Source organism: Phaeobacter italicus (assembly GCF_001258055.1).
In the GTDB taxonomy this organism is placed as follows: domain Bacteria; phylum Pseudomonadota; class Alphaproteobacteria; order Rhodobacterales; family Rhodobacteraceae; genus Phaeobacter; species Phaeobacter italicus.
Map to the genome: position 1 here is coordinate 1 of NZ_CVRM01000010.1, position 41,881 is coordinate 41,881.

35 protein-coding genes and 1 tRNA gene are annotated in these 41,881 nt (G+C 61.3%); 19 read left to right on the forward strand and 17 right to left on the reverse strand.

Annotated features, from left to right (window positions below; all coding sequences use genetic code 11):
• Nucleotides 1-279: 279 nt before the first annotated feature.
• Nucleotides 280-369 (reverse strand) — tRNA-Ser (locus NIT7645_RS03120).
• A gap of 264 nt (nt 370-633) precedes the next feature.
• Here NIT7645_RS03120 and NIT7645_RS03125 point away from each other — a divergent pair.
• The 7 genes from NIT7645_RS03125 (at nt 634) to NIT7645_RS03155 (ending at nt 7,269) form a co-directional block, all read left to right on the forward strand.
• On the forward strand, nt 634-1,554 hold the full coding sequence (locus NIT7645_RS03125) for an SPOR domain-containing protein (protein WP_050686165.1): 921 nt from the start codon (nt 634-636) through the stop codon (nt 1,552-1,554).
• 118 nt (nt 1,555-1,672) lie between these two features.
• A complete protein-coding gene (locus NIT7645_RS03130) occupies nt 1,673-2,830 on the forward strand; it encodes a D-alanyl-D-alanine carboxypeptidase family protein (RefSeq protein ID WP_037302925.1) in 1,158 nt (385 codons plus the stop codon).
• Complete coding sequence (gene tmk, locus NIT7645_RS03135) at nt 2,827-3,510, forward strand: dTMP kinase (RefSeq protein ID WP_008560009.1); 684 nt, start codon at nt 2,827-2,829, stop codon at nt 3,508-3,510. The genes NIT7645_RS03130 and tmk overlap by 4 nt, the downstream gene beginning before the upstream one ends.
• Entirely contained in the window at nt 3,507-4,628 is a 1,122-nt protein-coding gene (locus tag NIT7645_RS03140) for a DNA polymerase III subunit delta' (protein WP_008561845.1), read from the forward strand. Before tmk ends, NIT7645_RS03140 begins: the two co-directional genes overlap by 4 nt.
• Before the next feature lie 41 nt (nt 4,629-4,669).
• Entirely contained in the window at nt 4,670-5,491 is an 822-nt protein-coding gene (locus NIT7645_RS03145; protein ID WP_050686169.1) for a TatD family hydrolase, read from the forward strand.
• Nucleotides 5,491-6,288, forward strand: coding sequence for an MBL fold metallo-hydrolase (locus NIT7645_RS03150; protein WP_008560990.1), 798 nt, complete (start codon nt 5,491-5,493; stop codon nt 6,286-6,288). Before NIT7645_RS03145 ends, NIT7645_RS03150 begins: the two co-directional genes overlap by 1 nt.
• A 48-nt stretch (nt 6,289-6,336) precedes the next feature.
• Complete coding sequence (locus NIT7645_RS03155; protein ID WP_008562215.1) at nt 6,337-7,269, forward strand: AEC family transporter; 933 nt, start codon at nt 6,337-6,339, stop codon at nt 7,267-7,269.
• Nucleotides 7,270-7,322: 53 nt separating this feature from the next.
• On the opposite strand, the gene NIT7645_RS03160 is transcribed toward NIT7645_RS03155, so the two are convergent.
• The 3 genes from NIT7645_RS03160 to NIT7645_RS03170 all read right to left on the reverse strand — a co-directional run bounded on the left by NIT7645_RS03160 (nt 7,323) and on the right by NIT7645_RS03170 (nt 10,497).
• Nucleotides 7,323-8,840, reverse strand: a complete 1,518-nt coding sequence (locus tag NIT7645_RS03160) for a tripartite tricarboxylate transporter permease (RefSeq protein ID WP_050686170.1) — start codon at nt 8,838-8,840, stop codon at nt 7,323-7,325.
• A 1-nt stretch (nt 8,841) separates the two neighbouring features.
• Nucleotides 8,842-9,336, reverse strand: coding sequence for a tripartite tricarboxylate transporter TctB family protein (locus NIT7645_RS03165; protein WP_008558826.1), 495 nt, complete (start codon nt 9,334-9,336; stop codon nt 8,842-8,844).
• 180 nt (nt 9,337-9,516) lie between these two features.
• Nucleotides 9,517-10,497 (reverse strand): tripartite tricarboxylate transporter substrate binding protein, encoded by a 981-nt coding sequence (locus tag NIT7645_RS03170; protein WP_008562658.1) that lies wholly within the window; start codon nt 10,495-10,497, stop codon nt 9,517-9,519.
• Nucleotides 10,498-10,628: 131 nt separating this feature from the next.
• Between NIT7645_RS03170 and NIT7645_RS03175 the strand changes: the two genes are divergently transcribed.
• From NIT7645_RS03175 to NIT7645_RS03185, 3 genes are read left to right on the forward strand one after another with little or no spacing between them, the layout of a single operon-like run.
• Complete coding sequence (locus NIT7645_RS03175) at nt 10,629-11,294, forward strand: response regulator transcription factor (RefSeq protein ID WP_008560921.1); 666 nt, start codon at nt 10,629-10,631, stop codon at nt 11,292-11,294.
• On the forward strand, nt 11,291-12,706 hold the full coding sequence (locus NIT7645_RS03180; protein WP_008561225.1) for a sensor histidine kinase: 1,416 nt from the start codon (nt 11,291-11,293) through the stop codon (nt 12,704-12,706). Before NIT7645_RS03175 ends, NIT7645_RS03180 begins: the two co-directional genes overlap by 4 nt.
• A complete protein-coding gene (locus NIT7645_RS03185; RefSeq protein ID WP_008560881.1) occupies nt 12,676-13,752 on the forward strand; it encodes an ABC transporter substrate-binding protein in 1,077 nt (358 codons plus the stop codon). Before NIT7645_RS03180 ends, NIT7645_RS03185 begins: the two co-directional genes overlap by 31 nt.
• 9 nt (nt 13,753-13,761) lie before the next feature.
• Here NIT7645_RS03185 and NIT7645_RS03190 read toward each other — a convergent pair whose 3' ends face one another.
• The 5 genes from NIT7645_RS03190 to NIT7645_RS03210 all read right to left on the reverse strand — a co-directional run bounded on the left by NIT7645_RS03190 (nt 13,762) and on the right by NIT7645_RS03210 (nt 20,279).
• A complete protein-coding gene (locus NIT7645_RS03190) occupies nt 13,762-14,853 on the reverse strand; it encodes an ABC transporter ATP-binding protein (RefSeq protein ID WP_008561559.1) in 1,092 nt (363 codons plus the stop codon).
• Between the two features lie 30 nt (nt 14,854-14,883).
• Nucleotides 14,884-16,542, reverse strand: coding sequence for an alpha-amylase family glycosyl hydrolase (locus NIT7645_RS03195; protein ID WP_008558984.1), 1,659 nt, complete (start codon nt 16,540-16,542; stop codon nt 14,884-14,886).
• Nucleotides 16,543-16,606: 64 nt separating this feature from the next.
• Entirely contained in the window at nt 16,607-17,755 is a 1,149-nt protein-coding gene (locus tag NIT7645_RS03200) for a carbohydrate ABC transporter permease (protein ID WP_008560609.1), read from the reverse strand.
• Nucleotides 17,756-17,765: 10 nt separating this feature from the next.
• On the reverse strand, nt 17,766-18,773 hold the full coding sequence (locus NIT7645_RS03205) for a carbohydrate ABC transporter permease (protein ID WP_008562507.1): 1,008 nt from the start codon (nt 18,771-18,773) through the stop codon (nt 17,766-17,768).
• Nucleotides 18,774-18,926: 153 nt separating this feature from the next.
• Nucleotides 18,927-20,279 carry an ABC transporter substrate-binding protein gene (locus NIT7645_RS03210; protein WP_008559543.1) on the reverse strand — a complete coding sequence of 451 codons (1,353 nt, stop codon included), beginning with the start codon at nt 20,277-20,279 and terminating at the stop codon, nt 18,927-18,929.
• Between the two features lie 247 nt (nt 20,280-20,526).
• Here NIT7645_RS03210 and NIT7645_RS03215 point away from each other — a divergent pair, with 247 nt between their 5' ends.
• From NIT7645_RS03215 to NIT7645_RS03225, 3 genes are all read left to right on the forward strand, one after another.
• Nucleotides 20,527-21,558, forward strand: coding sequence for a LacI family DNA-binding transcriptional regulator (locus NIT7645_RS03215; protein WP_050686171.1), 1,032 nt, complete (start codon nt 20,527-20,529; stop codon nt 21,556-21,558).
• Nucleotides 21,559-21,583: 25 nt separating this feature from the next.
• Nucleotides 21,584-22,921 (forward strand): GH1 family beta-glucosidase, encoded by a 1,338-nt coding sequence (locus NIT7645_RS03220; protein ID WP_008560783.1) that lies wholly within the window; start codon nt 21,584-21,586, stop codon nt 22,919-22,921.
• A 344-nt stretch (nt 22,922-23,265) separates the two neighbouring features.
• Nucleotides 23,266-25,617: a methyl-accepting chemotaxis protein gene (locus NIT7645_RS03225; protein WP_008560548.1), complete on the forward strand. Its 2,352-nt coding sequence runs from the start codon at nt 23,266-23,268 to the stop codon at nt 25,615-25,617.
• Between the two features lie 37 nt (nt 25,618-25,654).
• On the opposite strand, the gene NIT7645_RS03230 is transcribed toward NIT7645_RS03225, so the two are convergent.
• From NIT7645_RS03230 to NIT7645_RS03245, 4 genes are all read right to left on the reverse strand, one after another.
• Nucleotides 25,655-28,975, reverse strand: a complete 3,321-nt coding sequence (locus tag NIT7645_RS03230) for a TM0106 family RecB-like putative nuclease (protein ID WP_082204818.1) — start codon at nt 28,973-28,975, stop codon at nt 25,655-25,657.
• A 109-nt stretch (nt 28,976-29,084) separates the two neighbouring features.
• Nucleotides 29,085-30,386 (reverse strand): multicopper oxidase family protein, encoded by a 1,302-nt coding sequence (locus NIT7645_RS03235; protein ID WP_008559797.1) that lies wholly within the window; start codon nt 30,384-30,386, stop codon nt 29,085-29,087.
• A gap of 36 nt (nt 30,387-30,422) precedes the next feature.
• Entirely contained in the window at nt 30,423-31,328 is a 906-nt protein-coding gene (locus NIT7645_RS03240; RefSeq protein WP_110732332.1) for a CopD family protein, read from the reverse strand.
• Nucleotides 31,285-31,626, reverse strand: a complete 342-nt coding sequence (locus NIT7645_RS03245; protein WP_008561600.1) for a copper resistance CopC family protein — start codon at nt 31,624-31,626, stop codon at nt 31,285-31,287. Before NIT7645_RS03245 ends, NIT7645_RS03240 begins: the two co-directional genes overlap by 44 nt.
• Before the next feature lie 311 nt (nt 31,627-31,937).
• Here NIT7645_RS03245 and NIT7645_RS03250 point away from each other — a divergent pair, with 311 nt between their 5' ends.
• From NIT7645_RS03250 to NIT7645_RS03260, 3 genes are all read left to right on the forward strand, one after another.
• Nucleotides 31,938-32,318, forward strand: a complete 381-nt coding sequence (locus NIT7645_RS03250; RefSeq protein WP_008562383.1) for a carboxymuconolactone decarboxylase family protein — start codon at nt 31,938-31,940, stop codon at nt 32,316-32,318.
• A 191-nt stretch (nt 32,319-32,509) separates the two neighbouring features.
• Nucleotides 32,510-33,331, forward strand: coding sequence for an RNA polymerase sigma factor (locus tag NIT7645_RS03255; RefSeq protein ID WP_008558739.1), 822 nt, complete (start codon nt 32,510-32,512; stop codon nt 33,329-33,331).
• Between the two features lie 24 nt (nt 33,332-33,355).
• The gene (locus tag NIT7645_RS03260) at nt 33,356-33,832 is read left to right on the forward strand and encodes a YybH family protein (protein ID WP_008560885.1); all 477 of its coding nucleotides are present in this window, start codon (nt 33,356-33,358) and stop codon (nt 33,830-33,832) included.
• 18 nt (nt 33,833-33,850) lie between these two features.
• Here NIT7645_RS03260 and NIT7645_RS03265 read toward each other — a convergent pair whose 3' ends face one another.
• Nucleotides 33,851-35,500: an FAD/NAD(P)-binding protein gene (locus tag NIT7645_RS03265; RefSeq protein ID WP_008561490.1), complete on the reverse strand. Its 1,650-nt coding sequence runs from the start codon at nt 35,498-35,500 to the stop codon at nt 33,851-33,853.
• A gap of 81 nt (nt 35,501-35,581) precedes the next feature.
• Complete coding sequence (locus NIT7645_RS03270; protein ID WP_050686173.1) at nt 35,582-36,763, reverse strand: phytanoyl-CoA dioxygenase family protein; 1,182 nt, start codon at nt 36,761-36,763, stop codon at nt 35,582-35,584.
• A 77-nt stretch (nt 36,764-36,840) separates the two neighbouring features.
• On the opposite strand from NIT7645_RS03270, the gene NIT7645_RS03275 reads away from it, so the two are divergent.
• On the forward strand, nt 36,841-37,860 hold the full coding sequence (locus NIT7645_RS03275) for a LacI family DNA-binding transcriptional regulator (RefSeq protein ID WP_008561094.1): 1,020 nt from the start codon (nt 36,841-36,843) through the stop codon (nt 37,858-37,860).
• 39 nt (nt 37,861-37,899) lie between these two features.
• On the opposite strand, the gene NIT7645_RS03280 is transcribed toward NIT7645_RS03275, so the two are convergent.
• Nucleotides 37,900-39,027, reverse strand: a complete 1,128-nt coding sequence (locus NIT7645_RS03280) for an AI-2E family transporter (RefSeq protein WP_008562141.1) — start codon at nt 39,025-39,027, stop codon at nt 37,900-37,902.
• 354 nt (nt 39,028-39,381) lie between these two features.
• Between NIT7645_RS03280 and NIT7645_RS03285 the strand changes: the two genes are divergently transcribed.
• A complete protein-coding gene (locus NIT7645_RS03285; RefSeq protein WP_242656167.1) occupies nt 39,382-40,794 on the forward strand; it encodes a mechanosensitive ion channel domain-containing protein in 1,413 nt (470 codons plus the stop codon).
• A 127-nt stretch (nt 40,795-40,921) separates the two neighbouring features.
• Here NIT7645_RS03285 and NIT7645_RS19465 read toward each other — a convergent pair whose 3' ends face one another.
• On the reverse strand, nt 40,922-41,098 hold the full coding sequence (locus NIT7645_RS19465) for a hypothetical protein (RefSeq protein WP_159420183.1): 177 nt from the start codon (nt 41,096-41,098) through the stop codon (nt 40,922-40,924).
• 365 nt (nt 41,099-41,463) lie between these two features.
• On the opposite strand from NIT7645_RS19465, the gene NIT7645_RS03290 reads away from it, so the two are divergent.
• On the forward strand, nt 41,464-41,688 hold the full coding sequence (locus NIT7645_RS03290) for a hypothetical protein (protein WP_050686175.1): 225 nt from the start codon (nt 41,464-41,466) through the stop codon (nt 41,686-41,688).
• Nucleotides 41,689-41,881: the final 193 nt, after the last annotated feature.

Below are 41,881 nucleotides of genomic sequence, written 5' to 3' on the forward strand. Positions count from 1 at the left end.
AGGGTGGGTCAAATCTCGGTGAAAATACCGGGTCAGTTCTCAGTGACAATCAACAGCCGGTTGCACGGATCAGCAAATCGCGGCGATCACCGGACACAAAAGCCTCACCATGGTTCAGAAGTACTCCAAAGGTGCGAGTCAAAAGCGCTTAGCGAAAGAGGCTCACAACCTTAGAGAACGAAACAAAAACGGATCGTGAACGTGGGAAATTTTTTGGGAAACCGCAGAAACACCCACTCGAAGTGATCGGCTAAACTGGCGGCCAACTGTTTGAAATGATGGCGGGGAGACAGGGATTCGAACCCTGGGAACGCTCTCACGTTCAACGGTTTTCAAGACCGCCGCATTCGACCACTCTGCCACCTCCCCGGTCGGGCGTGGTTTAGGGGCTTGCGCTGCGGCTGGCAAGAGGGAATTGACGCCACAGGCCTTTGGACGGCCATGACCATGGCCATCGGCTGCAATGACGCGGGGTTTCGTGTCACGTGGGCGTGATGGCCGAAAACTTGCCGAGGCCAGTGCCACAGGGTTTTCATGGCGCGGCGCGGCGGCTATGCTGCCCGCAGCAAAAGGGGCGCCGGAACAACCGGCAGGGACGCGGTCGCGTCCTGAGATACGGGCAAGGAAACAAACATGGTTCACGCTATGTCGACACGCAAACACGGTCCGCGCCTGGTGGCGGCGATGGCCGGTCTGATGCTTTTGGCCGCCTGTGAAGAGGGCGCCAATCTTTCGCTTCTGAAACCCAAGGAACAGCCCGCCGGTGCCGTAACCCCATCCTCCAGCACCCGTCTGGTGGAACGCGAAATCGAAGCGCCGGATGTGTTTCAGGTGACTGAGGCCGGTTTGTGGGATGGTCGCCCCTCTCTTGGCGGGGTCTGGGTGGCCCATCCCGATGCGCAAGACCCCGAACAGGTCATCATCCGCAATCAGGCCAACGGAAAATTCGTGATCGGCGCGCTGTTCAGGCGCGAACGGGAAATTCCGGGGCCGCGCTTGCAGGTGTCCTCTGATGCGGCTGAAGCGCTGGGAATGCTGGCGGGTGCCCCGGTCGAGCTGAACGTGACTGCGCTGCGCCGCGAGACCGTGCCCGAACCCACCCTGAGCGGTGACGCCATCGACCGCAGCGGCGAGGATATCGCCGTGACCGACCCCGACCAGATCGAGGCAACACCGCTAGACCCGATTGCGGGCGCCGCCGCCGCGATCGACGCCGCTGCAGAGCCCGCATCCCCCGTCGCCACCGCGCCTGTCGCAGCGACAGCAGCCGCACCTGCGGCAGCGGCCACCGATACCCGCGCCCTTGCAGCGGGTTCATCGCTGGAAAAACCCTATATCCAGATCGGCATCTTTAGCGTCGAGGCAAATGCCCGCCGCACCGCTGATCAGATGCGCAATGCAGGCCTGATCCCCACGGTGCTGGAGCAATCCAGCAACGGCAAACCCTTCTGGAGGGTGTTGGTCGGGCCCGCCCAAACGAAATCCGAACGCAGCCAGCTGCTGCGCAGCGTAAAGGACGTCGGGTTCTCTGACGCCTATGCGGTCACCAATTGACCCTTTGCGCCGCTGCCCTGACTGCCTCTTCAAAGACCCAAACCGGGAAGACTGATCCGTGAGCACCCCTGCGACCGCCCCCCGCTTCTCTGGCCTGTTTGCACAGGCCCTTACTGGCATGAAACTCGCTGTGGCGGCTGGCCTTTTGGTCAGCGTCTCTGCCCTATCGGCCGCCGCATTCGACACCCGCGCGCGCGCGGCCTATGTGCTGGACCAGGAGACCGACACTGTTTTGCTAAACAAGAACGGTGATCTGGCGCTCCCGCCTGCGTCCATGTCCAAGCTTATGACGCTGTATGTCGCGTTTGAGGCGATCCGCGACGGGCGTCTGACCCTTGATGAACGCCTGCCGGTGAGTGAACACGCCATGAGCTACAAGGGCTCGACCATGTTTCTCAACACGCAGGACCGGGTCCGCGTCGAGGATCTCTTGCGCGGCATCATCGTCCTGTCGGGCAATGATGCCTGTGTTGTCATCGCCGAGGCGCTGAGCCCTGATGGAACAGAGGCGGGATTTGCCCGCTACATGACCAAGCGCGCGCAAGAGATGGGGATGGAGAACTCTACCTTTGCCAATTCCAACGGCTGGCCTGCGGCCGGGCATCGGATGTCGGTTCAGGATCTGGCCATTCTGGCAGAACGGCTGATCGAGGATTTCCCTGAATACTATCCGCTGTTTGCCGAAAAGCGGTTTGAATTCGACGGGCGCGCGCCCTCCAACACGCGGAACCGGAACCCTCTTCTTGGGTTGGGGATCGGTGCGGACGGTCTGAAGACCGGGCACACATCAGAGGCGGGCTATGGTCTGGTTGGCTCGGCCAAACAGGGCGACCGCCGGGTGATCTTTGTCATTACCGGTCTCGACAGCACCAATGCGCGTGCAGAGGAGGCCGAGGCCATCGTTAACTGGTCGTTTCGCCAATTTGCCAAAAAAACGGTGGCTAAAGCGGGTGTTCCGGTCGCAGAAGCCGAGGTCTGGCGCGGCGCAGAGCCAACCGTAGGGCTGGTGCCTGCAGAGGATCTGAACATCCTGCTTCCCGCGCTTGCGGGCGATGATATCGCGGCAGAGGTTGTCTATACCGGGCCGATCGATGCGCCGATCACCAAGGGCCAGAAGCTGGCAGAGCTGGTCTTGCAACCCGATGAGTTGCCAGAGGTGCGCCTGCCGCTGGTGGCCGAGAAAGACATCCCCACCGGAGGCTTTCCGGTGCGGGTCAAGACCGCAGCCGAAGTGCTGGTCAAACAGTTCCTCAAAGGTCCAGAGGCCAGCCAGTGAGCGCAGAGACCTCGCAAGAGACACCCGCCACAGCACGGGGCGGTCTGTTCGTCACGTTTGAAGGCATCGACGGGTCCGGCAAGTCGACCCAATGCCGAATGCTTGCAGACACGCTGCGGGCACGGGGGCTGGATGTTGTCCTGACCCGCGAACCCGGAGGCTCGGACGGGGCAGAGGAAATCCGTCGTCTGGTGCTTGAGGGCGACCCGGATCGCTGGTCGGCAGAGACGGAGCTGTTGCTGTTTACTGCGGCGCGGCGCGATCATCTGGAACGGCGCATTCTGCCTGCTCTGGCCGCTGGTCAGGTGGTGGTCTGTGATCGTTTTGCCGACAGCACCCGCATGTATCAGGGCCTGTCGCGGGGGGATCTGCGCGCCAGCGTGGACCAGCTGCATCGCCTGATGATCGGCCATGAACCGGACCTGACCATTCTGATCGACATGGACCCGGCCAAGGGGCTGGCACGCGCAAAGGGCCGTCAGGGCAGCGAAGAGCGGTTCGAGGATTTTGGCCTGGATCTGCAACAGCGCATGCGCGCGGGCTTTCTGGCACTGGCGCAGGAATTTGCGAACCGGTTCCGGGTGATTGACGGCGACCGCCCGATGGATGTGGTGGCGCAGGATGTGCTGGATATTGTCGCCGCGGCTCTGCCCGAGCACGACGGGGATAGAGGCGCATGAGCAAGGATGAGCCCCCGCTGCGGGCCGATCAGACCCCTGGCGCCCCCCATCCCCGCGAGACGCTGCAGCTGTTCGGACAGGCGCAGGCAGAGCAGGATTTTCTGACCGCCTTCAACTCTGACCGGCTGCATCACGGCTGGCTGTTGACGGGGCCACAAGGCGTGGGCAAAGCCACGCTGGCCTGGCGGATTGCGGCCTTTTTGCTGTCACAGCCCCCGGCTGAGGATGCGGGGCTTTTCGGGGCCCCTCCCCCAGCCACCTCGCTGGATATCGGGATGGATCATCCGGTGATGCACCGCATTCAGGCACTGGCAGAGCCGGGGTTGGCGTCGATCACCCGCAGCGAAAACGACAAGGGCAAGCTGCGCGATCAGATCGTGGTGGATGACATCCGCGCGCTGAACAAATTCTTTGGCCTCTCGGCCACCGACGGCGGACGTCGGGTGGTGATTGTGGACGCGGCCGATGACATGAACATCAGTGCTGCAAACGCGCTGTTGAAGATGCTGGAGGAACCCCCTGCCCGCACAACCCTGCTGTTGGTGTCGCATCAGCCCTCGCGGCTGTTGCCGACGATCCGCTCGCGCTGTCGGCTGCTGCGCTTTGCGCCACTGGGGCCACAGGACATGCAGGCGGCACTCGCGCAGGCAGGCGCCGAGCTGCCGGAGCAGACCACCCATCTGGCAGCGCTGGCCAATGGGTCTGTCGGGGCAGCACTGCGCCTGCTGAACCTGGGCGGTCTGACGGCCTACAGCGATTTGATCCGCCTTCTGGACAGCATGCCGCGCATGGACCGGCAGCGCGCCATGGCATTGGCAGAGCAAGCTGCCGCACGCGGCGGCGCCGAAAAATTCGAGCTGTTGCTGACGCTGATCGATACGGCGCTGGCCCGGCTGGCGCGCACCGGGGCCACCGGACAGCCGCCAATGCCCGAAGCTGCCCCGCAGGAGGGCGCGATCCTGTCGCGTCTGTCCCCCACCCCCCACAAAGCCCGCGCCTGGGCAGATTTGGCGGCACAGGTCACAGCACGGATGCGTCATGGCCAGGCGGTGAACCTTGACCCCGCTGCGCTTGTTCTAGATACGGTTTTCAAGATGCAGGAAACTGCGGCGCGCTGATCCCTCGACGGATCCCCCGCAGCACGCGACAGAGAGCAGTTATGACCGAGACCCTTTCCCCGATGCCCCCGTCCATCACGGACAGTCATTGCCATCTGGATTTCCCCGATTTCGAGGGCGAGCTGGACGCGCTGATTGCGCGCGCGGCAGAGGCGGGCGTGACACGCATGGTCACAATCTGCACCAAACTGCGCAATGAACCGACCGTGCGCGCCATCGCCGAGGCCCACGCGCCGATCTTCTATGCCGCAGGCACCCACCCGATGAGCGCTGCTGACGAACCGATGGCAACCGTGGATGAGCTGGTGGCGCTGGCGCAGCATCCGAAATTCGTTGGCATCGGCGAGACCGGGCTGGATTACCACTATACCGCCGACAGCAAGGACGTGCAGAAGGAGTCGCTGCGCATCCATATCACCGCCGCGCGGGAAACCGGCCTGCCGCTGATCATTCATTCACGCGACGCCGATGATGATATGGCGTCAATCCTGCGCGATGAAATGGCCAAGGGCACCTATAGCTGTGTGATGCACTGTTTCTCCTCCTCGGCAGAGCTGGCACGTGCAGCGGTGGATCTGGGGTTTTACCTGTCGATGTCGGGCATCGCGGCCTTTCCCAAGAGCCAGGAACTACGCGACATCTTTGCCGCTGCCCCGATGGAGCGCATCCTGGTGGAAACCGACGCGCCCTATCTGGCGCCGCCGCCCTATCGCGGCAAGCGCAATGAGCCTTCCTATACGGCCCATACCGCCCGCGTCGGCGCAGAGGTGTTTGGTGTGGACTACGCCCAGTTTGCCGCCCAAACCCAGGCCAATTTCGACCGGTTGTTCTGGAAGGCTGCCAAATATGAGGCCGCTGCCTGATGGGGGCGCTGCGCTTTACCATTCTGGGCTGCGGCTCTTCTGGCGGGGTGCCGCGTCTAGGCGGCCATTGGGGAGACTGTGATCCGACCAATCCCCGCAATTTGCGGCGGCGCTGTTCCCTTTTGGTTGAACGCGACGGTCCAGACGGCACCACCACGGTGCTGATCGACACCACGCCTGACATGCGCAGCCAGTTGCTGGATACTGGCACCGGTCGGCTTGATGGTGTGGTCTATACCCATTCGCACGCCGACCACGTGCATGGCATCGATGACCTGCGCATGATCGTTTTCAACATGCGCGAACGGGTGCCGGTCTACGCCGACGGCGACACCCAGAACGCGCTCTTGTCGCGGTTCGGCTATGCCTTCATCCAGCCCGAAGGCTCCCCCTATCCGCCCATTCTGGACCTGCGCCAGATTGATGGCCCGCTGACCATCTCTGGCCCCGGCGGCGACATCACCCTGCGCCCCTTTGAGGTCAACCACGGCTCTATCGAGGCGCTGGGTTTCCGCATTGGCGATCTGGCCTATCTGCCGGATGTGGCAAAGATCCCCGACAGCGCGCTGGACGAGTTGCGCGACCTGGATTGCTGGATCATCGACGCGCTGCGCCGCAAGCCGCACCCGACGCACCTGTGCCTGGATGAGGCGCTGGAGTGGATCGAGCGCATGGCACCAAAGCGCGCGGTGCTGACCAATATGCACATCGATCTGGACTATGCTCAGGTCGCAGCCGAAACCCCCGATCATGTCGATCCCGCCTATGATGGCATGGTGATCGAATATCCGATCTGAGCCCACGCCAAACGCAATGACGGCTCTGCCCGACAGGAAGGCAACATCATGTTTCAGAGCCTGATTGATGTCATCCTGCCGGTCTTTCTGGTGATCGGTGCGGGTTACCTCGCCACACGGCGGGGGTATTTCCAGGCCGGCCACGTCGATGCGCTGATGAAGTTCACCCAGAGCTTTGCCATCCCGTGCCTGCTGTTTCGCGCCATCGCGACGCTGGATCTGTCAGCGAGCTTCGATCCCCGCCTGCTGATCAGTTTCTACACAGGCGCCGCGATCTGTTTCAGCCTGGGCATGATTGGCGCACGGCTGATTTTCCGCCGCGACTGGGAGGATTGCGTGGCGATTGGCTTTTGCTGCCTGTTCTCCAATTCGGTTCTGCTGGGCCTGCCGATCACCGAACGCGCCTATGGCGCAGACAATCTGACCGGCAACTATGCGATCATCGCATTCCATTCCCCGTTCTGCTACGGGCTGGGGATCACGGTGATGGAGATCGTGCGCAACAAGGGCGCGGGCGGTATCGCTACGGTGAAATCGGTGTTCAGTGCGATGTTCAAGAACGTGCTGATCCTTGGCATCGCATTGGGGTTTGTGGCGAACCTCTCAGGGCTGTGGATCCCGCAGGCGGTGGATGAGGCGCTGTCTCTGGTCATTCGCGCGGCGCTGCCGACTGCGCTGTTTGCGCTGGGGGGCGTGCTGGTGCAATACCGCCCCGAAGGCGACCTGCGCGCCATTGGATTTGTCTGTGCGATTTCATTGATGGTGCACCCTGCGCTGGTCTGGAGCATGGGCACAGCGCTCAAGGTGCAACCGGATCTGTTCCGCTCTGCCGTGCTGAATGCCGCGATGGCGCCGGGGTTCAATGCCTATATCTTTGCCAATATGTATGGCCGCGCTAAGCGGGTGGCGGCCTCTTCCGTGCTGATTGCCACCGGATCGTGCATCCTGACCGTCTGGCTGTGGCTGCTGATCCTGGGGTAGGTGCAAAAATGGGCGCCGCAGCGCCCATTCTTACCCTGTGATATCAACGGCGATCAGTCGCCATCAGCAACCCCCGCCTGACGCAGCCGCGCCCGGCGCGCCCGGTAAGCTGGCAAAAGCACCAAGAGCACCGCAAAGCCCAGTAGACCGATGGTCATCGGGCGTTCCAGCAGGAAACCGAAGCCATCATAGATCTGCATCGAACGGGAGAAGTTGTCCTCCAGCATCGATCCCAGAATGAAGCCGATCAGCAAAGGGGCCAGCGGATAGTCGGCAAAGCGCAGCAGCGTCGCGCAGACCCCCAGACCGACAAGGATCAACAACTCTGTCGCGTTGTTCTGGCCGATATAGGCCCCCATCAGCGTAAAGAAGAAGATGAACGGGATCAGGTAGTTGCGCGGAACGGCCAGCACCTTGGCGATATAGGGGATCAGCGGCAGGTTCAGGATCAGCAGGATCAGGTTGCCCACATACATGGAGATAATGACGGCCCAGAAGATCTGTGGCTCATCCACCATCAGTCTTGGACCGGGCGAGACGTTGAGCGCAATCAGCGCCCCCAACAGGATCGCGGTGGTGCCGGAACCGGGGATCCCCAATGTCAGAAGTGGCACAAAGGAACCAGTGCAAGCTGCGTTATTGGCGCTTTCGGGCGCGGCAAGGCCTTTGACAGAGCCCTTGCCGAATTGATCCTGCTCTTCCTTCGGGGCGATGTTGCGTTCAACCGCATAGCCAAGGAAGGACGCGATGGTGGCCCCCGCCCCCGGCAGCACGCCAATCAGGAAGCCCTGGATCGACTGACGGCCAATCACCGGCGCGATGGATTTTGCCTCAGCTTTCGTGATGCGCAGATCCTTGATCTCGCTGCTGCCCCCTTCGGTTTTGGAGCGGCTGGGATCCAGCACCAGATACAGCGCCTCTGGCAAGGCAAACATCGCCATCGCCAGGGTGATGAAGCCAAAGCCCGACTGCAGATCCATGATGCCCATCGTGAAACGCGGCATGTTGAACAGCGCGCCTTCACCCACTGTCGCCATGATGAGGCCAAGAACCGTCATCAATAGCGCCTTCACCACCTGACCGGTGCCTGCAAAGGCCGCGATGGCAGAAAGCCCCACCACCATCAGGGCAAAATACTCGGCCGAATGGAACAGCAGTGCCACACTGGCAAGTGCGGGTGCAAAGATCATCAAGAGCACCGCACCGATGCTGCCGCCGCAAAAGGACGAGATCGCCGCAACCGTCAGCGCCTTGCCCGCCTTGCCCTGCCGCGCCAGAGGGTAGCCATCAAATGAGGTCGCCACGGTCGAGGCCACGCCCGGCGCATTGATCAGGATCGAGGAGGTCGAGCCGCCGAAGATCGCACCATAATAGACCCCCGCCAACAGGATCAGCGCCGCCGATGGATCACCGATGGAGATCGCGACCGGGATCATGATGGAGATGATGCTCATCGGGCCAAGACCCGGAAGCATGCCGATGAAGGTGCCAATGAGGCAGCCGCCAATCACCATCAGAAGATTGCTCAGGGAAAAGGCCGTGCTGAGGCCAATCAGAATTCCGTCCAGCATCTCAGACTCCGTTTCCAAGGAACAGCGGCAGCGGCCGCAGGTAGATGCCAAGGACGCCCTGCACCAAATACCAGACCACGCCGGCGGCGACCATTGCGATGGGGATCAGGATATGCAGCTTGCGCTCTCCCAGGATCATCGAGCTGATAACCAGAAAGCCCACGGTCGAGATCAGGAACCCGGCAGGACGCAGCAGCAGCGCATATAGCACCATCATCCCCAAGAGCGCCGCGGCCTGACCGATCTTGTAGTCCAGCAGACGGCGGTAATCGATGTCACCGACCTTGGGGCCATCGGTATCCTTGCCGGGAGAGACAAGAATGATGAGCGCGCAGAGGATGGCCAGAACAGAGAGCCCTTTGGGAAAGGTGCTGGGCCAGATGGCGTTGAATTTCATGAACGGAGGCAAGCCGTCATCCATGGTGAAAAAGGCCGTGTAGCCATAGACGAGACTGATCATCAGGATGACCAGTGCAATCCATCGGTCGAGCGCCATTGGGCTCCTCCCTTCCGGTCGATTGAAAATGCAGATCGTGGCCCTGCCGCTTGGGCCGGAACAGATGCCTCCCGCATCACACCGGGCGCAGGTATCGGTGGGGGGCTCTGGTTATTGGGCTGGCGGGCAGGTGAAGATGCGCGACCGGTTGTGCCCTCCGGTCGCGCGGCAGGTCAGGCTTTAGAGAAAGCCCAGCTCCTGCATCAGGCCGCGGATCACCTCTTCCTGACCTTCCAGGAATTTGACGAAGTCATCGCCGCTGTTGTGAATGTTCACCCAACCATTGCGGGCGCGGACCTCTTCCCATTCGGGGGTGTCATACATCTTGGCCAGCGCAGCGCGGTAGGCTTCCACTTTTTCCTCCGGCAGGCCGGGGGCGCCAAAGAACCCGCGCCAGTTCACGAAGGTCGCGTCGATCCCCTGTTCTTTCATGGTCGGAGCATCGGCATAAGCGGGAACCCGTTCGTCGGCGGTGACGCCGATGATTTTCACTTCGCCTGCGTTGGCGAGATCAATCGCCTCGGAAAAGCCCGTGGAAAGGGCCGCGATTTCGCCGGACAGCAGCGCCGCCATAGCCACGCCACCCGCATCATAGGGGATGTATTTCACTGCTGTCGGCTCTTCGCCTGCAGCCTTCATCACCATGGCTGCAACGAGGTGATCCATGCCGCCCGGAACCGAGCCACCGCCGATGGCTGTCTTACGCGGCTCTGCCTGATAGGCGGCGATCAGATCCGACATGGAATTGATCGGGCTGTCCTTGCCCACGACAATTGCAGCGTAGTCACCAATCGTACCGGCCACCATGGTGAGATCACGGAAGTTGTGCGGGAACACGCCCGTCAGCGAGCGGATCACGATCGGGGTGGAGTTCACCATCAGCGTGCCGTGGTTGCTCTCGGCGTTTTCGATCAGATAGCCGATCGCCTTGCCGCCGCCACCGCCGGACATGTTTTCATAGGACGCATTGCCAACGAGACCTGCCTTGGTCAGCGCCTCTCCGGTGCCGCGCGCGGTGCCGTCCCAGCCGCCACCTGCGCCGCCGGGGATCAGAAAGTGGATGCTGTCCACCATCTCATCCGCAGCCACCGGGGCAGCAAAAGCCAGCGTCGTCGCGGCGGTCGCGGCCATCAGCGCGCGCCGGGTCAGGGTCATTTTCATCTTTGTCTCCTCCCATTTGACAAATGGCGGCTTGGCCGCTCATGACTGAAAGGGACCACGCGAAGCTGACACAAACCTGTCACCAGCCAAAGTGGTTGGCATTTTATCGACCCGAACCGGAACACAGCGACATGCGTTTTCTGCTGGTAGAAGACAACCTCAGCCTTGCCGCCGCAGTGGAGGACCGCCTGCGGATGGATGGCCATGTTGTGGACCATGCCCCGGATATTTCGGTCGCGGATGACTATGCGGCAACGGCCGATTACGATCTGATTTTGTTGGATATTATGCTGCCAGATGGTGACGGTCGTGATTTTCTGAAGGCCCATCGCAACCGCCAGGGAACCACCCCCGTGATCGTCCTGACCGCCCGATCCGAGGTGTCGGACCGCGTGGGTGTTTTGGATCTGGGGGCCGATGACTACATCACCAAACCCTTTGATTTTTCCGAGTTGGAGGCGCGCTGCCGCGCCGTGCTGCGCCGCCACGGAGGCGGCAGTTCCAACCAGAAACGATTCGGATCCGTGGTCTTTGACCCGATGGCCGGAACGCTGAACATCGGCGAAAAAACCGTTTCCCTGCGCAACAAGGAACTGCGGCTTCTGGAAATTTTCATCAACGCGCCGGATCGGATCTTTTCCAAATCAAAGCTGGTTGACCGGCTGTTTTCCTATGAAGAGGACGTCTCCGAAAACGCGATTGAGGTCTATGTGGGACGGCTGCGAAAACATCTGGCAGGCTCTGACGTGGAGATCACCACCGTGCGCGGGCTGGGCTACCGGATGTCGCTTGCATGAGCCGTGGCCTGCCCACCAGCGGGTCCATCCGGCGGCGGTTGACGCTGCAACTGGTGGGCAGTGCGGCGTTTCTGGCGTCGCTGCTGTTTGTTATCGTGCTGAGCTTTACCCGAGACGTTTCGCAGCAGACCCATGACAGCATCCTTGCGGCCTCTGCCACCTCGATCATGGATTCGGTCTCGGTGCGGTCCGGCGAGGTGTCGGTGGACATTCCCTATGCCGCGCTCTCCATGCTGGGCAATGTCAGCAATGACCGGGTGTTCTACCGTATCGCACAGGATGACAGCGTGCTGACGGGATATGCGGATCTGCCGCTGCCGGATGGTGCACCACCGCGGGGCCAGCCGCGATTTGATACCCTGCACTACAAGGGTGACAGCATTCGCATGGTCACATTGGCGCGGCGGGTGTCGCTGAATGGTCAGGTCTCTGATGTGGTGATTTCCGTCGCCCAGACCCGCGAGGGGCAAGCCGCGCAGCTGGCGGAGCTGACCCGCAATGCGCTGCAACTGGGGCTCGGGTTTTTCATGATCGCGGCCTTTCTTGCAATCTGGGCTGCGCAGTCCAGCATCCGCCCCCTGGCAGAATTAGCCGAGGCCGTGTCGCGCCGGGGCCCCAAAGACCTGCGCCCGGTGCGCCGCCCGGTGCCGTCCGAAATGATCCCGCTGGTCACATCGCTCAACCGCTTTATTGAACGGCTGCGGGTGTCCCTGTCGCGGTCCGAAGATTTCATCGCCGAAGCCGCCCACCGGGTGCGCACGCCGCTGGCCACGGTGCGCACGCAGGCAGAGATCACGCTGCGGCGGGTAGAGCGGGACGAAAACCGCGCCTCTTTGCGTGAAATGATCCGCGCCATCGACGAAAGCTCCCGCGCGGCGGGGCAGCTATTGGATCATGCGATGGTGACCTTTCGCACCGACAGTCTCTTGCGGGAAGAGGTGGATCTGGGGGCGCTGTCGCGCGAGTTGCTGAACCGGCTGCGCCCGATTGCAGAGCTGAAGGATATTGCGCTGCATTCCGACCTGCCGCAGACGCCGCCCCTGTCGGGTGATCCAATCCTGATCCAGAACGCGGTGCGCAACCTGTTGGACAATGCGATCAAATATGCGCCGTCCGAAAGCGACATTCAGGTGATCCTGCGCAAGGAGGGGGCAGAGCTGCGGCTGAGCATCATTGACGAGGCGGGCGGGTTTCCCAGCGGTGACACGAACGCGCTGACCGCACGGTTTGCGCGGGGCGCCAATGCCGAGGGGACGATTGGCTCGGGCCTTGGTCTTACCATTGCGCGCGAAGTCGTGGAGGCCCACGGCGGACGCCTGACCATCGCGCCGAGCCAAGCCACCAGCGGCCCGCCTGCCGCATCCCCAAGACGAGAGGGTTCATGCGTTTCCTTGTGTTTTCCAATGTCCTGACAGCTGCTTTGCGGGTGTTCAGCCTGTTCTGCCTTGCGGTCATTCTCGGGGGGCCAGCGCAGGCGTTCGAGATCGAGGACCAGCGCCGCTTTGGCCCCGCTGCCGGTGCTGCTGGCGCTGATGTCCTACGAGTGCTGTCCACCACCGACACCGATCTTCTGGCACCGCTGATCGAGAGTTTTCTGCGCAGCCGCCCCACGGTGGTGGTGGATTATGTCACCGTCAGCAGTTCAGAATTGATGCGCGCCGTGGTGGAGGACGACGCGGCGTTCGACCTGGCTGTTTCCTCGGCGCTGGATCTGCAGACCAAGCTGGCCAATGACGGCTACACCCGCGCACATTCCCCCGCGGGGCGATTGCGCATCCCGGACTGGGCGGTCTGGCGCGACCACGTCTTTGCCTTCTCGCAGGAGCCCGCATCCATCGTGCTGTCGCCTGCCGCCTTTGAGGGGTTGGAGATGCCGCGCAGCCGTCAGGCACTGATGTCCCTGTTGCGCCGCTACCCCAATCGGTTCCGGGGGCGCATCGGCACCTATGATGTCGAAACCAGCGGGCTGGGTTATCTGTTTGCAACACAGGATCTGCGCACCTCCGAAAGTTTCTGGCGGATGATGGAGATTTTCGGCAGCCTCGATCTGCGGCTTTATTGCTGTTCCGGAGAGATGATCGAGGCGGTCGCACGGGGCGAATTGGCCATCGCCTACAATGTGCTTGGCAGCTATGCGCGGGCACGGGTGGATCTGGCCGACCGCATCGAGATCGTGGATCCGCAGGACTACACCAATATGATGCTGCGCACCGCTGTCGTGTTGAAAGGCGCAGACCGCCCGGATCTGGCAGGCGCCTTTATCGATCACCTGTTGCGGGCGGCCTGGGGGAACCAGCGCGATCCGGCCTACCCCTTTCCCCGCTACGCAACGGCAGAAACCAGCCCCACCGCCGCGCTGCGCCCGATCCAGATGGGACCGGGGCTTTTGGTGTTTCTGGATCGCCTGAAACGCGCCCGGTTCCTCGAGGAATGGCGCAGCACCGTTTTGCAGAAGTAGCGCAGACGCTTAGCGATAGAGCAGCGACTGGCCGTTGTGAAAGAGATGCAGCTTGGCCGGATCGGCGTAGAGCCGCACAGAGGTGCCGCGCAGCCCCTTGTGAATGCCAGGCAGCTTCGCAATCAGCGGATCCTTCCCCTCGCCCGCCGCGATGTAAAGCACGGTGACTTCGCCCAGGGCCTCCACGATATCAACGCGGCTGTCGATCAGTGCGCCACCGCTGCCCTCTTCCACCAGATCCTCGGGCCGCACCCCGACATTCACGGCAAGCCCCTGATCGGCCTCGGTGGTCGGGATCTCTGCCACGACCTCTTCCCCACTGCTGAGCCGAACGGTGGTGTGTTGACCGGTGGCGATCACTGTGCCGGCAATGAGGTTCATGGCCGGAGAGCCAATGAACTGGGCGACAAATTCGTTTTCCGGTCTCTCGTAGAGCTCAAGTGGCGTGCCGACCTGCGCGATACCCTTGTTGGCGAGAACCACAATCCGGCTGGCCAGGGTCATTGCCTCCACCTGATCGTGGGTCACATAAATCATGGTGCTGTCCGGCATTGCCTCTTTCAGCTGGGCAATCTCGATCCGGGTGGCGACTCGCAGGGCCGCGTCCAGATTGGAGAGCGGCTCATCAAAAAGATAGACCTTGGGATCGCGCACGATGGACCGGCCAATGGCAACCCGCTGCCGCTGCCCACCCGACAGCGCCTTGGGCAGGCGATCCAGATAGGGTTCCAGCTGCAGGATCTTGGCCGCACGGTCGATGGCGGCGTCGATCTCGTCCTTGCTTTTCTTCGCAATCTTCAGCGCAAAGGCCATGTTGTCGCGCACCGTCATATGCGGATAAAGCGCGTAGGACTGGAACACCATCGCAATGCCCCGCTGGGCGGGCGGGATGTCATTCATCACCGCATCATCGATTTCCAGCGTGCCACCGCTGATCCGTTCCAGCCCCGCGATCATCCGCAACAAGGTGGATTTGCCGCAGCCAGAGGGGCCGACAAATACAATCAGCTCCCCCTGTTTGATATCGAGGTTGATATCTTTCAGGACTTCGACGCCGCCCCCGTAGGTTTTGGCCACATTGGTCAATTTCAGGTTTGCCATCTACTGGTCCCTCCCCTGCTCGTGTTTCTGTCAGCCCCGCACCGCAAGGCAGGCCTGCCAAGGTGCCAGAACAACCCGCGCGCCGCCTGTCGGCAGATCGGCGAGGGCGATGTCGGTGTTGGGCTTTTGCCAGTTGCCTTCCGGCAGGGTGATCTCTGCCTCGGTATCCCCCAGATTGAAGGCGCAAAAGATCACCTCGTCGCGGTCCTGACGGGTGAAGAAGGCGACATTGCCCTCTGCCCGCAGCTGATCATGGGTGCCTACCGCCAATGCCGGATGTGCCTTGCGCAGCGCGATGGCGCGGCGATAGTGGTGCAGCATCGCCTCTGGATCGGCCTCTTGGCTGGCCACGCTCAGGGCCAGATGTTCGGGCGAGACCGGCAGCCACGGCTTGCCCTCAGTAAAGCCGCCGGTGCTGTTTGATGGCTCCCAGACCATCGGTGTGCGGCAACCGTCCCGCCCCTTGAATTCGGGCCAGAACTCAATGCCATAGGGATCCTGAAGGTCTTCAAAGGCGATGTCCGCCTCGGGCAGCCCCAGTTCCTCGCCCTGATAGATGCAGGTGGTGCCGCGCAGGCACATCATCATGGTGGTGAACAAACGTTGTGCCGCCGGGTTGAGCCCCCAGCGGCTGCTGTGGCGGATCACATCGTGGTTGGAAAACGCCCAGCAAGCCCAGCCATTGGCGGCAACGCGGTCCACCTCTGCAAAGACTTCGGCCAGACGGGAGGCGGTCAGCACGTCCTTGGCCAGAAGCTCAAAGGCATAACACATGTGAACGCCGCTGTTGCCTGCCGTGTAGCTGCCCATGATCTCCAGACCGCGCTGCGCATCGCCCACTTCGCCCACGGCGGCCTTGGCGGGGTATTCATCCAGAAGCGCGCGGAACCGGCCCAAAAACGCCAGGTTTTCCGGCTGGTTCTTGGAATAGAGATGTTCCTGATGATTATAGGGGTTCACCGAAGGCGCGATGGTGGCGTTGCGCTGTTCCGGCGGCAGGGCCGGGTTGGAGCGCAGCTCTGCGTCGTGGAAGTAAAAGTTGATGGTATCCAGACGGAAGCCATCGACGCCGCGCTCCAGCCAGAAGCGGGTCACATCCAACAGCGCGTCCTGCACCGCAGGGCAGTGAAAATTCAGATCCGGCTGTGAGACCAGGAAGTTGTGCAGATAATACTGCTCGCGCCGAGGATCCCATTGCCAGGCAGAGCCACCAAAGATCGACAGCCAGTTGTTGGGCGGCGTGCCATCTGGTTGCGGATCGGCCCAGACGTACCAATCGGCGCGGGGATTGTCGCGGCTCTGACGGCTTTCGCCAAACCAGGCGTGCTGGTCAGAGGTGTGCGACAGGACCAGGTCGATCATCACCCGAAGCCCCAAACCATGGGCGGTTGCGACCAGCTGGTCAAAGTCGGACAGGCTGCCAAACATCGGATCGACGTCGCAGTAATCCGAGACGTCATAGCCGAAATCCTTCATCGGGGAGGTGAAGAAGGGAGAGATCCAGATCGCATCGACCCCAAGCGAGGCGATATGCGGCAGGCGCTGGGTGATCCCTTTCAGATCACCGATGCCGTCGCCATTGCTGTCCTGATAGCTGCGCGGGTAGATCTGGTAGATCACCGCACCGCGCCACCAATCGGGGTCAGCGGCGAGAACCTGGGCCGGGTCGAGTTGAGCTTGAGCGTTCATGTCAGCTGTTTCCATAGTCTTAGAGTAAGGGGCAGTGCCGGTCTCATCCGGCCTGCGGATCAGGTCACTTGACCGAGCCTGCCAGGAGGCCACGGACGAGGTATTTCTGCATGGCAAAGAACACGGCGAGCGGCACCGCAATTGAGACAAAGGCAGAGGTTGCAAGGATCTCCCAATTGCCGCCGCGGGTGCCGAGCAGCTCAACAATCTGCTTGGTCATCACCGTGGTTTCGCCGGTTGCGTCGATCAGGAACACCATCGCCACCAGAAGATCGTTCCAGGTCCACAGGAACTGAAAGATCGCGAATGAGGCCAGCGCAGGGAAGGACAGCGGCAGGATGATGCGGACAAAGATCATGAAATCCGTCGCGCCATCCACGCGGGCGTTTTCAATGATGTCGCGCGGAATGCCGACCATGTAGTTGCGCAAGAGGTAGATCGCGAGCGGCAGGCCAAAGCCCGTGTGTGCCATCCAGACCCCGATGTAACCTTTGCCGATGCCGATCTCATTGTGGAACTTCAACAGCGGGATCAGCGCCAGTTGCAGGGGCACGACCAACAGCCCAACAATCGCGGCCACCAGCAGGGCACGGCCCGGAAATTCCATCCACGCCAGCGCATAGGCGGCAAAGGCCGCGACGAGGATCGGGATAATGGTCGCCGGAATGGTGACGGTCAGCGTGTTGAAAAACGCCTTTGCCATATTGTCCGTTGCGTTGCCGGAGATCAGCACGGTCTCGTAATTCTCCAGCGTGAATTCTGGCGGGACGGTTGCGGTGACAAAGACGCGGGGGCCGCGCTTGCCGCTGATCTCATCCACGCTTTCAAGCCGGTAGGCGCCATCCTCTGCCACCGTCAGGGTGCCACCGCGGCGCAGCTCTGCGGTTTCACCGGGCAGGTATGCGGCGGGTTCGCGTGCCGAGGTGCCCCAGGCTGATATCTCGCTCTCGGTGCCGTCGGCAAACAGGCGCCCCTCGATCACGTAAAGATCGCCGTCCTGCACCTGTTCGCTGGGGGGATCGGTGCGCAGGGTCAGGTTCTGTTCGCTCGGGAACATCGCGCGCCACCAGCCGCTGGTCGCAATCTGGTCGGCGGTGCGGAAGGACGACACCAAAAGGCCCAGCGTCGGGAACAGCCACAGCCCCACCAGCAGAACAACAGACAGGCGCAAGGCCCAGATCAGCGCAGGTTTTTCTCCGGCAATAACAGTCATCGCGGTCTCCTCAGCGCATCTCGCGGCGGGCGTTGTAAACGTTCCAGACAAGGATCGGCAGGACCAGCAGCATGATGATCATGGCGCTTGCAGATCCCACGCCCCAGTCGTTGGCGCGGAACAGTTTGTCGTACATGTAATTGGCCAGAACCTGCGTCTCCCATTGGCCGTTGGTCATGGCAAAGACGATGTCAAAGACCTTGAGCACGACGATGGTGATGGTGGTCCAGACCACAACGATGGTGTCCATGATCTGCGGCACCTTGATCTTGAAGAAGATCTGAAATGGCCCGGCGCCGTCCACGATGGCCGCTTCCACGGTTTCTTCGGGAATGCCGCGCAGGGCAGCCGACAGGATCACCATGGCAAAGCCGGTCTGGATCCAGATCAGCACCATCATCAGAAAGAAGTTGTTCCAGAACGGGATCGTCAGCCACTGCATCGGCGCGTCGCCGCCAAAGTAGATGTAGATCGCGTTCAAGACGCCGATCTGATCGGTGCCCTCGGGGCGGGCGTCATAGACCAGTTTCCAGATCACCGCAGCGCCGACAAAGGAAATCGCCATTGGCATAAAGATCAGCGATTTCGCGATATTGCCCCAGGCCAGCCGGTCGGTCAGCTGCGCTGCCAGCAGGCCAAATGCGGTCGAAGCCGCAGGCACGACAAGAAGCCACAGGAAATTATTCTGAAGCGCCTCCCAGAATTTTGCCTCTGCCAGCATCTGCTGATAGTTGGCAAGGCCGACGAACTCGGACCCGCCGCCCGGCACACGTTCCGTGACCGACAGGCGCAGGGTTTCGACCACCGGATAGGCCAGATAAAGCCCCAGCGCCAGCAGCGCAGGCAAGAGGAACAGCCAGGGCCGGATCATGTTGGCGCGGCGGATATTGCGGGCGATATGGGCGCCGCGCGCCGGAAAGATCACCCGATCCAACACCAGATTGGAAAAGTAGAAATAGCCGACACACCCTCCGACGCCAAAGGCGATTGTGAGCAGGCCCTGAATGGCTGGATGCATGGGAAGAGTTCCTTCGCGCTAGGGCGTGGACGACGGGCCGCCCCCGGCCTGACATGTGGTGTGACCTGCAAGGCCTGTGAACGGCGCGGGGTTTGGACGGCAAAAACAGGGGGAATGCAGGCCGACCCATAGGGGCCGACCCGCAGTGGTGCCTTACTTCAGCGCATCCCAGGACGACTGGATCTCTGCTGCGACCTCTTCCGCCGGGGTGCCGCCGGCATAGCCGACCATACCGGTCCAGAAGGAGCCCGCACCAACACCACCCGGCATCAGGTCAGATGCGTCAAAGCGGAAGGTATCGGCAGAGAGCAGGATCTCGCCCATCTTCTTGAGCGTGTCGGTCGCGTAGATGTCGGTGTTCACACCCTTATGCGGTGTCAGGAAGCCCTGCTGCGCCATCCAGACCTCGTGCCCGATCGGGGATTTCAGGAATTCCATCAGCGCACGGGCGCCCTTGCTGTCGTTGGTGATCGACCACAGGGTGCCTGCTCCCAGAACCGGGCTGCCCAGGTCCTTTTCTGCATAGGCGGGGAAATAGAAGAAGTCGGCATCCAGACCCACTTCTGTTCCTTCAGGGAAGAACGCCGGGATGAACGACGCCTGACGATGCATCAGACACTGCGGCGGGCTGGCAAACAGGCCTTTGGGGCTATCGCGGAAATCGGTGGAGGCCACGGCGCCTGCCCCACCCGAAACGTAATCATCATTGCGGGCAAAATAGCCGAATTCCTCGATTGCATTCACAACGCGCGGATCGGTGAAGGGGATTTCATTGCTGACCCATTGATCATAAACGCCAGGATCCTGCGTGCGCAGCATCATGTCCTCAACCCAGTCGGTCGCAGGCCAGCCCGTTGCCCCGCCAGAGCCCAGACCGATACACCAAGGCGTGTTGCCATCGGCGACCATCTGATCGGTCAGCGCCTTCAGCTCTTCCATCGACTGAGGGATGTCATAGCCGAAATCTTCAAATGTTTCAGGTACGTACCAGACAAGGGATTTCACATCGACCTTGTAGAACAGCCCAAAGACATCATCGTTGCCGTCCGGCCCCTTGAAGGTGCTGAGATCAACCCAGGAATCCCCGGCGGCATAGTTTTCACGCACCCAATCGGCGGTCTCGCTGCCCAGAGGCGCGATGAACCCGCGCGCGGCCATGTCCGACACCAGACCCGGCTGCGGGAAAACAGCGACATTGGGCGCAGAGCCAGCCTCGGCATCCACAACGATCTGCTGCTCGAAACTGTCAGAGCCGGTGTAACGCACATCCGCGCCAGTGGCGGCCGCGAAATAGGCCAGCACTTTTTCGACCACTTCCTGATCCGGGCCAAGCCAGGGGCCGAAGACAGTGACCTGCTCACCGGAAAGATCGGTGGCCTTCAGCGCCTCAAAGCTCTCCCAGTTGAAGTCCCCCTCGCCGACCGGAAAGGCCAGATCACCCTCTGCCTGCGCAAGACCAGCCGACAACGCCAGAACGCCAGCTGCCGCCAAAAGACTGCGTTTCATGTTATTTCCTCCCGATGTTCAATGCGCCCTCCGCTCTCGGCGGTTTCAAAGTTTTCAAAGCGCTTTGGATGACAGCAAAATCCCGGATTCGGGCTGAGCTGTCAACAATTTCCCGTCGGAGTGCCAAACAACCATAAAAAACACAGGGCTTGCCAGCCTGTCCCCTGCCCTGTCATAACTGCGCAGGTGGCGCGCAGCCCTTGCCGTCGCAGCCAAAAGAATCAAAGCGCTTTGGAGTTTTCCATCAATGAACCTGAAGGAACTGGCCGCATATTTGAACCTGTCGCAGACGACAGTGAGCCGCGCGCTCAACGGCTTTCCGGAGGTGAGCGAGGCAACCCGCAAGCGCGTCGCAGCCGCCGCAGAGCAGCACAACTACCGCCCCAACACCCGCGCCAAGGCACTGGCCACAGGGCGCGCGATGGCCATTGGGCACGTGATCCCGCTGTCGTCCCAACACGAGATGGTGAACCCGATTTTCGGCGACTTTATCGCGGGTGCCGGCGAAAGCTACGCCGCTGCCGGCTATGATATGGTGCTGTCGCTGGTTGAGGACAGCAAACAAGAGAAGGCCTATCGCGAAATGGCCTCCAAGCGGAATGTTGACGGCATCGTCCTGCATGCCCCCCGCATGTCAGACCCCCGGATCGGGCTGTTGCGAGAGATTGGCCTGCCCTTTGCAGTGCATGGCCGCGCCTCGGACGTTGTGGGCGATTACTGCTGGCTGGACGTGAACAACAAGAGCGCCTTTGAACGGGCAACCCGGTTCCTGATTGATCTGGGCCATCGCCGCATTTGCCTGGTCAACGGTCTGGAGAGCATGGATTTTGCCTGGCGTCGGCGGGCGGGCTATGCCTATGCCCTGCAGGCGGCCGGACTGCCGCTGGACCCCGCTCTCATGTTCGCCGAGGAAATGACGGAGAGCTATGGCTACCGCACCGTTGTTGCCACGCAAGCGATGGAGGATCCGCCCACCGCCTATCTCGTCTCCTCGATCATCCCGGCGATGGGTGTGCGCCGCGCAATCGAGGATTCAGGACGCCAGATGGGCCGCGAGATCTCTGTGATCACCCATGACGATGACCTTTCATACCTGCGCAACGGCGATGAGGTACCCCAATTCACCGCCACCGTCTCCTCCGTGCAAGAGGCAGGCCGCCAACTGGCCAATCTGCTGCTGGATCAGATCCGCAACCCCGGCAAGCCCCTGCCCACGCGGCTGCTGGAGGCGCAGCTGACCGTTGGCCGCTCTACCGGGCCTGCCCCGTCTCTGCGCTGATATCGCCCTTTAGGAGCCCCATCCAATGTTCCGAAACTCTCGCTCTGATTTTCCCAAAGGATTTCTGTTTGGCACCGCCACCTCGGCCTATCAGATCGAAGGCCACGGGTTCGGCGGCGCGGGGCCGACCCATTGGGACAGTTTCGCCGCGACCCCGGGCAATGTTGTGCGCGCAGAACACGGCCAGCGGGCCTGCGACCACTACCACCGCTACGGCGAGGATCTGGATCTGGCGGCAAACGCAGGGTTTGACTGCTACCGCTTTTCCACCAGCTGGGCACGGGTCCTGCCAGAGGGTCGCGGCACACCGAACCCTGAGGGGCTGGATTTCTACGACCGGCTAACAGACGCAATGCTGGAACGCGGGCTAAAACCCTGTGTGACGCTCTATCATTGGGAATTGCCGCAGGCGCTGGCGGATATGGGCGGCTGGCGCAATGGCGATATCGCCAAGTGGTTTGGCGACTACACGCATGTCATCATGAGCCGGATTGGCGACCGGATGTATTCCGCCGCCCCCATCAACGAACCCTGGTGCGTGGGCTGGCTGTCCCATTTCCTTGGCCATCACGCGCCCGGCCTGCGCGACATCCGTGCCACCGCACGGGCCATGCATCACGTGATGGTGGCGCATGGCACTGCCATTCAGGTGATGCGCGATCTCGGCATGGACAACCTCGGCGGCGTGTTCAATCTGGAATGGGCGACGCCTGCTGATAACAGTGACGCCGCGAAATTGGCGGCTGAGCGTTATGATGCCATCTATAACGGGTTCTTTCTGGGGGGCGCGTTTCAGGGCCGCTATCCGGACCTTGCCCTGGAAGGGCTGGAGCCGCATCTACCCCAGGGGTGGCAGGATGATTTCGCCACCATCACCGCCCCCGTCGACTGGTGCGGGATCAACTATTACACCCGCAAGCTGATTGCCCCGGATGCTGGCCCCTGGCCACAATACGCCGAAGTGGACGGCCCTCTGCCCAAAACGCAGATGGATTGGGAGATCTACCCGCAGGGGCTCTATGATTTTCTCATCCGCACGGCACGGGACTATACTAGGGATCTGCCGCTCATTGTGACCGAAAACGGGATGGCAAATGCCGATGTTGTGGCTGCGGGCGGTGGCGTCGACGATCCAGCACGCATTGCCTTTGTGGACGCTCATCTGGACGCCGTGCGCCGCGCCATCGCCGATGGCGCCCCGGTTCAGGGCTACTTTCTATGGTCGCTCTTGGACAATTATGAATGGGCGCTGGGTTATGAAAAACGGTTTGGTCTGATCCATGTTGATTTCGACACATTGGCGCGCACGCCCAAGGCATCGTACCACGCGCTAAAGACCGCCATTGGACCCAAACAAGGCTAGAAACTTCGGCGTAAATTGCCGCAAGGGAAGGCTGGAGATCCCCAGACAACTCATCTACTGGGCGAAATATGCGCTATCCGGAAATCCGTTTTCTCTCCAGAGGAGTTTTTCGGATCGCGCATATACAAACAGATAACATCCTGTTTTTTCACACATTGAGAGCGCACGCGCTGCAACCTATGATCAACATTGTTGTGTGCTCCCACAGGAAATGAATTGCGAAAGTTGCATTTCGCGGACATTTCTTCAAAGACGTTAAGCTTCTCTCATCTTTTTTGATCTACCTTGAGTTGATTGCGCCAATCCGGTGCTCCTCAACCACATGATCTCTACCGGAGAGAAAGATGACGCTGTTTCGGGACATGAAACTCGCCAAGAAACTGCCCTTGGCGATTACCTTACCTATTGTTCTGTTTGTATCCATTGCCGGGCTGACACTTGTCTGGCAATTCACGAATATTCTCAATCAACGCAACGAGGCGGTGTATTCCACCCTCGCGCGCGAACGGGCCAGTGCACTGGAACATTGGCTTGGCACGATCGAGGATGATCTGCGTGTGATGGCGGAAAACCGCGCCGTCCAGCAGGCAGTCAAGGAATTTTCAACCAGTTGGGTGGTCATGGGCGCCACGGCCTCGGACGCGCTGCGCAAGCTCTATGTCGCTGACAACCCCAACCCTGCCGGGCAGAAGGACAAGCTGACTGACGCGGGCGATGGCTCCGGATGGAGCGCGACCCACGCGAGCCACCACCCCGGCCTGCACAAATTCCAAGCCGTACATGGCTATTACGATCTGTTCCTCTTCGATACGCGCGGCAATCTGATCTATTCCGTATTCAAGGAAGACGATTTTGGCCGCAACTTTGTCGATGGCCCGCTTGCCAGCTCCGGCCTGGGCGATGCCTACCGCCGGGCGCGCGATCTGCAGGCTGATCAGATCTATATGACCGACATCGCCCCCTATGCGCCAAGCGGCGGCGCACCTGCGGTTTTTGTTGCCAAACCGGTCTTTGAGGGCAGCCGCCAGCTTGGTGTGATTGCCCTTCAGGTGCCGTTCGACGAAATCAGCGCCATCCTGTCGGATTCCGCGCTGCTGGGGGAAACCGGGCGGGTGTTCCTGACCGGAGCAGACGGCCAGGTTCTGTCGCAATCGGCAACCGGAACCAGTACATTGACCCAGGCGGCAGACAAGGAAGCCTCTGGCAAGATGACACCCCAGATTGAGGCTGCGCTGCAAGGTAGGGCAGAGTATTTCACAGACACCACGGGGCTCAACGGCGCGCCAGTTGTGGCTGCAACCAGTGCCGTCGACACCAGCCGCGGTGATCGCTGGGGCCTCGTGCTGGAAATCGACGCCGCAGAGGCGCTGGCCGCCAATCAATACCTGCGCGTGGTTGCCACCGTCGGGTTGATCCTGACCACGCTTGCGCTGGCAGTGACCGCTGCAATGGTGGGGCGCTGGATCGCTGGACGGTTCATCCGCCTGGCGGCCGACACCCGTGAAATCGCCGTAGAAAATTATGAAGTCGAGATCCACGGCACCGACAGCAAGGACGAAATCGGCCTGACGGCGCAAACCCTTGAAGATCTCAAGCAACGCCTGCAAGCCGGAGCCGCCGCACAGGCCCGAGAGGCCGCCACGCAAAAGGCAAACGCCCAGGTTGTCGAACTGCTCAGCAACGCGCTGATGGGGCTGGCTCAGGGGGATTTCCGCAACAAGGTCACACAGCTTTTCCCCGAAGAGCACGCAGAGTTGCGCAACGCAATCAACGACGCCATGGCTGATCTCAACCGGGTGATCTCGCAGGTCTCGGGTGCAGGCAGCAGCATCCGTCAGGGCAGCAACGAAATCAGCAGCGCCGCAGAGGATCTGTCCAGCCGGACCGAAAGCCAGGCCGCCACGCTGGAAGAAACCGCCGCCGCTCTGGAAGAGATCACCACCAGCGTCCGCTCGGCCTCTGCCAATGTGCGTGCCGCCGAAGCCGCCGCCAACGAAGCCAAGAGTGACGCTGAAAAAAGCGGAGAGGTTGTGGGGGAGACGATCAAGGCCATGACCGCGATCGAAGACAGCTCCAAGCATATCGCGCAGATTATCAGCGTGATCGACGACATCGCCTTTCAGACCAATCTGCTCGCCCTGAACGCAGGGGTCGAAGCCGCGCGTGCAGGCGAAGCAGGCAAGGGGTTTGCGGTGGTGGCAAGCGAGGTGCGCGCGCTTGCGCAACGCGCCTCTGACGCCGCGCTTGAGATCAAGGGCCTAATCGAAAAAAGCAGCCATCATGTGGATCGCGGCGTTGATCTGGTGGGGCGCACAGGAGGCGCACTGGAAAACATCGTGGCTCAGGTTGCCAATATCTCCGGCCTGGTGTCCGAGATCGCCCAGTCAGCCGAGGAACAGGCGACCGCCCTTGGCGAGATCAACACTGGTGTGTCCCAACTGGATAAGGTGACGCAGGACAATGCGGCCATGGTCGAAGAAACCACCGCCGCCAGCCACCTGCTGCGCAGTGACGCCCAGCGCCTGGCGGAACTGATGAGCACCTTCAAGACCGATCCGGTGCCGGGTGCGACGCAGGCTGCCACCGCCGATGCCACGCCTCGGCCCGCAGGGGCGCCGACCCAACCGGTGCTGATCCACGCAAGCCCTGCCGAGGCAGAGCCAATGCGCGCCAACGACAAGTGGCAAGATTTCTGATAGATGCCATGCCTGCCCCTTCGCGGGGCAGGCGTTTTCAGCTGGGCGCATTATCCGCGCCTGCGCCCTGTTCTGCCAGCGCACACAGCAGATTGACCCGCGCCATGTCTTCGACCGTGTGGCACTCCGCTTCCAGCAGGCGGGGTGATGCAAAAACCAGCGCCAGCGCCTTGGCCCGCGACAGCGCCACGTTTAGCCGGTTCGCCGACAACAGAAATTCCATCCCGCGCGGCATTTCCTCACCGGAGGAAGACGTCATGGAGACCAGGCAAACCGCTGCTTCCTGGCCTTGAAACTTGTCGACAGTTCCCACCCGCACGCCGTCTGGCACCGCCTGGCGGAGCGCGTTGACCTGCAGGTTATACGGCGCAACCACGATGATATCCGCAGCCGTCAGGGGGCGGGTGTCCCCCTCCTTGCTGGTCCAATGCGCACCCATCAGGCGGTCAATCGTCGCGCAGATGGCATGGATTTCCGCCTCGGCCATTTGACTGTTGCCCTGATGCGGGCAGGCCACCAGATGTGCACCGGCGGGCGGCAGACCTGCGGCGTCAACAGCGAGGGTCGCGCAAGGGCCAAAGCTGCGCAGCCGCCCGTCATAGATATAGCGCGACAGAAAACCGCAAATGTCCGGGTGCATCCGGCGCGACACATCCAGAAACACGCCTGCGTCCGGCGGGATGGTTGGGGCGCCATTCAACAGATACTCCAACCCCGACAAATCCAGCGGAGCCGGATGCGACCCCTGAATGACCTGCGGCAGTTGCTGGGGATCTCCCACCAGCACCAGATTGCGTGCAGCCGTGGCAATGGCCACAAGGTTGGCCAGCCCCACCTGCCCCGCCTCATCCACAAAGATATAGTCAAACCGCTGACGGTTCGCCTCGCGGGCGAAAAAGAACACGGTGCCCCCGACCAGATGCAGCCCCTCCTCGGCCCGCCCATTGTCAGTGACGCGCGCGATCGGGCAGTCATCGGGATAGATGTCATCCGACAGCTTGTGGAGGATTTCGATATCAGGATCCTCGGGCGCGAGCGCCTCCAGCACACCAAGAAGCACGTTTTTGACCGCTTCGTGGCTGTTGGAGGCGACACCGATCCGCTTGCCCTCTCGCAACAACGCGAGAATGGCCCGCGCCGTCACATAGGTCTTTCCAGTCCCGGGAGGCCCCTGCACCGGCAGGACCGAACAATCAAGATCCCGCACCGCCGCAATGGTGCCAGCCACGGCATCAAGACCCTCCAGAATGTCGCCTTCACGGGGTCTGCGCAAACGCGGTGCACGGCGCGACAAGAGATCATCAACAGCACCCATGCTGCGGGCACCGCATTGATCGTCGATTGCGGCCATGACGGCCGCCTGCAGCACCTTGGTGTCCAGCGGTCCCGTCGGATGCAGGGCCTGAAGCCCGTCCAGCGCGGCCAGCTTGCTGGGCCCGGCCCGCACCGTCACTTCGCGCGCGCGCCGATCAAGCCGGGTCACCATCAGGCTGGCCGTCCCGCCATCCGGCAGGGGCGCTGTGACATTGGCACGTTTGGAGGCGCGGATTTTCGTGTCCTGGTCCGGAAACCGATAGGTCTGTTCCTGAGAGCGCTTGACCGCCACCCGATCACCCACCGCAGACAGCCCTCCCAGCCCGTCCAGGCTGTCGATCAGCTCTTCTTCTTCCTTGGCGTAGCTTTCAAACAGCGCCCACCAGGCGGGCTTGGCTTCGCGCGCATAAAACCGCGCAAGATCCAGCAATAGCTGGCGACGATCCGGATCCAGATCAGCGGAGGCGAGCCGCGCCTGCAACGCCTGATCTGCGGCATCCTCTTCGTCTTCCTGCGCGCGCTTGTCTTCGTCGATGCTGGGCCAGGGCTGATCCGGTCGGATCGACACCAGCCAGTCGCGCAATCGTTCGGTGCTCTCGCAATCGATGCGGTTGTAATCTTCGATTTCATCCAGGATGACCTGCGCGCCGGTTTCGCGCCAGCGCTCATAGGCGACGACAGACCCGCCAGCCGTCGTCACATCACCTTCCCGGCTGATGCCGTAAAACACCTCAAGCGATTTGATCGAATAGTTGGGAACGGCCGCGATCACCCCGCCGCGCACCACCGCATAAAGATCGACAAACCGCCGCTCGCGCAGCAGCCGGTCGAGAAACGGCTCTCCAACACCATATTTGGTGGTCAACCGTTTGAGCGCGGTCACTTCATACGGCGCATAGTGATAGATCCGCGCAGTCGGATAGGTCTCCAGCCGATCGCGTAGCCAATCGAACAGATCAATCAGCGCCTGTCTTTCGTCGTCGTGGTCATGCGCCCAAAAGGCCGTAAAGCGGTCGGTGTCGTGCCAGATGCCATGCAGATATTCGAGCCCACCGTCAAAATGCGGATCCCCTTCGATATCGTAGAACACATCACCCGGTTGCGGCTTGGGCAGCAGGTCAAACCCCCTGCCGGGTTGTGGCGGGCGCAGTTCATAGCTGGGGGCTGCTGATTTTCGAGCCTCTTGGTGACGCGCCTGCAGACGCAACCGCTCAAAGCTCTGTTCTGACAGGCCGCGGGGCCGATCCTCCGCGCCCAATGCCGCCAAAGCGGCCAAGGTCTCTGTTCCTGCGGCTTCCAGCTTCTGGACCTGCTGACGGGTGATGTTTGCAACATTGAACAGGCTGTCGCCGTCTTGCCACGCTTGGGTGCAATGGTCCTGCCACTGGCAGAGATCACAGGCGCTACAAGGGATCGGGCGGGTCTGTTGCGGTGTTTGCACAAAGTCCTGAAAGCGGCGCCGCATACGGCGCGCATAGGCTGCATACTGCGCCAGATCAAAACCCACCCGCACACCAGAGCCCAGTTCGACATGGGCACGCTCTGGCATCTGCCCCTGCACATCAGCCAGCAGGTCAGAATAGAGCACAAGCTGCAACAGATGTTTGGGATCCGGGCGCTGACGCAGTTTGGTATCGACCACCTCGTAGGAATAGGCCCCCAGCGCAGAGGGTCGCTCCACCCGCTCCAGAAAATCGGCCCATCCCCCCCAGGCCGCAGCCGGACCGGTACCAGCAAGGGCGGCCTGATAGATCACGTCCGCCCCGGCCTGCATCGCCTCAAACGTGGCCACCGACGCAGTACTCAGCCCATCGTCGCGAGCGATTTCTGTGACGGTGCGACCATCCGCACGCAGCCTGTCGAGATAGCCCTGCTCATGAACCTCTCCCTGTGCCTGCAGGAGCGTGGCGTCTTCCCCCTGCGGCCGTGGAGCAGGCCCCTGCCCCAACACATGCGAACGGTCCAACGCAGTTGCGTGGCTGCAGGCCGCAAACTGCATCAGGTCGGTTGCCGAGAATTGGAATGTGCCGTTTCGTTGCTGCACGGTGGCCCCTGTCTGACTTCGGTGGTGCAAAGCGTTTGATGCTGTCTTGCACCAAAGGCCGCGCCATGGCCAGTCACCGAAAATGCGGGGCCTCCGCGAGATCTGTGTGTCAGGCGACCTCGACCCAGCTCATCATGCCGCTGGCCTGATGGCTGAGCATATGACAATGCAGCATCCATTTTCCGGGGTTGTTGAATACGCAAAGGATATCGCGGCTCTCACCAGGGTTGACGAGCGTCGTGTCGCGGAAATCGCCGAGTGCCCCTGTCTCATCCAGCTCGTGAAAGTGATGGCCGTGCAGGTGAATTCCATGCGGCCAGCGCGTGTCGTTCACGATGCTGATGCGCGCGGTCTCGCCTCGGCTGAAACGGGCAAAGGGCGCCTCTTGCATGCCGGAGATATCGTTGAAGGCCCAGATACCCTCGCCCCCATGCCCCCGGCCCATCGCACCGCCCTGCATGGTCAGTGTCAGATGCTGGGCCGCTGTCTTTGCTGCAGGCGGGATCCTGTTGGCAGGCAGCGGGGAAATGGCCGCCGTGCGCGGCGTCACTGCCCCCTCTACCGCGATCGCCCCCAGCGGATAGGCTCCGGCGCGGTGATCCATTTCCAGCGACACAGGTCCGGTCACATCCGCAATCACATCCACGCGCTGCGCAGGTGCCAGAACCGGCATACCCATCTCACGTGGCTGCGCCAAAGGCATGCCGTCAAGCGCGACGACCTGGCCGGACAGCCCCTTCAGAATGACCGGGAAAATCCTGTCAACTGCCGCATTGATGAGCCGTAGCCGGATCCGCATCCCCTGTTGGAGCGTCACATCCGGCAGAAACGCACGGGCAAAATTGCCCATCCGTCCGGCATGGGCGCGGTCATGCAGGTTGTCGAAATCATCAATCAGCTGCCCCTCTGGATCAAATTTCCAGTCACTCAGGATGGCGGTGATGTCATGGTCAACATCAGGGGGCGTTTCTTCCTCGATGACAAGCGCCCCCATAAGGCCCCGTGCCACTTGTTCCTGCGAAAGATAATGCGAGTGATACCAATATGTTCCGGCATCCGGTGGGGTAAAGCTGTAGTCAAAGGTCTCGCCCGGCTCGACCAGCGGCTGGGTCATGCCCGGCACGCCATCCATGCGGTTATCAAGCCGGATGCCATGCCAGTGCACCGCCGCCCCCATGTCCAGATCATTCTGCAGGCGGATGTCAAACTGCCGGCCCTGCCTGATGCGCAGCTCTGGCCCCGGGGTGGAGCCGTTAAAGCCAAGAACTCGCGTCGCTCCGGCAAATTCGGTTGGCAGAATCTGCTGCTCAAACCCCATCGCGCGCAAGACCTGCGGCTCTGCCGTGGCCTGCCCGACCCGTGGCATTGCGACCAGCGCCGCGGAAGAGATCAGAAAACTGCGTCGGTCCATTGCTCACCTCATTTCAGTTTTGTGGTTGTGTCAGCCTCACATCGGCATGGTCAGCGAGGTGGTCAGCAGCGCCGTAGCAAGAAGGATCAACAACACAGCGCCCCATTCCCACGCGATGCTGCGCGCCAGCTTGTCCCCGGCGGATGTATCGCCCCGCTCCAGCGCGGGAACGAACCGCAGCTTGTTCAGGGCGGCCAGCCCCAAAAGGGCCGCAACCGCAGCAAGCTTCACCATCAACATCCGGCCATAGCCCGTTCCGAAAAACGCGTTGACCGAGTCGACAAGCGCATATGCCATCACGCCACCAGCCAAGATCATCGCGGGCACAGCAATCGACGCCAAACGCCCGAACCGCACCCCAAGATCTGCCGCAGCGCCGTGCGTGTCAGGGGTTCGCGCCAACCCGCGCAAGGGCGTCAAGATCCCGACCCACAGCGCAGCCACCGCCAGGTGCAGGAACAACACCACCACAAGCAGCAGCCCGTCCCGATCCGCCACGTGATCCGCCACATGGCCCGCCACCAAAAACGCGCCCAGCACCGCAGCGCTGCCGATCAGACAGAAGATAGCGGCGATCCTGGGCAGGAACAGACCAGCAAGGAGCAGCCCAGATCCCCCCAGCTGCCAGCGCAACGCGCTGCCGCTTTGAGTTGTCCACAGCAGGGACAGCATTTCGCCGTCAACCATGCCGCTCGCATCCCCCGCCAGCGCCACCCCCTTGAGAAGAAAGCCCATGACAGCCGCCGCCCCAGCAAGGAGGGTGAACCCAATGACATGCATCCGTGGCATGCGCAGGGAAAACACCATCGCACAGAGAGCACTGCCCGCAGCCCCGAGCGCTCCGACATATAGCGCCCATTTGCTCAGCACCGTGGCCAGCGCCCAACCTCCCGCCATATCAGTCCACGCGGAAGGCAAAGCTGCCGCTTTGCGGATGGCCATCGTCGCCCAACCCGCGCCATTCGATCACGTAGTCGCCTGCGCCCATGCCTTCAAACGGCAGGGCATAGCTGCGCACAAATCCCGCTTCTGTGCTGAGATCGAGCTGCTTGGAATGGGCACCTGCGTGGGTTGATGTGATCCGCGTCAGGCGAATGTCCTTGCCGAACTGCAGCTCCAGAACCTGCGGAACCTCGGCCAGCACAGCCCCATCTGCCGGGGTTGTTGTGCGCAGCGGCGAATGCGCCAATGCCAGACCTGCCAATGCAGAAAATACCCCCGCCAATGCCAATGTTCTCACGGCCTTTGCCTCCTGTTCTATTGCACCGCTGCTGCGGCCTTCTTTGCATCCCTGTTACAGTTTCCAGCAGGGGGAAGGTCAAACGCTTTTCGACACGCCCGCTGACCGGGCCACAGAACTGGTGGGCCTGGCGGGTAAATCCTACGCACAACGCGGGCCTTTGAACTAAAAATCTCCTTTCATGAGCAGCGACAATCCGGGTTATGGTCCCCACCAGGAAGCAGAGGGAAAACCGGGCTCAGCCAACAGGCGCGCCCACACGCCCCTGCCACCTGAAACGACCCCTGGCCATCTGGCTGAAAGGACACCCAATGAGCACATTTGACGAAGACCTTTTTCTCAAGGGATTGGAACAACGCAAGGCCACCCTGGGCGCGGAATACGTTGAAAAGAACCTTGCCGCCGCAGATGATTTCACCCGCCCCTTTCAGGAGGCGATGACCGCCTGGTGCTGGGGGTTTGGCTGGGGTGACGATGTGATCGACGCCAAAACCCGCAGCATGATGAACCTGTCCATGATCGGGGCCCTTGGAAAAATGCACGAATGGGAGATCCACTGCCGCGGCGCGCTGACCAATGGCGTCACTCAGGACGAAATCCGGGCAATCATCCACGTGATTGGCATCTATTGCGGTGTCCCACAGGCCTTGGAATGTTTCCGGGTAGCGCGAAAAGTCCTGGAAGAGAGCTGATCTGTCCTGGCCCTGCCCCTCAAAAGCTAGGCGCAGGGCTGAACGACCTGCGCACCCATTGGCCGCTTATCGGGTGGCCTTGGCAGGGGGAATTTGCATGCACATCCCCCGTGCCAGATTTTTCTGTCACACTTCGTGCCCGGCGCCTGTCCAATAGAATATCAGGATCACAAAAAGGAACAGGCGGACCCATGGATCGCATCCACACATCCGACATCGTCCTCGCCAAGGACGGAGACGCCAAAGCACTGGAAACCCTTGTTCGCGGTGTTCAGGGACAGGTTTACAGATTGGCCTTGCGCATGCTGGCCGACCCCACCGCAGCAGAGGACGCGACGCAGGAAATCCTCATCCGGCTGGTCACGAAATTGTCGACCTTCCGCGAAGAGAGCCGGTTTGAAACCTGGGCCTACCGGGTTGCCACCAATTATTTGCTGAGCGCGCGCAAACGCAACGCCAGTGATCCGGCTCTCACCTTTCAGGCCTTTGGCGGGGATTTGCTGGATGGGCTGGCAGACGAACAGAGCGCAGCCCCCGAAGACCATATCCTGCTGAACGAACTGCGCCTGAGATGCACGATGGCCATGCTGCTGTGTCTGGATCTGCCCCATCGCGCGGCCTATGTGCTTGGCGATATTCTGGAGCTGGACCACAGCGAAGCGGCAGAGATCCTGGAGATTGCGCCAGCAAGCTATCGAAAACGCCTGTCGCGGGCACGTGCGCAGGTTCAGGCCTTTACCGCCCGCCATTGCGGTCTCGCCGCGCGCACGGCCCCCTGCTCTTGCCGCAAGCGCCTGCCCGCCGCCCTGAAGCTGCAGCGCCTGCCCGAAGTGCCGTCAGCTGCCTTTGCAGAGGCCCCCGGGTTTGATGAGATCGCCCAGCAGGCGGCACGCACCGAGGCGGCATTGGTTGCGGTCAAATTGCAGCGCGCAACCGGGCCGCTGGCCCCGCTCAAGGATTATGCCGCGCAGGTTCTGGCCCTCGTGAACCCCGGCACCCAAGCAACCCCCTAACCCCACCACAAACAGGAGAAGACGATGAAACACGCTTTTGCGTGGCTGACGGCGCTTGCCTTCACGCTGCCCCATATTTCAACCGCACAAGGAGAGACCATGACACAGGATGAACGCGCCGTACTGGCGGTGATCGAAACGATGACACACAGCTTTCAGGCAGGCGATATCGCGACGGTCATGAACAGCTACGAACCCCAAGCCACCGTTGTGTTTGAACCTGCTGCTCCGGTGTCTGATGCGGATATGATTGCGCAGATGTTCACGGGCATGGCGGCCCTGCAGCCAGAGTTCAGCTATCCTGCAGGCCATGAGGTGATCGTGAATGGCGACTTTGCCATCCACATTGCCCCTTGGGACATGATCGCGCGCACTCCGGAAGGCGCGCCGATCACGCAGTCCGGCCTGTCCGTGGCGGTTCTGCACCGCCAGCCGGGGGGAGACTGGAAAATGGTCATCGACAACCCCCACAGTGCCCGCCTTTTGGCGCCGCACCCCTGACAGGTGCGGGTTGGGGGATCAGCGCCCAGCCCGCAAAAGGCCCAGCCGATCAACCACACCCTCGGCCCAACGGTGAGAGGCCTCTCCGAAACAGTCATGCAGCGAGTCGGCGGCAACCACGCTGCCAAGGGCCAGCCGCCCCAAAAGACAAAGCCCGGCAACGGACCCACCATCGCGTCCGACCACCTGCCCGTCTTTGCCGGTGTTTGCAGCCAATGCCTCTGTCAACGGAGAGAGCCACCCGCCATTGACCAGCCCCACCAGCACAGGCGCCCGCAGAATTGACAGGTCGGGTGACGGCATGACCGCATCAATCATCACATCCACGGCAGTTCTGCCAGTCGACGTGGCAAGCTCCCACCCTGTATCCGTCAGGCTTACATCGGGATCCACAGCATGCCCAAGATCGACAATCCCAGCGTCGATCAGCGCGGCCAGTTCGCGACTGGACGAAACCGGCGGGCCGTAGGAATAGCGTTTCAATCCTTCGTCGAATGCAACGATGACCTCAGCCGTTTCAGGTGGGGTATCGGCAGGATTATAACCACTGCGCAGCGCGTCCTGCCATTTCCGCCAGACCTGCCCGATGGCGTAGCCGATCGTTGGCACCGCTGAGCCCTCGGCCATTGCGATGCCATGCATCAGCGCCTCGTGCGGTGATGCCGTTTCCTGAGATCCGGGCTCCTGCCATTCTGCCATGAGCCACGCGGACACATCAGCGGCCCCTGCCGGATTGCCCTGCTCCGACAGGATGCGGGCCACCACCGGCTCCAGCGCCCGACTTAGGCGCGTCCGCGCGCTTGCCGGACTGCCGCAGGCGGCGTCAGCAATGGCATCGGCAAAGATCTGTGTCTCTGCCTCGCGCGGGTCAAAGCGGGCATCGACCTCTTTGGTTTCGGGTTTGGGATAGGGGGGCAGCCCATCAAGAGAAAAAGGCAGGATGCGCGCCGGCTCTGCCCCGCAGGACACATAGCGCCCATCGGCAAAACACCCTCCCTGTTCCGTGGTGAGCACGCGCAGAACATCAAAGGCCGACAGTGCAAGACCCCGGATCGCGACCCGCTGCCCCGCCCAGTTCTCCGCTTCCGCGCCAAGCCGTCGGGCCGGATAGGCCTGCGCCAACACCCCGGCCGCTGTCAGAGAATGGCGCTGCCACTGGGCGAGCTGGTCGTCTGGCTCTACCTCCGGTTGGCCCAGAGACAGCAGCACCTCCTGATATGGGCCCTGCCAGGTCCTGCCGACCCGCACCATCCAACCGTCATCCCGCTGCTGCAGGTCTGTCACCGTCGCGGCGTTGTGGTGCAGGTCCAGCCGACCTGTCGCCCGCAGATCGTCAAGCCGCGCTTCAAGATAGCGGCCAAGATCCGCGCGGCTTGGAAAGACATCCGGCCCGGGGCTGTCCTGCAACCACTCGGCAAAACTGCCGCAACGCGAAAACTCGGGCGGGCGAATGTCGATATCGCGCATGGGGATGTTCAGACGGCAGACTGCCAGCTCTCTCGGGTCGAAATTCGGCCCTGCCCCACAGGCGGGAAACGGGTCGAAGGTCTCGACCCGCAAGGGCGCAGCCCCGTCCCCCATCCGTGTGGCAAGCGCCTCCAGCGCGCCAAGGCTGCGCGGCCCCATCCCGATAACCGCTACGCGCGGCGCCTCTTTATCTTGCGTCATCTGTGCCCACCTCGTGCCTTTGCCACTTTAGGTATCGCTGGCATCGCAGCTGACAACCGCACAAGCCGTGGTTCCGGACGCCTATGCCTCCTTCACGCGGCGCATATCCTTGAGCTGCGCATCAAACTCCTGCGGCGCAAGCCCCTCGCTCAGGGCACGTGCAAAGAATGCAGCCTGCGTTTCCGGGGCCAGCCCGTTGGTTGGCGGATCGCGGTCCAGATTGGTTGGAAAGGAATACCCCTCTGCGGTTGCCGCAATGCCAGCCGAGAGATCTGCAGCACTGATCGTGCCTGCCTTTTTGGCCCGCAGCGCCTGCGGGTAAACCAACCTGCACATCTTGTCGCGGTCGATGGTCTCCATCGCGCGCCCAAAGGCCGATGACACCTGCAACAGATTGACAAAGCGATGAATATCCGCGCTCGTGTTGGCCCCTGCGGCATGAAAAAGCGCCGGATTGAAGAACACTGCATCGCCCTTGGAAAGCGGCAACTGCACGTGACGTTCTTCAAAAAGGGCGCGGAAATCTTCACGACGCCATGCGGCATAACCGGGTCGATAGGCCTGTGAAAATGGCAGCAACTTGGTCGGCCCGCTCTCCTGCGGCATGTCACAATGGGCAATGCCGCCCTGTAGCGTCAGGATCGGCGACACATCGTGCACATGGGCCGGATAAGATGCGCTCAGCTCAGCCGTCTGAAACCCAAGGTGATAGTCACGATGCGCCTGTTGCGCCGCACCACCCGGATGCACGAGATTGACCTGCGCCGTCATCTGATAGTTTGGGCCAAGCCATGCCTCGCAGACGGCCGCAATTGCGGCATTGGCGAAATAATCAAGGAAAACATCAGGCGCCGCTTCGCAGAGCTTCTGAAGCGCGTTCCAGATCCGATCATTGGCGCCAGCCGCTGCAAAATGATCTCCGCCCCCGCCGGTGCCCGCCTTTTCCCGGGCGATGATATCCGCATAAATCGCAGTCGCACGATCCAGCACCTCGGTGTCGGCATAGGCCGATTTCAGCACCAAAACCCCGGCCCCATTGCGCAAGACCTGCGCCCATTCCGCCATCAGCGCCCTGCGGGTCGACACATCCTCAAGGGCCGCGCGCAGGGTGTTCATGTCATAGATCGGGATGTTCTTTTCCACCGCCATTGCATGTGGCACCGTCTCTCGCAGGGTTTCCTGATCTATGAGCGCCTTGAATTCCCCCAGATCACAGGTCTGCGGATTGTAGTAGGCAACAGATGTTTCCGTGTGGTTGGTCATGTGGTCCTCCTGGTTTTGAAAGAAGACTAAAGACGCAGCAGTTGAATTGCCGGCGAAAAAACATCAAAAACACATCAATGACCCATCGCTTTCCCATAAAGGAGATCGCCCGCCAGGCCGGGCTGGGGACGGCCACCGTGGATCGGGTGCTGAACGCCCGCGCCCATGTCAGCCCCCAGACAGCGCTTCGGGTCAAGGCCGCGATCAAAGAGCTGGAAGCGCAGGAAGCCCAGCTTTCTGCGCGCGGCAGACGGTTGTTTTTCGACTTTGTGGTCGAGGCCCCGGCACGCTTCAGCCGGGAAGTGAAATCAGCCGCAGAGGCAATTTTGCAAGACATTGGCCCGGCGGTCTGTCGCCCTCGGTTTCTCTTGCAGGACGTCATGGAAGAAGACGAGGTTGTCGCCGCGCTTCGCCGGATCCAAAAACGGGGAAGCCAGGGCCTGTGCCTGAAGGCCCGCGATACGGCCAAGATCCGAGAGGCGATCGCCCAGACCACCGCGGCAGGCATCCCGGTGGTCACGTTGGTTACAGACATCGGCCAAAGCGATCGTCTCGCTTATGTCGGGCTCGACAACTCCGGCGCCGGGCGCACCGCGGCCTATCTGATTGCCAGAGTGCTGACCGCCGGTTCCGGACAGGTGCTGGCAACCCGGAGCCATCGTGATTTTCTGGGCGAAAAGGAACGCGCAGACGCCTTTGGCGAGACTTTGGCAACCCTGCGCCCCGACCTGCAGGTCATCTCGGTCCAGGGTGGCAGCGGTGTGGATTTCGCCACCTCCAAGGTCCTTTCGGATGTTGTTGACGGGCTGGATGAGCTGCGCGCAGTATACTCAATGGGCGGCGGCAATCGCTCTATCCTGCGTACGCTGGAGGATCGTGGATTGCGGGCAGAGGTTTTTGTCGCCCACGATCTGGACAAGGAAAACCGCGATCTGATTGATGCCCGACGCCTTGATTTCATTCTGCATCACGATCTGAAACTGGATCTGAAACACGCATTCAACGCGTTTTTGTCGTACCACCGGCTCATCAGCGAGCAGGCCACGACGCCGATTTCAACTGTTCAGGTGCTCACCCCCGAGAACATCCCGCCTTGAATCAACGCCAGCCCACGGGCACCATAACCTGCAAAACCGCTACCGTCGCGGCCCTGACAGGAACTCTCCGATGGGTTTCAGCGCATCAATGTGGCTGCACAGGACGCGGAACGTCACCAAAAGCGGCACGGCCATGATCATTCCCATAACCGACCAGAGCCAGGCCCAAAAGGCGACCGATATCAGAATGACAACCGTATTGAGGCTGAGGTGGCGACCGACAAGCCACGGGGTCACCACCTGCCCCTCGATCACAGTAAGGGCAAGGTAGATACCGGCCACTGTCAGCGCATCAAACAGCGTCGGCAGCGATACAAGCGCCACGCCAAAGGACACAATCACGCCGATGACCGCCCCGACAAAGGGCACAAAGTTCATTCCAAACGCCAACAGCCCAAAGGCCAGCGGATTGGGCATGCCCAACAGGCCGAGCGACACCCCAACGATCACCCCCAACCCGGCGTTCACGCAGGTAATCGCCAAGAGGTAACGCGACACCTCCCGCTCTACGTCATAGGCGATCTGGATGGCCCGCTTCTTGTCAGCAAAGCGCGGCAGGACGCTGACCAGCCGTTCATAGAACAGGTTTCCGGAGGCCAGCATGAAAAAGGTGAGGATAAGAACAAAGAGCGTCTGCGCAACAATCATGGGCGCCCCCACCGCAACCGTTGTCAGCGGACCGCTCGTGTCTTCGATGACGACTTCGACAGGGTCTTCGGCACCATCTGCGGCACCTGTTGTTGCCTCTTCGATGCGCCTGTCAGCCTCTGCCACGGCTGCCGCAACACCAGAGATGTCTTTGAGTTTGCGTTCAACCTGCTGGGCCACACGCGGTGCGTCTTCGATCCACTCCGATGCGGGAATGGCCAATATCGCGGTCGAGGCTGTCAAACCGGCGACGAGGCTCAGAACAATTGCCGCCGCTGTGACGGCCTCGGGGATGCCCTTGCGCCGCAGCCAGCGGCAGGGTCCACTGAAAACAAGGGACAACAGAAACGCGAGGATTACCGGCACCGCAAATGCGCGCCCAATGGCAAGCGCTGCAAGAACAGCAAGCAATGCCAGAATGACGATAGCGGCGCCAACGATCTGGCTGGCGCCGACAACCGGGCCTAACCTCTCTGCACGCTCCGGCACCTCTGCCGAAGCGCTGTCCCCCTCGCCCATGTCACAGGACGAAGTTGACGATTGCCAGAACGATCACGACCAGGCCAACGAGATAGATGATGCGATGCATGGTATTCTCCCTTTACGCTACTGAAACCTCAATGCGCAGATCACCCGTTTCGTTCCGGTCGGCAGGAAAATAGTTGCCCATTGATCCGCACGCCCGCTGTTCAAAGGCTGCAATGAAACGCCATGTGAACACCCTGCCCGCGCTTGCCGACAGGCCATATGGGCTTATCTCCTCAGGGCATGAGCGGGCCGCTCGCCCGATCTGATTTTCAAACAATGACGCCAGCAGCTTCTGAGGTCAGGGGTAACAGCATTTCAAGGCGCAGATACCAAAGGGAGCAAGAGTTGACACAAACATCAGAACCAGCAGGAGCCGCTGCCCCTGCCACGGTGGCAGAGGTGATGTTGCGCATGGTTTGCGCCCTATTCGTCGCCGCATGTGTCGGCCTTTTTGCAGACCAGACCCTTGCCCAATCCGCAGATGGCCCGGTTCAGACCGACGGGCAGATCGAAGTCGGCGCAGAGGCCGTGCGCGATGGCGAGATCCTGAGCCGCATCAGGAATCTGCTTGCCGAAATTGACGGCTACAACGGTGTCACAGTCTCTGTCTCAGAAGGCGTGGTGCGCGTCACCGGTCAGGTAATCGACAACGCCGCGCAGGAACGGCTGACCCAGATCATCAACCGGGTCACCGGAGTGGTTGCCATTGAAAATGAAACAGAAATCAGCGGCACTCTAGAGGAACGGCTCGCCCCCGCCTGGGAGCGGATCGCGAGCCGGACGCGAAACCTGTTGGCGAATGTGCCGATTTTTCTGGTCGCCATGACCGCCTTTCTGGTGATCGCAGCCGGAGGCTGGGTCTTGATCTCCAAGATCGGGATCTGGAGCAGACTGGCCCCCAACGCCTTTATCGCGGATGTCTACAGGGCGGTGGCGCGGGTGCTGTTCGTTCTGGTTGGGCTGGTCCTTGCCCTTGATATCCTGAACGCAACCGCCTTGATCGGCGCGGTTCTGGGGGCCGCCGGTGTCGTGGGGCTCGCGCTTGGCTTTGCCGTGCGCGACACGGTTGAGAACTTCATCGCCTCAATCCTGCTCAGCCTGCGCCAACCGTTTCGGCCAAATGACTTTGTTGACATCGGCGGCGATCAGGGCACCGTGGCCCGGCTGACCTCTCGTGCGACGATTTTGATTTCCCCAGAGGGCAATCATATCCGCATTCCCAACGCCACCGTCTTCAAGGGCCGGATCGTGAATTTCACCCGCGACCCGCGCCGCCGTTTTGGCTTTGATCTGGGGGTGGATGCAGACGCCGATCTGGCCGCCGCCCTGTCGACAGCGGTGACCGCGCTAGAGGCCCAACCCTTCGTCCTGAAAGAGCCAGAAGTCGGCGCCTGGATCAGCGAAGTGGGGGATTCCAACGTGATCCTGACCTTCACGGGCTGGGTTGATCAGACCGACGTGAACTTTGCCAAGGCCCGCGGCGAGGCGATCCGGGCCACCAAGATTGCTCTGGAAACTGCGGGCTTTGGCCTTCCGGAACCCATTTACCGGGTGCGTCTTGATGGGGGTGCGGCACCCGCTGTGCCAGAGGGACCACCGGCACCGCCCACGCGCGCGCAGAAGACCGCCCCGACAGAGCTGCCGGTTGCGGCCGACCCATCCAGAGCAGAGCCCGACATCGCGGAGGCTGCAGAACGAGAACGCGAAGGTCTTGATGGCGGCGAGAACCTGCTGGACGACCAGCAAAAGGCCGAATGAGAAACGCCCCTGCGGCTGTCCGCGAAGGACCCGTTGCAGGGGCGTTTTTCCATATCATCGGTGTCGCATCCGGCGGGGCGAACAGGCGCCTGCGACAGACAGCTCGCGCCCGACAGCCGAGGGGCAGTTATGCCCCGCCGCTGTTGTCCGTGTTGTCCTGATCGTCTTTGCTGGCCTTGGCGCCGTGGTCTGGATCGGTGTGATTGGGATCACCTTTCTCGCCGGGGCGGTTTTTCAGCGGGTGATGCTGCTCGGATCCTTTCAGACCATCGATCACTTTGTAACTCGGCTGCTGCTTGGTCATGACATATCCTTTCGGGTTCTGTTTCTGACGGCTGAGACAGCAAAAATGCTGCCACGGGTCACCTAGACCAACGTGCAGCAGCAGGCACGGTTCCCACGTTGGCAGAACAAAACCCTGCCCATCCCCACATCCGCAGGCAGCGGATCAGGTAAACGTGGTGAAAACTGGCGATCCCTGAAGGACTACCGTTTTCATTTTGAAATCTGAGCCTTACCCAAGACTTCTCCAAGACTAGCACTGATAAGAAATCAATCACTTACAAGAGGCATTTCCAACTTTTTCGCCACCCAACCAACCCCGAAATCTGGCGGACAAAACGATTGACATCGTTCAAATGTTCGCCATCCGTTCTTGACATATGGACAATGAAAAGAACAGATATCGGCGGCGAAGTTCTCAAAGATGATTGGGTTATCATCTGGGATTGCCGCGAGGTGGGGCGAATTTACTTCAACGATTTCCCATACAAAAATGCCAAACCTTGGAAGTGGGCGACCTGGGTGATCCCCGCAGAGAGTGAGCGGGAAGAGACTATGGAAGAAGCGAGGGAGACGGTCAGACGTGTAGTGCTGCGCGTGTCTGGCGGCTAGCTTCGAATGTTAGAAACGCGGACCTTGCTGCTGTTCGCTGCAGCTGCAACCTGGCCAATACCCGACGACTGCTTTGCGCAGATAGCGCCCTTTGCAAAACCGAGACCGCCGAACCCCAACCAGGGCGCGATCGGCCCCTATCGGTCATTAATCGGCGCCAAACAAAGGTCGGCTTTGAGTTCTTCAAGTCTTC

Coding starts and splice junctions, on each gene's coding strand:
- NIT7645_RS19465 (WP_159420183.1), bottom strand. CDS start 41,098: ATGACCAAGCAGCAGCCGAGTTACAAAGTGATCGATGGTCTGAAAGGA.
- NIT7645_RS03210 (WP_008559543.1), bottom strand. CDS start 20,279: ATGAAACGCAGTCTTTTGGCGGCAGCTGGCGTTCTGGCGTTGTCGGCT.
- NIT7645_RS03270 (WP_050686173.1), bottom strand. CDS start 36,763: ATGACCAACCACACGGAAACATCTGTTGCCTACTACAATCCGCAGACC.
- NIT7645_RS03125 (WP_050686165.1), top strand. CDS start 634: ATGGTTCACGCTATGTCGACACGCAAACACGGTCCGCGCCTGGTGGCG.
- NIT7645_RS03200 (WP_008560609.1), bottom strand. CDS start 17,755: ATGACTGTTATTGCCGGAGAAAAACCTGCGCTGATCTGGGCCTTGCGC.
- NIT7645_RS03225 (WP_008560548.1), top strand. CDS start 23,266: ATGACGCTGTTTCGGGACATGAAACTCGCCAAGAAACTGCCCTTGGCG.
- NIT7645_RS03185 (WP_008560881.1), top strand. CDS start 12,676: ATGCGTTTCCTTGTGTTTTCCAATGTCCTGACAGCTGCTTTGCGGGTG.
- NIT7645_RS03250 (WP_008562383.1), top strand. CDS start 31,938: ATGAGCACATTTGACGAAGACCTTTTTCTCAAGGGATTGGAACAACGC.
- NIT7645_RS03175 (WP_008560921.1), top strand. CDS start 10,629: ATGCGTTTTCTGCTGGTAGAAGACAACCTCAGCCTTGCCGCCGCAGTG.
- NIT7645_RS03275 (WP_008561094.1), top strand. CDS start 36,841: ATGACCCATCGCTTTCCCATAAAGGAGATCGCCCGCCAGGCCGGGCTG.
- NIT7645_RS03160 (WP_050686170.1), bottom strand. CDS start 8,840: ATGCTGGACGGAATTCTGATTGGCCTCAGCACGGCCTTTTCCCTGAGC.
- NIT7645_RS03260 (WP_008560885.1), top strand. CDS start 33,356: ATGAAACACGCTTTTGCGTGGCTGACGGCGCTTGCCTTCACGCTGCCC.
- NIT7645_RS03140 (WP_008561845.1), top strand. CDS start 3,507: ATGAGCAAGGATGAGCCCCCGCTGCGGGCCGATCAGACCCCTGGCGCC.
- NIT7645_RS03255 (WP_008558739.1), top strand. CDS start 32,510: ATGGATCGCATCCACACATCCGACATCGTCCTCGCCAAGGACGGAGAC.
- NIT7645_RS03235 (WP_008559797.1), bottom strand. CDS start 30,386: ATGGACCGACGCAGTTTTCTGATCTCTTCCGCGGCGCTGGTCGCAATG.
- NIT7645_RS03280 (WP_008562141.1), bottom strand. CDS start 39,027: ATGGGCGAGGGGGACAGCGCTTCGGCAGAGGTGCCGGAGCGTGCAGAG.
- NIT7645_RS03145 (WP_050686169.1), top strand. CDS start 4,670: ATGACCGAGACCCTTTCCCCGATGCCCCCGTCCATCACGGACAGTCAT.
- NIT7645_RS03195 (WP_008558984.1), bottom strand. CDS start 16,542: ATGAACGCTCAAGCTCAACTCGACCCGGCCCAGGTTCTCGCCGCTGAC.
- NIT7645_RS03165 (WP_008558826.1), bottom strand. CDS start 9,336: ATGGCGCTCGACCGATGGATTGCACTGGTCATCCTGATGATCAGTCTC.
- NIT7645_RS03155 (WP_008562215.1), top strand. CDS start 6,337: ATGTTTCAGAGCCTGATTGATGTCATCCTGCCGGTCTTTCTGGTGATC.
- NIT7645_RS03150 (WP_008560990.1), top strand. CDS start 5,491: ATGGGGGCGCTGCGCTTTACCATTCTGGGCTGCGGCTCTTCTGGCGGG.
- NIT7645_RS03215 (WP_050686171.1), top strand. CDS start 20,527: ATGAACCTGAAGGAACTGGCCGCATATTTGAACCTGTCGCAGACGACA.
- NIT7645_RS03190 (WP_008561559.1), bottom strand. CDS start 14,853: ATGGCAAACCTGAAATTGACCAATGTGGCCAAAACCTACGGGGGCGGC.
- NIT7645_RS03130 (WP_037302925.1), top strand. CDS start 1,673: ATGAAACTCGCTGTGGCGGCTGGCCTTTTGGTCAGCGTCTCTGCCCTA.
- NIT7645_RS03170 (WP_008562658.1), bottom strand. CDS start 10,497: ATGAAAATGACCCTGACCCGGCGCGCGCTGATGGCCGCGACCGCCGCG.
- NIT7645_RS03180 (WP_008561225.1), top strand. CDS start 11,291: ATGAGCCGTGGCCTGCCCACCAGCGGGTCCATCCGGCGGCGGTTGACG.
- NIT7645_RS03240 (WP_110732332.1), bottom strand. CDS start 31,328: ATGGCCATCCGCAAAGCGGCAGCTTTGCCTTCCGCGTGGACTGATATG.
- NIT7645_RS03205 (WP_008562507.1), bottom strand. CDS start 18,773: ATGCATCCAGCCATTCAGGGCCTGCTCACAATCGCCTTTGGCGTCGGA.
- NIT7645_RS03290 (WP_050686175.1), top strand. CDS start 41,464: ATGAAAAGAACAGATATCGGCGGCGAAGTTCTCAAAGATGATTGGGTT.
- NIT7645_RS03265 (WP_008561490.1), bottom strand. CDS start 35,500: ATGACGCAAGATAAAGAGGCGCCGCGCGTAGCGGTTATCGGGATGGGG.
- NIT7645_RS03220 (WP_008560783.1), top strand. CDS start 21,584: ATGTTCCGAAACTCTCGCTCTGATTTTCCCAAAGGATTTCTGTTTGGC.